This window comes from Paenibacillus sp. MAH-35 (assembly GCF_058135425.1).
Genome location: NZ_JBYUPU010000005.1, coordinates 217,167 through 271,054, shown reverse-complemented (window position 1 = coordinate 271,054; position 53,888 = coordinate 217,167). Strand labels below are relative to the sequence as shown.

Annotated in this window: 52 protein-coding genes (1 of these 52 only partly in view); 31 read left to right on the top strand and 21 right to left on the bottom strand. The window is 54.4% G+C overall.

The window, feature by feature from the left end; all coding sequences use genetic code 11:
- Window positions 1–409 precede the first annotated feature (409 nt).
- A complete protein-coding gene (locus AC3Y2E_RS07700) occupies window positions 410–1,075 on the top strand; it encodes a DNA-binding response regulator (protein WP_379208813.1) in 666 nt (221 codons plus the stop codon).
- A gap of 700 nt (window positions 1,076–1,775) precedes the next feature.
- Here AC3Y2E_RS07700 and murQ read toward each other — a convergent pair.
- A complete protein-coding gene (gene murQ / locus AC3Y2E_RS07695) occupies window positions 1,776–2,693 on the bottom strand; it encodes an N-acetylmuramic acid 6-phosphate etherase (protein WP_379208810.1) in 918 nt (305 codons plus the stop codon).
- A 14-nt stretch (window positions 2,694–2,707) separates the two neighbouring features.
- Entirely contained in the window at window positions 2,708–3,646 is a 939-nt protein-coding gene (locus tag AC3Y2E_RS07690) for an N-acetylglucosamine kinase (RefSeq protein WP_379208808.1), read from the bottom strand.
- 583 nt (window positions 3,647–4,229) lie between these two features.
- Here AC3Y2E_RS07690 and AC3Y2E_RS07685 point away from each other — a divergent pair.
- The 8 genes from AC3Y2E_RS07685 (at window position 4,230) to AC3Y2E_RS07650 (ending at window position 13,790) form a co-directional block, all read left to right on the top strand.
- Complete coding sequence (locus tag AC3Y2E_RS07685; RefSeq protein ID WP_190931846.1) at window positions 4,230–5,615, top strand: ABC transporter substrate-binding protein; 1,386 nt, start codon at window positions 4,230–4,232, stop codon at window positions 5,613–5,615.
- A gap of 151 nt (window positions 5,616–5,766) precedes the next feature.
- Complete coding sequence (locus tag AC3Y2E_RS07680; protein ID WP_223837130.1) at window positions 5,767–6,696, top strand: carbohydrate ABC transporter permease; 930 nt, start codon at window positions 5,767–5,769, stop codon at window positions 6,694–6,696.
- Window positions 6,697–6,709: 13 nt separating this feature from the next.
- The gene (locus tag AC3Y2E_RS07675; protein WP_190931847.1) at window positions 6,710–7,543 is read left to right on the top strand and encodes a carbohydrate ABC transporter permease; all 834 of its coding nucleotides are present in this window, start codon (window positions 6,710–6,712) and stop codon (window positions 7,541–7,543) included.
- 32 nt (window positions 7,544–7,575) lie between these two features.
- Complete coding sequence (locus AC3Y2E_RS07670; protein ID WP_190931848.1) at window positions 7,576–8,688, top strand: ABC transporter ATP-binding protein; 1,113 nt, start codon at window positions 7,576–7,578, stop codon at window positions 8,686–8,688.
- Between the two features lie 150 nt (window positions 8,689–8,838).
- On the top strand, window positions 8,839–9,573 hold the full coding sequence (locus AC3Y2E_RS07665) for a DUF2189 domain-containing protein (RefSeq protein ID WP_379208804.1): 735 nt from the start codon (window positions 8,839–8,841) through the stop codon (window positions 9,571–9,573).
- Between the two features lie 111 nt (window positions 9,574–9,684).
- Entirely contained in the window at window positions 9,685–11,403 is a 1,719-nt protein-coding gene (gene nagZ / locus AC3Y2E_RS07660; protein WP_379208801.1) for a beta-N-acetylhexosaminidase, read from the top strand.
- Window positions 11,400–12,590, top strand: a complete 1,191-nt coding sequence (locus AC3Y2E_RS07655; RefSeq protein WP_379208799.1) for an anhydro-N-acetylmuramic acid kinase — start codon at window positions 11,400–11,402, stop codon at window positions 12,588–12,590. Before nagZ ends, AC3Y2E_RS07655 begins: the two co-directional genes overlap by 4 nt.
- 66 nt (window positions 12,591–12,656) lie before the next feature.
- A complete protein-coding gene (locus AC3Y2E_RS07650; RefSeq protein ID WP_379208797.1) occupies window positions 12,657–13,790 on the top strand; it encodes a serine hydrolase domain-containing protein in 1,134 nt (377 codons plus the stop codon).
- Window positions 13,791–13,947: 157 nt separating this feature from the next.
- On the opposite strand, the gene AC3Y2E_RS07645 is transcribed toward AC3Y2E_RS07650, so the two are convergent.
- Window positions 13,948–14,835 (bottom strand): hypothetical protein, encoded by an 888-nt coding sequence (locus AC3Y2E_RS07645; RefSeq protein WP_379208795.1) that lies wholly within the window; start codon window positions 14,833–14,835, stop codon window positions 13,948–13,950.
- 229 nt (window positions 14,836–15,064) lie between these two features.
- Between AC3Y2E_RS07645 and AC3Y2E_RS07640 the strand changes: the two genes are divergently transcribed.
- Window positions 15,065–16,384 (top strand): AGE family epimerase/isomerase, encoded by a 1,320-nt coding sequence (locus AC3Y2E_RS07640; protein ID WP_379208793.1) that lies wholly within the window; start codon window positions 15,065–15,067, stop codon window positions 16,382–16,384.
- A gap of 114 nt (window positions 16,385–16,498) precedes the next feature.
- Complete coding sequence (locus AC3Y2E_RS07635) at window positions 16,499–17,626, top strand: SGNH/GDSL hydrolase family protein (RefSeq protein WP_379208791.1); 1,128 nt, start codon at window positions 16,499–16,501, stop codon at window positions 17,624–17,626.
- A 187-nt stretch (window positions 17,627–17,813) separates the two neighbouring features.
- Here AC3Y2E_RS07635 and AC3Y2E_RS07630 read toward each other — a convergent pair whose 3' ends face one another.
- The 3 genes from AC3Y2E_RS07630 to AC3Y2E_RS07620 form a co-directional block, all read right to left on the bottom strand.
- Window positions 17,814–18,392: a hypothetical protein gene (locus AC3Y2E_RS07630; protein WP_379208789.1), complete on the bottom strand. Its 579-nt coding sequence runs from the start codon at window positions 18,390–18,392 to the stop codon at window positions 17,814–17,816.
- A 63-nt stretch (window positions 18,393–18,455) separates the two neighbouring features.
- On the bottom strand, window positions 18,456–18,776 hold the full coding sequence (gene sugE, locus AC3Y2E_RS07625) for a quaternary ammonium compound efflux SMR transporter SugE (RefSeq protein WP_379208786.1): 321 nt from the start codon (window positions 18,774–18,776) through the stop codon (window positions 18,456–18,458).
- Window positions 18,777–18,833: 57 nt separating this feature from the next.
- Window positions 18,834–19,382, bottom strand: coding sequence for a TetR/AcrR family transcriptional regulator (locus AC3Y2E_RS07620; protein WP_379208784.1), 549 nt, complete (start codon window positions 19,380–19,382; stop codon window positions 18,834–18,836).
- Between the two features lie 327 nt (window positions 19,383–19,709).
- Here AC3Y2E_RS07620 and AC3Y2E_RS07615 point away from each other — a divergent pair, with 327 nt between their 5' ends.
- Window positions 19,710–20,285: a hypothetical protein gene (locus AC3Y2E_RS07615; RefSeq protein ID WP_379208782.1), complete on the top strand. Its 576-nt coding sequence runs from the start codon at window positions 19,710–19,712 to the stop codon at window positions 20,283–20,285.
- Window positions 20,286–20,613: 328 nt separating this feature from the next.
- Here the strand turns inward: AC3Y2E_RS07615 and AC3Y2E_RS07610 are convergent, their stop codons facing one another.
- Window positions 20,614–21,735: an SGNH/GDSL hydrolase family protein gene (locus tag AC3Y2E_RS07610; protein WP_379208780.1), complete on the bottom strand. Its 1,122-nt coding sequence runs from the start codon at window positions 21,733–21,735 to the stop codon at window positions 20,614–20,616.
- 252 nt (window positions 21,736–21,987) lie between these two features.
- Here AC3Y2E_RS07610 and AC3Y2E_RS07605 point away from each other — a divergent pair, with 252 nt between their 5' ends.
- Window positions 21,988–22,878 (top strand): sugar phosphate isomerase/epimerase, encoded by an 891-nt coding sequence (locus AC3Y2E_RS07605; RefSeq protein ID WP_379208778.1) that lies wholly within the window; start codon window positions 21,988–21,990, stop codon window positions 22,876–22,878.
- An 82-nt stretch (window positions 22,879–22,960) separates the two neighbouring features.
- On the opposite strand, the gene AC3Y2E_RS07600 is transcribed toward AC3Y2E_RS07605, so the two are convergent.
- Window positions 22,961–23,365, bottom strand: a complete 405-nt coding sequence (locus AC3Y2E_RS07600) for a CBS domain-containing protein (protein WP_379208775.1) — start codon at window positions 23,363–23,365, stop codon at window positions 22,961–22,963.
- 176 nt (window positions 23,366–23,541) lie between these two features.
- Window positions 23,542–24,360 (bottom strand): helix-turn-helix domain-containing protein, encoded by an 819-nt coding sequence (locus AC3Y2E_RS07595; protein WP_379208773.1) that lies wholly within the window; start codon window positions 24,358–24,360, stop codon window positions 23,542–23,544.
- 126 nt (window positions 24,361–24,486) lie between these two features.
- Between AC3Y2E_RS07595 and AC3Y2E_RS07590 the strand changes: the two genes are divergently transcribed.
- A complete protein-coding gene (locus AC3Y2E_RS07590) occupies window positions 24,487–25,812 on the top strand; it encodes an ABC transporter substrate-binding protein (RefSeq protein ID WP_379208771.1) in 1,326 nt (441 codons plus the stop codon).
- A 319-nt stretch (window positions 25,813–26,131) separates the two neighbouring features.
- Here AC3Y2E_RS07590 and cyoE read toward each other — a convergent pair whose 3' ends face one another.
- The gene (gene cyoE / locus AC3Y2E_RS07585) at window positions 26,132–27,091 is read right to left on the bottom strand and encodes a heme o synthase (RefSeq protein ID WP_190929353.1); all 960 of its coding nucleotides are present in this window, start codon (window positions 27,089–27,091) and stop codon (window positions 26,132–26,134) included.
- 274 nt (window positions 27,092–27,365) lie between these two features.
- On the opposite strand from cyoE, the gene lplA reads away from it, so the two are divergent.
- On the top strand, window positions 27,366–28,355 hold the full coding sequence (lplA, locus tag AC3Y2E_RS07580; RefSeq protein WP_379208769.1) for a lipoate--protein ligase: 990 nt from the start codon (window positions 27,366–27,368) through the stop codon (window positions 28,353–28,355).
- Between the two features lie 377 nt (window positions 28,356–28,732).
- On the opposite strand, the gene AC3Y2E_RS07575 is transcribed toward lplA, so the two are convergent.
- On the bottom strand, window positions 28,733–29,383 hold the full coding sequence (locus AC3Y2E_RS07575; RefSeq protein ID WP_190929355.1) for a transcriptional regulator: 651 nt from the start codon (window positions 29,381–29,383) through the stop codon (window positions 28,733–28,735).
- A 584-nt stretch (window positions 29,384–29,967) separates the two neighbouring features.
- On the opposite strand from AC3Y2E_RS07575, the gene AC3Y2E_RS07570 reads away from it, so the two are divergent.
- Window positions 29,968–30,150 carry a hypothetical protein gene (locus tag AC3Y2E_RS07570; protein WP_190929356.1) on the top strand — a complete coding sequence of 61 codons (183 nt, stop codon included), beginning with the start codon at window positions 29,968–29,970 and terminating at the stop codon, window positions 30,148–30,150.
- Between the two features lie 308 nt (window positions 30,151–30,458).
- The gene (locus tag AC3Y2E_RS07565) at window positions 30,459–32,309 is read left to right on the top strand and encodes a hypothetical protein (RefSeq protein ID WP_379208766.1); all 1,851 of its coding nucleotides are present in this window, start codon (window positions 30,459–30,461) and stop codon (window positions 32,307–32,309) included.
- A gap of 132 nt (window positions 32,310–32,441) precedes the next feature.
- Here the strand turns inward: AC3Y2E_RS07565 and nagA are convergent, their stop codons facing one another.
- The 3 genes from nagA to AC3Y2E_RS07550 are packed head-to-tail and all read right to left on the bottom strand — an operon-like array spanning window position 32,442 to window position 35,205.
- Entirely contained in the window at window positions 32,442–33,611 is a 1,170-nt protein-coding gene (gene nagA / locus AC3Y2E_RS07560) for an N-acetylglucosamine-6-phosphate deacetylase (protein ID WP_379208764.1), read from the bottom strand.
- On the bottom strand, window positions 33,608–34,339 hold the full coding sequence (nagB, locus tag AC3Y2E_RS07555; RefSeq protein WP_379208762.1) for a glucosamine-6-phosphate deaminase: 732 nt from the start codon (window positions 34,337–34,339) through the stop codon (window positions 33,608–33,610). Before nagB ends, nagA begins: the two co-directional genes overlap by 4 nt.
- Before the next feature lie 8 nt (window positions 34,340–34,347).
- A complete protein-coding gene (locus AC3Y2E_RS07550) occupies window positions 34,348–35,205 on the bottom strand; it encodes a MurR/RpiR family transcriptional regulator (protein WP_379208760.1) in 858 nt (285 codons plus the stop codon).
- Window positions 35,206–35,428: 223 nt separating this feature from the next.
- On the opposite strand from AC3Y2E_RS07550, the gene AC3Y2E_RS07545 reads away from it, so the two are divergent.
- Complete coding sequence (locus tag AC3Y2E_RS07545; protein ID WP_379208757.1) at window positions 35,429–36,094, top strand: HAD family hydrolase; 666 nt, start codon at window positions 35,429–35,431, stop codon at window positions 36,092–36,094.
- A 254-nt stretch (window positions 36,095–36,348) separates the two neighbouring features.
- Here AC3Y2E_RS07545 and AC3Y2E_RS07540 read toward each other — a convergent pair whose 3' ends face one another.
- The 5 genes from AC3Y2E_RS07540 to AC3Y2E_RS07520 all read right to left on the bottom strand — a co-directional run bounded on the left by AC3Y2E_RS07540 (window position 36,349) and on the right by AC3Y2E_RS07520 (window position 38,174).
- The gene (locus tag AC3Y2E_RS07540) at window positions 36,349–36,717 is read right to left on the bottom strand and encodes a spore germination protein GerPE (RefSeq protein WP_379208755.1); all 369 of its coding nucleotides are present in this window, start codon (window positions 36,715–36,717) and stop codon (window positions 36,349–36,351) included.
- Between the two features lie 3 nt (window positions 36,718–36,720).
- Window positions 36,721–36,897: a spore gernimation protein GerPD gene (locus tag AC3Y2E_RS07535; protein ID WP_379208753.1), complete on the bottom strand. Its 177-nt coding sequence runs from the start codon at window positions 36,895–36,897 to the stop codon at window positions 36,721–36,723.
- Window positions 36,898–36,902: 5 nt separating this feature from the next.
- Window positions 36,903–37,493: a spore germination protein GerPC gene (gene gerPC, locus AC3Y2E_RS07530; RefSeq protein ID WP_379208751.1), complete on the bottom strand. Its 591-nt coding sequence runs from the start codon at window positions 37,491–37,493 to the stop codon at window positions 36,903–36,905.
- Window positions 37,494–37,718: 225 nt separating this feature from the next.
- The gene (locus AC3Y2E_RS07525; protein ID WP_190929365.1) at window positions 37,719–37,940 is read right to left on the bottom strand and encodes a spore germination protein GerPB; all 222 of its coding nucleotides are present in this window, start codon (window positions 37,938–37,940) and stop codon (window positions 37,719–37,721) included.
- A gap of 12 nt (window positions 37,941–37,952) precedes the next feature.
- Window positions 37,953–38,174 carry a spore germination protein gene (locus AC3Y2E_RS07520; protein ID WP_190929366.1) on the bottom strand — a complete coding sequence of 74 codons (222 nt, stop codon included), beginning with the start codon at window positions 38,172–38,174 and terminating at the stop codon, window positions 37,953–37,955.
- A 196-nt stretch (window positions 38,175–38,370) separates the two neighbouring features.
- Here AC3Y2E_RS07520 and AC3Y2E_RS07515 point away from each other — a divergent pair, with 196 nt between their 5' ends.
- Window positions 38,371–38,835 (top strand): Hsp20/alpha crystallin family protein, encoded by a 465-nt coding sequence (locus AC3Y2E_RS07515; RefSeq protein ID WP_379208747.1) that lies wholly within the window; start codon window positions 38,371–38,373, stop codon window positions 38,833–38,835.
- 200 nt (window positions 38,836–39,035) lie between these two features.
- Here the strand turns inward: AC3Y2E_RS07515 and AC3Y2E_RS07510 are convergent, their stop codons facing one another.
- Both AC3Y2E_RS07510 and AC3Y2E_RS07505 read right to left on the bottom strand, forming a co-directional pair.
- Entirely contained in the window at window positions 39,036–39,254 is a 219-nt protein-coding gene (locus tag AC3Y2E_RS07510; protein WP_379208744.1) for a spore germination protein, read from the bottom strand.
- Between the two features lie 419 nt (window positions 39,255–39,673).
- Window positions 39,674–41,203, bottom strand: a complete 1,530-nt coding sequence (locus tag AC3Y2E_RS07505; RefSeq protein ID WP_379208742.1) for an MDR family MFS transporter — start codon at window positions 41,201–41,203, stop codon at window positions 39,674–39,676.
- Window positions 41,204–41,439: 236 nt separating this feature from the next.
- Between AC3Y2E_RS07505 and AC3Y2E_RS07500 the strand changes: the two genes are divergently transcribed.
- The 12 genes from AC3Y2E_RS07500 to AC3Y2E_RS07445 form a co-directional block, all read left to right on the top strand.
- Window positions 41,440–42,135, top strand: a complete 696-nt coding sequence (locus AC3Y2E_RS07500; RefSeq protein ID WP_190929370.1) for a response regulator transcription factor — start codon at window positions 41,440–41,442, stop codon at window positions 42,133–42,135.
- A complete protein-coding gene (locus AC3Y2E_RS07495) occupies window positions 42,125–43,237 on the top strand; it encodes a sensor histidine kinase (RefSeq protein ID WP_379208739.1) in 1,113 nt (370 codons plus the stop codon). Before AC3Y2E_RS07500 ends, AC3Y2E_RS07495 begins: the two co-directional genes overlap by 11 nt.
- Before the next feature lie 211 nt (window positions 43,238–43,448).
- The gene (locus AC3Y2E_RS07490) at window positions 43,449–44,732 is read left to right on the top strand and encodes a glycosyltransferase family 39 protein (protein ID WP_379208737.1); all 1,284 of its coding nucleotides are present in this window, start codon (window positions 43,449–43,451) and stop codon (window positions 44,730–44,732) included.
- Window positions 44,702–45,412: a glycosyltransferase family 2 protein gene (locus AC3Y2E_RS07485; protein WP_190929373.1), complete on the top strand. Its 711-nt coding sequence runs from the start codon at window positions 44,702–44,704 to the stop codon at window positions 45,410–45,412. The genes AC3Y2E_RS07490 and AC3Y2E_RS07485 overlap by 31 nt, the downstream gene beginning before the upstream one ends.
- A gap of 8 nt (window positions 45,413–45,420) precedes the next feature.
- The gene (locus tag AC3Y2E_RS07480) at window positions 45,421–45,813 is read left to right on the top strand and encodes a DUF2304 domain-containing protein (RefSeq protein WP_190929374.1); all 393 of its coding nucleotides are present in this window, start codon (window positions 45,421–45,423) and stop codon (window positions 45,811–45,813) included.
- Between the two features lie 20 nt (window positions 45,814–45,833).
- Window positions 45,834–46,151: an EamA family transporter gene (locus AC3Y2E_RS07475; RefSeq protein WP_332070471.1), complete on the top strand. Its 318-nt coding sequence runs from the start codon at window positions 45,834–45,836 to the stop codon at window positions 46,149–46,151.
- A 7-nt stretch (window positions 46,152–46,158) separates the two neighbouring features.
- A complete protein-coding gene (locus AC3Y2E_RS07470) occupies window positions 46,159–47,202 on the top strand; it encodes a GNAT family N-acetyltransferase (protein WP_379208732.1) in 1,044 nt (347 codons plus the stop codon).
- A gap of 52 nt (window positions 47,203–47,254) precedes the next feature.
- A complete protein-coding gene (locus AC3Y2E_RS07465) occupies window positions 47,255–47,920 on the top strand; it encodes a class I SAM-dependent methyltransferase (protein ID WP_379208730.1) in 666 nt (221 codons plus the stop codon).
- The gene (locus AC3Y2E_RS07460) at window positions 47,913–48,788 is read left to right on the top strand and encodes a polysaccharide deacetylase family protein (RefSeq protein ID WP_332070468.1); all 876 of its coding nucleotides are present in this window, start codon (window positions 47,913–47,915) and stop codon (window positions 48,786–48,788) included. Before AC3Y2E_RS07465 ends, AC3Y2E_RS07460 begins: the two co-directional genes overlap by 8 nt.
- Before the next feature lie 180 nt (window positions 48,789–48,968).
- The gene (locus tag AC3Y2E_RS07455) at window positions 48,969–50,201 is read left to right on the top strand and encodes a Gfo/Idh/MocA family protein (RefSeq protein WP_379208727.1); all 1,233 of its coding nucleotides are present in this window, start codon (window positions 48,969–48,971) and stop codon (window positions 50,199–50,201) included.
- 49 nt (window positions 50,202–50,250) lie between these two features.
- Entirely contained in the window at window positions 50,251–51,264 is a 1,014-nt protein-coding gene (locus AC3Y2E_RS07450; RefSeq protein WP_379208725.1) for a Gfo/Idh/MocA family protein, read from the top strand.
- Between the two features lie 955 nt (window positions 51,265–52,219).
- On the top strand, window positions 52,220–53,888 hold the 5' portion of the coding sequence (locus AC3Y2E_RS07445) for a helix-turn-helix domain-containing protein (protein ID WP_379208723.1). It continues 680 nt past the right edge of the window; 1,669 of the gene's 2,349 nt are visible here — the first part of the coding sequence; its start codon is at window positions 52,220–52,222; its stop codon lies off the right edge, out of view.

Genomic DNA, 53,888 nt, shown 5'->3' with positions numbered 1-53,888 from the left:
CTGCTTCGGAAGGATAGGCTAAGAGCTTTCGTCAGAAAGCTGCTTCGGAAGGATAGGCTAAGAGCTTTCGTCAGAAAGCTGCTTCGGAAGGATAGGCTAAGAGCTTTCGTCAGAAAGCTGCTTCGGAAGGATAGGCTCCCGGTGTCAACCGTCCGAAGGCCAATCCAATCCGAGACACTCAAGATTCTGAAGCTTCAAGTAATTTCTTGGCAACGAAATGGACTTCAACTTTCATTAGTTAAACTTATACAGAATAGTGGTTGTTATCTCGTACCAATTCCTGTAAGATAGTACTAATCTGACTTCTGACCGGTCGTAAAGCATACGCCGCCTCATTCCGTAACATGTACGGGGTGAAGCGGTTTTTTGCATTTTTCGGACTAGAGAGAAGTGTGAAGGGAGGAGGAGCATGGTTTTTGACAAACAATTTGCTGCATTTGTTGACTACCATGTACGCTGTGAAAACGCTGAAGAAAGAAAGCGGCGGATCGCCGGGCTTGGACACTCGGAACGGTTATTTTTACAGGAGGTATGGTGGCCTGCGATCGGCAGCTTTGAATATTTGCATCCGGAGTATGAAGTGTCCGATTTTAAGGACGGCACGCGATTTCTCGACTTTGCGTATATCCGTTTCCCGCTGAGGATATGCTTCGAAATCGATGGATACGGTCCGCACTCGCGGGACCTATCTAGATGGCAGTTTGCCGATCAGTTGATGCGGCAAAATCATTTGATAATCGACGGATGGCGTGTCATCCGGTTCTCCTACGACGATATAGCGGAGAAGCCGAGGCGCTGCCAGCAGCTCATTCAGCAACTGATCGGGAGTTGGTTCGGCAGCGGCAGACAGCCGGCAGCTTTGACCGCCACGGAGCACAAAATCGTCCGGTATGCGATCGGCAGGCAAGCCCCGTTCTCCCCGGCCGAGGCCAGCGCAGCGGCGGGTGTCAGCGAACGGCAAACCAGAACATTACTCCACCGTCTATTGGGCAACGGAGTTCTGGTGCCGGTATCCGGCGGTAAGCGGATTCGCACCTACATGCTGAATGAGGACAGCAAGAAACTATTTTTGTAGGGGGGATGGGATTACCGGAAGAGAGACTTCCGCTATTGTGCCTGAAGCCGTCGGGAGCAGCGGATAGCGGAACTTTTATTTCCGTTATTTGCGGAGATTGGGAGGGAATATGGGGATTTTGTCAATATAAAGGAACTAAAACTTCCGCTATAGACCATAAAAAAGCTCCGCTGATGATTTAACGGAAGTAAAACTTCCTCTACCCAATTTGTGGGAAGAACTGAACAAGGAAATAGCAACAAATGTGAGGGGGAAGGAATAAAATGGGGAGGGAGGGTAGAAGCGTCAGTGCTAGGCGTCAATGACGTGGCGAGAGGACCCATGAGGCAGCGGATTCGATCGCCCAGGCCGGACAGAAGCTGTCCCGTAAAAAAGAACCTTCCCCCACCAAAAGTGGGAGCAGGTTCCGTTTCGGTTTATGCGGTAAACCGGCGGTTATTCGATTGCTTGCGATTGATTCGAGTACTGGATTAATGGATTACTTGATTTCTTTCGACTTTTTGGAATGGCTTGAAATTAGTTTGCAGTGACTTGCGTTAAATCACAATTGCAAAATCGCAATGACTTGCTAAATCGCAATGCTTGCTAAATCGCAATGACTTGCGCTAAATCGCAATGACTTGCGCTAAATCGCGATGAATCGCGATTTAACGCGGCCTAACCATTAACCATTAACCATTAACCATTAACCATTAACCCCTCATTCGCCCCGGCCTGCTGTCGGCTGGACGGCGCCGCGGACGAATCCGCCGCTTTGCTCGAGGAGCGCAGCCGCTCCATCCTTGTCCACGCCGGCGAGGATCATTACGATGGCCGTCTTCACATGGCCGCCGGACAAGCGATACGCTTCGTCGATCTTATCCTGCGTCGCCTGCGTCGCCATGCCGATAATTCGCTTCGCCCGGTAGACGAGCTTCTCGTTGGACGGCTGCAGGTCGACCATCAGGTTGCCGTATACTTTGCCGATCCGGATCATCGCCGTCGTCGTCAGCGTGTTCAGGACGAGCTTCTGGGCTGTTCCCGCCTTCAACCGGGTGGAACCGAGAATAACTTCCGGTCCGACGACCGCTTCGATCATCAGATCGGCGATATCGACCATCGGCGTATGGTGGTTGTTGCACAAGCCTACGACGGAAGCGCCCAGCGCTTTGGCCCGTTTCATGGCGCCCAGCACATAAGGCGTCCGGCCGCTGGCGGCGATGCCTACGACGGTGTCGTGAGGTCCGACTCCGTGTTCATCCATATCGGAAGCGCCCAGCTCCACATTGTCCTCGGCGCCTTCCACCGCGGTTTGGATCGCGGCGGACCCGCCGGCGATAATGCCTACTACAAGTGAAGGATCAGTGCCGAACGTCGGCGGACATTCGCTGGCGTCCAGGATGCCGAGCCTTCCGCTCGTTCCTGCTCCGACGTAGAGAAGTCTGCCGCCGCTGCGGAACGATTGAATGATCAGGTCGGCCGCCGCAGCGATTTGCGGAGTCAACTGACGAAGCGCCTCCGCGATCAAGCGATCTTCCTGATTGATCAGCTTGACGATGTCTTCCGTCGGCAGCCGGTCGATTTCTCTCGTCCGCTCATTCGCTTGTTCGGTAGTCAGTTCGTTCAGCAAATTGCTCATGAAGATGGCCCCTTTTATTGGTTTTGTCCCAGCTGCCGCCAGGCTAGAAGCGCAGCGCCGTAAGCCGGCTTCCTGGCGGACGGATGGAGCGATACGTGCGGATAAAATCGGCCGAGGCCGTCCCGGAACGTACCAGCAAACCGCTTGGAATAAGTAAAGATCGATCCTGTGGTGACGAGATCGCACCGCTCGAACCATGGATCTTTTCGCACAAGCGCTGCAGCCGACACGGAAAGATCCATAGCTGCGGCATCCAGAATGCTGCCCGCCGTCACATCGCCCGCTTCGTCGGCCCGGATGCAGAGCTCGGCGAATTTGGCGATATCGTGCTTTTTCAGATGCGGCTGGTAAATGTACGTCCGCAGATCAGTGATTGCGCTTAGCCCGTATGCTTGAACGATGCTCTCGGTCAGCAAGGTCGGAGGCTCGATTCCGTCATGACTCCGCATGGCCGCGCGCAGTGTACGAATCCCGATATCATAGCCGCTGCCTTCGTCGCCCAGCAAATGCCCCCAGCCGCCCACGCGGAATTTCCGGCGGTCTCCGGTGAGGCCGAAAACGATCGACCCGGTGCCGGATATAACGATAATGCCGCGATCGTCCTGAAGCGTCGCCATTAACGCGATTTGCGCGTCATTGTTCATAAAGGTGCGGAACGGCAATTGATTTTCATTCCGGTACGATTCCATAAAGGAAAGAAACCGTCCGCGTTCTTCCTCCGTATCCACGCCGGCGAGGCCGAGGCAGACGGCGGCACATTCCATGCCCTTCGTCTCGCGGAGGGAAAATACCCGATCCAGCAGCAAGCCCATATTACGCGTGGCCTGCTCGAAGGAAACGGCGTGGGGATTGGTCGATTCCACCGTTAAGTTTCCCCATTCCTGACCTTGCTCGGTCAGAACGACCGCTTCTGTTTTGGTGCCTCCACCATCGATTCCTATTACGTACCGCACCGTGCTCACCCGCTTACATAAATGTTGTAAGGTTGTTCTCTAAAGAAAAGGTTATGCGGTTATCCGCAAAAATAGAGAGGAAATAAGTTCCGCTCCCGGTGCAGCCGGATCAGCCGGCGTCGAAGTTGCTGCGATTGGATTTGCGTTACACGTAGTATGGTCCGGCTTCATAGGAAACATGATTTCCTGACTGTTAAGCGACTCCTGATCGGAGTTATAGACAAACACTCCCCTGTATATCCAGCGGAATAGTTCAAGTATAAGAGAATGTCATGATTTTGTAAATAAAATTTATCGTATATTAAAAAATTGTTGAAATATTATTTCCTAGGCGATATAATAAAAAATGTGGAAGCGATAACATCCATATGGCAGCAATGACCCGCTGAAAGCGTCCAGCATGGACGTACGCGTAGGCCGGCATAGAAGTCTCCGAGCCTCGATTTTAAGAAGAGCGGTTCGATCGGCCGTTATCTTTAGGATGCCCGGGAAACATTTATGAATAACATGCCGAGTGCGATGCAAACTACAACGGAGGCTGCCGAAGCTAATACTACGACCATTTTACAAGGGGGAACGTGAAATGAAGTTCAACAAGTGGCTTTCCATCGCGATGATTTTCGTATTCGTCATCGTAGCTGCCGCATGCGGCAAAAAAGAAGAGCCGGCTCCCGGGGCGGGCGGTAACACAGAGCAGAAGCAAGATACAACGCCGGATACCGTTAAGGTGTGGACCTATCCCGTTCACGGCAAATATGAAGACGACATAAAAGTGCTGATTTCCGAATTCAATAAAACATATCCTCACATTAAAGTGGAGTACGAAGTATTGTCTTGGGCGGAAGGTCCGAAGAAATTCGACGTCGCTCTTAATGCGGGGAACCCACCCGATCTGTACTTCGGCGGTATGAACGGCCAATACGTAAATACAGGTCTCGCGCTGCCGATCGACAGCTACTTGACCGACGAGATCAAGAAGGACTTCCTCCCGGGCACGCTGGACACGATGAAGTTCGGCGGCAAACAATACGGCTTGCCGTTGTACCAGTCGCTGTGGGGATGGGGCGCAAACAAGCGCATTCTGGACGAAGCGGGCATCGATTACAAGAAAATTCAGGACAACGGCTGGACGTGGGAAGAGTTCCTGAGCGTTTCCAAGAAATTGAACAAAACGCTGCCTGACGGCACTCAGCAATATGCGCTTGTAACGGACGGAACGTCCCTGGACTTCCTCGACATGGTTACTCGCAATGCAGGACTGGTTGACGCTGTTGACGAGAAGGGCAACTTCATCTGGAACGACAATAAAATTACCGATGCTTTGAAATTCATCAACACGCTCGTAAAAGACGGCTATATGCCGAAAGAAACCGTGGCGCTCGCTCCTGCGAAACGTACGGAAATGTTCTACGCGGGACAAGCCGCTATTATTTCCAAAGCGATCCCGTATTACGACGTGATGATCGCCAACCGCAACAAAGATATCGACGCCGGCAAAGTAAAAGGCGAGAAAATCGAGTACATCCAGCTTCCGGTTCCTCATTCCCCGGCCGTTTCCGGCTATGGCGTGACGACAGGCGGCGGAGAAGGCTACATCGCATTTACGCAAAAAGGACAAACCAACGAGCAGCACAAGAAAAATACGTTCCTTGTTCTGGATTCCTTGACCGGCGCGCTGGCGGGCAACTCCGCTAACGAATTGTGCCTGCCGTTCGTACGGACGTCCCAAGCCAAAGCGTTCGAAGGCAAAGGACTGGCGAAAGAAGTCAACTTTAACGTATCCAAAAAAATGCGTGAAACGCTTGCTCCGCAAGTAGCGCTCACCATCGACGTGGACAAAGCGGCCAAGCTGAAGCAATACCGCGAGCAAGTGCAAAAGCCGAACTTCCAAGCGCTGCTGGCCGGCGAGAAAACGCCTGAAGCGGTAGCGGAAGATCTGAAAACGAAAGGGCAGCAAATGCTGCGATAAGCCTCGCAAACCGCAAACGAGCGTTAACAGTTGGAACGCCCTGTATGGCAGCATATGGGGCGTTCCGTTTAACGCCTCGCGAACCATCATTGGTAAAACCGCCCGCTCTCGGCAGGGCGAACGTATGCTTTTTGCAGTCAGGAGGACAGCGATGGATAACCATTCGGCTCAAGCGATTCCGGGTCCAAAGCCGCCAAATACGAAGTTCGTTCAGTTCTGGAAAGATTACGGCTGGGCGTACTTGTTCATTTTGGCCCCGGTGCTGTTGTTTTTGGTGTTTACGTTATATCCGGTTTTCTCGGCGTTTCTGATGAGTTTCCAGAAGTATAACGTCATGCAGTCCAAGTGGATCGGCTTCGACAACTATTCGTACATGATCTCGGACAACGTGTTCTGGAAATCGATCAAAAACACCGTCATTTTCACAATCGGGACAGTTCCTATCAATATCATCATCACATTTGTGCTCGCGTTTTTTATTTTCCAGATGAAAAACTCGTGGCAGACGTTTTTTAAAGCTTCCTTGTATTTGCCGGCCGTTGCGTCGGGCGTTACGATCTCGCTCGTCTGGCTGGCGATTTTCGATCCGACCGCATCCGGTCTTATGAACCGGGTCATCGGTCTGTTCGGGCTCGATCCGGTCGTTTGGCTCGGCCAATCGAACAAAGCGCTGTTCTCGCTTATGCTGATGAGTTATCTCGGTGCGCACGGCAGCGGCATTATTTTATACCTCGCCGCGATGGGCGGCATTCCGAAATCGCTGTACGAAGCGGCGGATATCGACCATGCAAGCGGCTGGGCGAAGTTCAGCAAAATCACGTGGCCGCTGCTGAAGCCCACGACGCTTTATTTGGCGGTTACCGGCGTCATTACGTCGTTCCAGGTGTTTATCAGCGTATACTTGATGACATCCGGCGGACCGAATTTCGCCACGACGACGATCGCGTATTTGATCTATGAATCGGCCTTCGTCTTCTACGACTTCGGACTCGCTTCCGCGCAGTCGTTCGTGCTTGCCGGTCTGATCATTATCGTATCGGTCATTCAGTTCAAATACTTCTCGTCGGACATCGAATATTAAGGAGGCGGTCGCTATGTCCAAGCAAGCTAAGGTCATATTCATTAGCATCGCGGCGGCCGTTCTGATGCTCTGGGTGCTGATTACGGTGATCCCGTTATATTGGATGATTATCGGTTCGTTCCAGGATTCGCAGGCTTCCGCATCGTTCCGTCCGCAGATGTGGCCGGAAATTTGGTCCACGGCCCCTTATGAGCGGTTTTTCCTCAAAACGAAAGCTTTGCGCTGGCTGTTTAACTCGCTGCTCGTATCGGCTGTCATTACCGTAACCAACCTGTTCTTCGCATCGCTGGCCGGATATGCGTTCGCGAAGCTGAAGTTCCCGGGCCGCAACTCGATTTTCTGGGTGCTGCTCAGCACGATGATGATTCCGGCTCAAGTTACGCTTATTCCTTTGTACGTCCTGGTAATCAACGTGTTCGACCTGGCCGATACGTATACGGCCATCATTCTTCCGTCTATCGTGACCGTCGGTAACATTTTCTTGATGAAGCAGTACATGTCGACGCTACCTACTTCGCTTATTCATGCCGCTCGGATCGACGCTTGCAGCGAGTTCGGCATTTTCACGAAAATTATACTGCCTATGGCTAAGCCGGGCTTGGCGGTTTTGGCGATCTTCACGTTCGTGGCCAACTGGAACGATTTCTTCTGGCCGCTGCTTGTTACGCAATCGAACGAAATGCGCACGATCCAGGTGGGACTGGCCAGCTTCCGTTTCGCGGAGGCGACGGATTACGGCGCGATTATGGCCGGAGCTACGGTCGGCGCGCTGCCGATGATGATTTTGTTCTTCGCGCTTCAGAAATATTTCCTGCAAGGAATTACGATTGGCGCTGTCAAAGGGTAATGCAAGCTTAGGAGGTTCAGGAGGGAACACATATGGCACGAGTCGAATTCAAACATGTGGTCAAAGAATATCACGACGAAAAACGGGGGACGTTCACGGCGGTATCCGATTCCAATTTCGTCATTGAAGATAAAGAATTCGTCGTATTCGTCGGTCCGTCCGGCTGCGGCAAAACGACTTCGCTGCGCATGATCGCAGGTCTGGAGCGGCAATCGAGCGGCGACATCGTCATCGGCGACAAAATCGTCAACAGCCTTCATCCGAAAGACCGCGACATCGCGATGGTATTTCAGGACTACGCGTTGTATCCGCATATGACGATCAAGGAAAATTTGTCGTTCGGACTCAAAAACCTGAAGCGTCCAAAAGAGGAAATCGAGAAAAAGGTGCAGGACGCCTCGAACATTCTCGGCCTCTCCGAAATGCTCGACCGCAAGCCGCGCGAGCTTAGCGGCGGCCAGCGTCAGCGTGTGGCCGTAGGGCGAGCGATCGTGCGCGACCCGCAAGTATTCCTGTTTGACGAGCCGCTCTCGAACCTGGACGCCAAGCTGCGCGTACAGATGCGCGTCGAGCTGTCCGAGCTGCACAAGCGGCTGGGCGCTACGATCGTATACGTGACGCACGACCAGGTGGAAGCGATGACGCTCGGCGAGCGGATCGTCGTGATGAACAAAGGCAGCATCCAGCAGATCGCCTCCCCGGCCAAGCTGTACAACGAGCCGCAAAATATGTTCGTGGCCGGTTTCATCGGCTCCCCGGCGATGAACTTCATGGACGCCCGGATCGCAGGCGGCAAAGCCCAACTCGAAGGGGTCGCCTTCTCGCTGAGCGACGCGATGGCGAAGGCGCTGCAGCCTTACGAAGGCCAAGAATTAACGCTTGGCATCCGTCCGGAGCACATCTATGACGAATACTATGCAGAGAAGATGGGAGTATCCAAAGAAAATACGATGCAGGCTACCGTTCAAGTGATCGAAAACTTGGGTGCGGAGACGCTGCTTTATTTCCGGGTCGGCTCTAGAATGGTAACCGCGCGGGTGAATCCGGAGACGGACGTCCGCCTCGGACAAATGATGACGTTCGTCTTCGACAGAAGCAAGATGCATTTCTTCGATCCGAAGACCGAGCAGCGCATTGTATTCTGATCCGGTTGCTCTTAGATGAAGATGTATAGAAGAAAAGAAACCGATGCGAAAATAAGGGTGGATCTCCACTCTTATTTTCGGTCATCCGGGTGTAAGAACGGGCAACCGGTTTCATCGGAAGCAAGTATACAGGTTCAAGGAGGAATCGAGATGCGCAAATTGAGCGAGATTGTCATCCAATCGGGGAAGCGGATCTACCAGGACATTATTTCCGTTGCCCTGTTCAGTATCATGGGGGCGCTTGTGCTCGTTCCGTTCGTCTTTTTTTTACCGGTCGGCATCTCGTTGTTCGTGCTGCCATTCGTGATCGTTCCGCTATGCGCCGGAGCGCTGCATGCCACCCACCGGATGATGAAGGGGGAGCGGCCGAAGGTGTCCGCGCTGTTCGCCGGCGCCTGGAAGTTCGCTCTCCCCTCGTTCGTCATCGCCTTTGCAACCTCGATCTTCATCCTCATCATCGTCTCGACCTGGTGGTATTACGGAGGCAAGCCGGGCATGCTTTATTTTGCGCTGGCCGTGTTCCAGACGTACTTCGTGGCCATGGTGCTCGTCTCGCAGCTGTATGCGCTGCCGCTGATCGTGCAGCAGGGACTGGGCGTATTTACGGCGATGGGCCGGAGCGTCAAACTGTTTCTGGCCCATCCGGGCTACACCGTCGGCGCGTTTGTTCAACTGCTCAGCGTAACGGTGCTGCTCGGGTTGACCGTGATCGGTTTTGCCGCGCTTTATTTGGGGATGTACGCGATCTATTCGAATCTGGTGACGGCCAACTTGCTGGCGAAGCCGGAGGAGGACGAAGGCGATAACGGCAAAACGGGATCGTATGCCGGCTTGTCCCCTAGTGCGGGAGAGCGGCTTGACGCCTTGTCGGTTCCCGGACAGTGACAGAGATAGAGATGTTAAACGAAACATCTGCTTGTTACTGGAATGGAGCGGACTTTCGTTCCGCTTATAGAGAGAGAAACGGAATGCATCGGACACAGGAGGAGACATACGTTGAACACGAATACGAAACGTGCGCCGGAACACGGCGCCGCGGAGCATAGAGATACGGAAGCGTCGCGGGTCGAGGCGGCTGTCTCGGCCATGACGCTGCGCCAGAAGATCGGGCAGATGATTCATTGCGGTTTTCACGGATATGAGCCCGGAGCGGATATCGAGCGGATGATCCGGGACCGTTATATCGGCGGAATCATTTTGTTCGCCCGTAATGTGCGCGATACCCGACAAGTGGCTGCGATGAACGCCGAATTTCAGCGGATCGCGCTGAAATCCGGTCAGCCTCCGCTGACGATCGCGATCGATCAGGAGGGCGGCATGGTCGCCCGGCTGACCGAAGGCGTCGCGCTAATGCCAGGCAATATGGCGATCGCAGCGGGCGGAGAGCCGCAGAACGCCTACGATGCCGCGCGGATTACCGCTGAGGAGCTGCTTGCGCTGGGCGTGAACCTGAACTATGCGCCGGTGCTCGATGTGAACGTCAACCCGGCGAATCCGGTTATCGGCGTCCGCTCGTACGGCGAGTCGCCGGAGCTCGTGGCCGAGTACGGCGCGATGGCCGTCCGCGGCTTGCAGGAAGCAGGCGTAACGGCAACGGCTAAGCATTTTCCGGGCCATGGCGATACGAACGTCGACTCCCATCTCGATCTGCCGACGGTCGGGCATTCGCGGGAGCGCATCAACGAAGTGGAGCTGGTGCCGTTTCGCCGGGCGATTGCGGCCGGAATCGATGCGATCATGTCTTCGCATATCTACTTCCCGTCGTTCGAGACGAAAAAGCTGCCGGTTACGCTGTCTTACAACGTGCTCACCGGTTTGCTGCGCGAGGAGCTCGGGTTTGAGGGTGTTATCATGACCGACTGCATGGAGATGAAAGCGATCGCCGACCATTACGGCACCGTGGATGCGGCGGTTATGGCGGTCGAAGCGGGGGCGGACTGCGTGCTGATCAGCCATCGCCACGATTTACAGGAGGGAGCGATCGAAGCGCTGGTCGCCGCCGTAGAGTCGGGGCGGATTAGCGAAGCGCGCATTACCGAATCGGCCCGCCGCCTGCTTGCGATGAAAGAGAAGCGCGGTATTACTGCAGAGTCGGTCGTAACGATTGCAGACGAGTCGTATTACGCGGGCTCGGCTTTCCGCAGCGTCGGCAGCCGCGAGCATCTGGAGACGGCGCAGCGGATCAGCGAAGCGAGCCTGACGCTGATCAAGGACGAAGCGGGATTGATTCCGCTGCGCCGGGGAGAGCGTACGCTCGTCATCAGTGTGCTGGCCGCCGCCGTGTCGGAGGTGGATGAGTCGGTCGATCTGCCGGTAACGCTCGGTCAGGCGCTGGCAGCGCAAGGGGTTGACGTCGAAGAACGCAGCGTGCTGCTGGAAGAGGTCGGTTCGTCGCTAGCGGAGCTCGCGGTGCTGGCCGGATCGTTCGGGCAAGTGGTCGTCGGGACGTACAATGCATCGCTGCGCCCGGAGCAGGCCGCACTTGTACGGGCTATGATCGATGCGGGCAGACAACCGGTCGTTGTAGCGCTGCGCAACCCTTACGATATCGCAGCGTTTCCGGATGTGACGGCTTATGTCGCAGCTTACGAATCGCGCCCGCTAGCGCTGCAATCGGCTGCCAAAGTGTTGGCCGGAACGATAGAGGCCACAGGCCGTACACCGGTTACGATTCATCGGGATTATCCGGCAGGCTGGAGGAGGGAACCGAAATGATCGGAGAGCTGACGAACAAACCGAGCCGTCTCATCATCGGACTGATGTCCGGTACGTCGCTGGACGGCGTCGACGCCGCTATCGTGCGGGTGGAAGGCAAGGGGCTGCAGACGAAAGCGGAACTCGTCGGGTATACGGCAGTCCCTTATGACGACAAGCTGCGGGAGAAGCTGAAGGAGCTGTGCAGCGTCGATCACTCCGATGTCGCCAAAGTGTGCGGGATGAACTTCTATATGGCCGATGTGCTGGCCGAAGCCGCGGTCCGGGCTGCCACCGAAGCCGGGCTGCCGATGGACGAGATCGACCTGATCAGCTCGCACGGACAGACGGTATGGCATATCCCGGTAGCCGACGAACAGGACTGGTCGCTCGTCCGGTCGACGCTGCAAATCGGCGATATTTCCGTAATCGCCAAACGGACGGGGAAGCCGGTCATCGGCGATTACCGCACCGCAGACATGGCCGTCGGCGGTCAAGGAGCTCCGCTCGTGCCTTATGCCGATTTTATCTTGTTCCGTGACGAAGCGAAGGGCCGGATCGTGCAAAATATCGGCGGGATCGGCAACTGTGCGGGCATTCCCGCAGGCGGACAGCCGGAGCAGGTGATCGCATTCGACACCGGACCGGGCAATATGCTGATCGATCAGGCCGTGCACACGCTGTCCGGCGGGGAGAAAAGCTATGACGCCGGCGGCGAATGGGCGGCGCAAGGGACGGCGGACGCCGCCATCGTCGCGGAGATGATGAGCCACCCGTACTTCGCCATGCAGCCGCCGAAGACGACGGGCCGCGAGCTGTTCGGCAAAGCGTATGCGCAGCAATGGATGGAACGGATGAGCCGCCAAGGGCTCGGCGATGCGGATATCGTCGCCACGTTTACGGCGTTCACCGCCCATTCGATCGCGCAAGGCTACCGGGAGTTCGTCTTGCCAGCGTGCCCCGCATCCGAAGTGATCGTGTCCGGGGGCGGAGCGCACAACCGGACGCTGCTGGCGATGCTGGCCGGTCTGCTGCCCGGCCTGTCGGTAACGACGTCGGACGCGCTGGGTATATCCAGCGATGCGAAGGAAGCGGTGGCGTTTGCGGTGTTCGCGAACAATTTCCTGTTCGGGATTCCGAACAATTTGCCGTCGGCAACCGGAGCGCCGGTACAGACGATTATGGGCAAGCTGGCGCTGCCGGGCTGAATAACGATCGGGCGGCCGTGCGCTGCTTACGGGCAGGGCGCCACCGCTCTAAAGGAGCGATAAGTGATGATGGATCAAACGAACGGAAACGATCTGCCCCCGCATTCCACAGCTTCGATGAATCCGGAGAGAATCGCCGATGCTTTCCGGCTGGTGGATGAAGCGGTGGCGCGCGGAGATACGCCGGGTGCAGTCGCCGCTGTCGGACGCGGCGGCGCCATTCAGGCGATGCATACTTGCGGCTCCGCCCATCTGGCGGCGCCGGGCGGTGAAGCCGTCTTGCCGGTCCGTAGCGATACGATATTCGACTGCGCGTCCTTAACGAAGGTTGTCGCGCTGCTCCCGCTTGTGCTGCTGCTAGTCGAACGCGGCCGGCTGCGCCTCGGGGACCCGGTCAAGCAGTATATTCCCGCCTTCGCCGCAGAAGGCAAAGACGCGGTTACCGTCAAGCAATTGCTCACTCATACATCAGGACTTATCGCTCATACGAACTTATATTCGCATGGTTGGTCGCCCGAAGAGATCAAAGCACATATCTTTGCAATGCCGCTTAATTACGAGCCGGGGACGAAAGTCGTGTACAGCGATCTTGGCTACATTACGCTCGGCGAGATCGTTCAGACCTTGCTGGAGGAACGGCTGGATACCGCCGCGCGGCGGTATGTATTTGAACCGCTGGGCATGAACGATACGTTTTACGTGCCTGCGGCGGACCGGCTTCCCCGTATAGCTGCTACGGAATACAGTCAGGAGCTGGGCCGGCATAAGTGGGGGGAAGTGCACGACGAGAATGCAGGCGCGCTCGGAGGGATCAGCGGTCATGCCGGGCTGTTCTCGACAGCCGCGGATTTGGCAAAGTATGCGGCCATGTGGCTGGCGAAAGGACGGATCGGCGAGAAGGGGCGGCTGCTCAGCCGCGCTTCGGTGGAAGCGGCAACGCGTACCCAGACCGGGAATGTGCCGGCGAACCGGGGACTCGGCTGGGTGCTGAAGGGCGACTCGATGGACGCTTCCGGCGATCTGATGTCGCCGGCGACCTTTGGACATACCGGATTTACCGGAACGAGTCTGACGATCGATCCGGCGGAGGATACCTTTGCTATCCTGCTGACGAACCGGGTGTATTACGGCAGGGAGAGGTCGGTCGTCCGGCTTAGACATTTGTTTCACAATGCGGTTGCCGCCGCTTGTTCGGAGTAAGTCTACAGGGGCTGGTACCCGAGTTGGCTTGTTTTCTGTTCGTTATGATTTTCGGAGCTTCAGCGGGAACTTGTTCATAAATGAAAAGGGCTGTCCAGAGTTACACTTGTAACCCGGGACAGCCTTTTCGAAATGAAAGTGGGATTGTGCGCCGCGCTTACTCGAAGTACGTAAACGTCCACTCTTCCTCGGAAGCGTCCCAAGCGGTAGCGTCCGTATATTCAGGTACGCCGACGAACTCCAGCGTATATTCGATCTCTTCGCCCGGCATCAGATGAACGGATAAGCCGCTAAATACATGATCCGCTGCTTGCTCGGAATCGCCGGCCTCGTTGTACAGCCAAATTTTCACATATACGCTTTCGACAGTTTCGATATTTTTGGAGCCGGTATTGATGAATTTGCCGGTGGCCATCAGTTTGCCGTCCTCGAAGTATACGCTCGTAATCTGGAAGTCGAGTATAGCCGCTTCTTCTTCAACGGCCGCTTCTTCGTACACTACTTCGTCCTCATACACGGCTTCCTCTTCATAAACTACGGCTTCTTCCTCGTAAACGACTTCTTCTTCATAGATAACGACTTCTTCCTCGTAAACGACTTTTTCTTCGTAGACAACGACTTCTTCCTCATACACGACGACTTCTTCTACCGCTTCATCCAGATAGGTGAACTCCCAGTCGCCTTCCTCGGCGCTCCACTGCGTCGCATCCTCATACTCCGCTACGTCAGGGAATTCCAGCGTATATTCGATCGACTCGCCTGGCGCCAGCTGCACGGCCAAGTCCGTGAAGTAGTGGTTGGCTACTTCCTTCGAATCGCCGTCGTCGTTGTACAAAAAGATTTTTACATCCACTTTGTTAACTTTCTCAATCGCTCTATCCCCGCTGTTTGTAAAGACTCCTGCAGCCTTCAATACTCCGTTATCGTAACCGACTTCCGTTACTTCGAAGTCTAGAACCGCATCGGCGAAAGCGGTGGCCGATACAACCATCATCGAACAAACCAAAAATAAAGCAGCAATTACGGATTTTAGTGCTTTTTTCATTTTCTCACACTCCTAGTAGATATGTACGAATTCATGTTGATTATAGGGCAAGCCCTGGGCCGTTTCTACTAGTATTTAACATCTGACATCGGTTTTCCGGTATACTCCTGATCTTTGGGTACGGGTAAACTTCCGGCAAAGAACATGCCGTTGTATAACGAAGCGTTATATGATAGTTTGACTAGTAGACAAAGTGAAACTTGCAGGGAAAGGGTTTGGGTGAGCAGAGATGACCGTATCGTATAGTGCCGGAAACTTGCAAGAGTTGTACGATTTCTATGAGGATCATCTGAAACGGGTGCTGCTGCCGTTCTGGCTGCGTTCTACTGATGAGGAGGACGGGGGCTACTTCAACTGTTACGACAACACGGGGGCGACCCTCGTCTCGACGGACAAGTATACGTGGTCGCAGGGCCGGTTCGTCTGGATGTACGCGAAGCTTGCTTCGATGACTACAGATACTTTCAGCAGGGAAGAGCGGATCCAGTTTCTGGAACTGGCGGGACAAGGCGCGCGGTTTCTGATGAACCACTGTCTGCTGGAGAACGGGAATTGTACGTTTGTGATGGACAAGAAAGGCAATCCGAAGCGGAACGCTACGGGTGACCGTTACGACTCCAGCATATTTGCCGATTGTTTCGTCATTGCGGGGTTGTCCAAATACGCAGCGGAGTCGGGGGACGCCGCAAGTCTCGAATTCGCCCGCACGTTGTACGGGTCCGTCATGGAGAGATTCCGCAGCGGCGATTATCAGATGGCTCCGTACCCGACTCCGGAGGGCTATAAGTCCCATAACATTCCGATGATCTTGCTGAACGTGACGCAAGAGCTGCTAGAGGCGGAGGAGTCGCTTCCGGCAGCGGCTGCAGATCAGGCGGGCAGCGGGCGGCTGGAGCATTTGCGCGACAATATGAAGATGTTCCTCCATGAAATTACGTATCATTTTATGCGCGAAGACGGTGTGCTGAATGAGATGCTGGCGGCGGACAACAGCCGGGTCGACTCGCTGCTGGGCCGGTACTGCAATCCCGGTCATACGATAGAAGATATGTGGTTCGTCATCCATGCGGCCCGCAAGCTCGGACTGGACGCTTATATCCCGAAAGCGCTGCGCACGACGAAAAAAATGGTGGAGCTGGGCTGGGATTCCGAATACGGCGGACTTCTTCTCTTCGTCGATCAGGACGGAGGTCAGCCGCACGGCGACCTAAGCGGGATCGAGCATACGGCGATGGCCGGCCAAATCCGGCAAAACTGGGACAACAAGCTGTGGTGGCCGCATTCCGAAGCGCTCTATACGACGCTGCTCGGTTACAGCTTAACGCGCGACGACGATTTTCTGCGCGATTACAACCGGCTTCACGACTATACGTTCCGGACGTTTCCGAACCCGGACGAAAGCGTGGGTGAGTGGATTCAGATCCGCAAGCGCGGCGGCGAGCCGATCGACAAAGTCGTCGCTTTGCCGGTCAAAGATCCGTATCATATCATCCGGAACGTCGTCTATATCATCGAACTGCTTCACGGAATGAGGGGCGCGGAGAAGTAGGGAAATCCGTAAAAATTTTTATATTTCCCAACGGTACTTCCTGGACAGGCTGTGGTAAAATCGGGAAGAAAAGGATCACCGGAGCAAATCCGGTTAGAAGGAGGCCGCATACCGATGGCGGAGCAAACGAAGCAAACGAATCAGGTGGATGCGCAAAAGCTGGACCCTAATATGACGCTGGAGCAGACGGGGAACCTCGGGATGATCTGGATGTCGCCCAAGGAGAAGCCGTTTCGCTTATCCGGCTTTCCCTGGTTTGAGCAGGATCAAGTGTACCGGAGACTGCCGGTACAACCGAATTATCCGATTCGCCCGGAGGTTCAGCAGCTGTCGAAATCGACAGCCGGAGGCCAGATCGCGTTCCGGACGGACTCGGCCCGACTGGCGATCCGCGTCAAGCTGTCGGGCAAGGCGAATATGTACCATATGCCGTCCACCGGCCAATGCGGATTCGACTTATACTTTGGCGAGACGGGCGATCAGCACTTTTACAGCATATCCCGATACGATCATACGAAATTGGAATATGAAGTAATGATGTACGAGTTCCCGCAAAAGGAACTACGCAGCGTAACGCTGAACTTCCCGCTGTATCAAGGGGTCGAGGAAGTCGAAATCGGGATCGATCCGGGAGCGGAAGTGATTGCGCCGGCGCCTTATGCGAATAACCGCAAGGTGATCATTTACGGAACCTCGATCACGCAGGGTGGCTGCGCTACCCGTCCGGGGATGGCGTATACGAACATTTTGAGCCGCAGAATTCCGATGGAATTTATTAACGAAGGTTTCTCGGGCAACGGCCGCGGCGACCCGGAAGTCGCCCGCGTCTTGAGCGAGATTAGCGATCCGGCCCTGCTCGTGCTTGATTACGAAGCCAATGCGGGCGAAGTGGACTTGATGCGCAAGACGCTTCCTGAATTTATCCGGGTTTACCGCGAGGTTCATCCGGACGTGCCGATATTGGTGCTGTCCAAAATCCAGTTCGGCCGCGAGCGGTTCGAGCCGGCGCTGCTCCAGAAAAGAATGGACATGATGCAGATCGAGATGGAGACGGTTGAAGCGTACCGCCGGCAAGGGGACGCCAATATTCACTTTTTTGACGGCACGGCGCTTCTCGGCACGGACAGCTACTACGAGTGTACGGTGGACGGGGTGCACCCGACCGATCTCGGCTTCCTGCGGATGGCCGATACGCTTACGCCTGTGCTTCAGGAACTGCTCGGTTTTAGCCGGCAACCGTAATTCGCAATCTGCGTACGATGCGTGATTGAATCATACAACTGCTGGATACGGAAACAGCCGCAAGGAGCCCGTACCCGGTTAGAGCTTATTTTGTGCTTGTGCTGGAAAGGGACTGACGGATCGCCGGGCCCATTCAGGCACAGCACGTAAGCTCTGACCCGGCACCAGGTCCCAAGCGGCTGTTTTTCTATTCGCGCTTAGTTGCGGCATTCCAGCGCGCGGCATGCTTGCCGAGATGAGGATGCGGCTGGAACTCGGGGCCTGCGGCGACGACGAGCCGGATTTTGCGTATCCACTCCTCGAAGCCCTGATAAGAGGCAAACCGGTTCGCGGTTCCTTCCGACAGGCCGAGGAAGTAAGGTCCTTTGTACCGCTCCTCCATATAACGCAGCGCGGTGTCCATCGGCGTATACTTTTTACGCTTCCGCTCCCACGTGTCGATCTCGGTTCGGACTCCCGAGCGGATCGAATCGGCTGCTTCGCGAAGCGCCTCCTCGCGCTTGTACATCGGCGCCGGGAACCGGACGCCCATCCGTTTCAGCGTCTCCTCATGGGGCACGTACCAAACCACGCGTGAAATAAACCGGCGCTCGGCCCATCCGGCGAGCTCGGCAAGTCCTTGCCGGTCCAGCCAATCGCCGGCGACGGACGACGGGCTGTCTTCATCGTCGCCAAGGTCGAAGCTGTCGTAGATCAGCAGCGTGCCTTTTGACGTCTCCTCAGGCGGTTCGTAGCCGAACGGCACCTGGATTCCGGTTCGATCCATTCTCGTTCCTCCCTTTTCGCTAGAAGAGTAAGCTACCCTTAGTATGAGGCCTGTTGATTCGGATTACTCGCCGGACGTTACTTTCAGACCGACGATGCCTGTCACGATAAACAGCAGGAACAAGATTTTCGTCCATTCTCTCGGTTCGCCGAACAGGATCATCCCGACGATGACGGTGCCCAGCGCCCCGATTCCCGTCCAGATAGCGTAGGCCGTACCGATCGGCAGCGACTTCAGCGCAAGCGACAGGAAAAAGAAGCTGACGGCCATCCCCGCGACCGTGATGACGCTCGGGCCGATTCTCGTAAACCCGTGCGAATATTTCAGGCCGAAAGCCCATACCACTTCAAATAAACCGGCAATCACCAAATAAAACCAAGCCATGTCTCCCACTCCACTTCCGTTCTCTAGTTGTAAGATAAGCTTCTGATCGACGATGCATCAGCGGGCGATTCCTTCCCAAAATATCGACCAGACGGAACGCAGCCGCTGCTGGAACTGGTCCGGGCCGTAATAAAACATCTGTACGAACGATCCGTCCAGCAGGCAGTAATAAGCGGCGAGCAAGTCGTCCGCATCCCGGCCCGCGATCGATCCTTCCTCGATAGCCGCTTTGAAAATGCTGCGGTAGACGGCGGTTTGTCTCTTCTCCGCCTCCATGAACCGCCGCTGCAGCTCGTCCTGCAAGGAGGAAGGAGGGAACAGCATCGCCCGTTTCAGAAACGCCGCCTTTTCCTCATCGAGCAAGTAATTGCGGCACGTCTCCGACAAAATCGTATACAGCTTCGTCCCGGTATCTTCCTCCCGGACCGATTCGATCAACGCTTCGAGCTTGCGGACGTGCTCGGCCTGCACCTCTTCGTAGACGGCAAAATATAGCTTCTCCTTGCTCTCGAAATGCGCGTACAGCGACGGAGTCTTAATCCCTACTTCTTTGGCGATCGCGGACAGAGGCGTCCCTTCATAGCCGTGTGCGGAAAACAGTTTCAACGCGGCGGATTTAATAGCGGTAGCGGTTATAAACGATCGCTCCTTCCGTTCTTCTAACTAACGGTAGTTAGGTAATCGACGATACTCATGATAGCAAACCCGCGCTGGATTCGCAAGCTCCGATTGTGCGCATTAGTCCTTATCCGCCCTGTAAATCCTCCTCGACCTGCAACCTATTGAGGATTTCATCGTCATATAAGCATGCAGCTATTATCCGGAAATGGAGGGGAGTCTATGCGTCCGATCCGCTGCCTTATGCCGGTTTTTACTCTCATGCTCGTTTTTAGCTTATGGTTTCCACCTCGAGCTGATGCGAAGCTTCTTATTTTGCCGCCGGCCCAAATGATCGAAAAGTCGGATGTGATCGTCACGGGCAAAGTGGAGCAATTACAGCCTTCCAAAGAAAAGCAGGGAGGACAGGAAGCCGTCATCCTTATCCATCGGGTGCTAAAGCAGCCCGAGTCTTTCGACATGGAGCCGTTCCACCGCAGCGGTGTGACTGTAAAAGAGTTTATTTATACGACAGGCGCTGTCATTCAGGCGATCCCGCCCGTCGGAACCGAAGTGATGGTATTGCTGCAGGTGAATAACGGGGAGCTTTCTTTTACCTCGGACAGCAACAATATCGCGGTCATACAAAACAATCGGGTGACTGAAAGTTATCGGGGAACGAATTCCACGGAACATCCGTACACCGAAACGTACAATCAATTTCTGCAGGATCATCCGCTTGAAGCCGGGGAAGAGAAGCTTTGGGAAGATAGCGAAGCGGTTCCCCCTACGGGTAAGCAACCGGGGCAGTACGCGGCGATCGGAGCCGGTTCCCTGCTGCTGGTGCTGGTATTGGCCGGAGTCTGGTACGGCATACGACGGAGCCGAAGAAGCAAGCCGCCGCAGACGTAATTCAGCGGCGGCTTCTAAATGTCGTTTTTGGAATTAGGGTCAACCTCCTAACGAAGTATGGATCTACCACAGGTTAGTACGAAATCCGAACAGCGATTCTCCAAGTTTAAGACTGGAGTTGAAAAAATATACCGGTGTTACGTATGTGGAAAAAGCAAGAGTATTTCCTCTTCCAAAATCCGGAAAACGGGTAACGCGAATGGTCAAGAAAAGAATCGGCTGATTCGAGCGCCGCCTCGAACCGATTTTCCTTGAGAAAAAGGACCTCCACCCCCACTTTACCGTGGAAATGGAGGTCCTTTCGTTTGGAAACGGGCAAATTCCCCGTTTACTCCAAAATAAACCCTTTGAAGTCAACCCGCTCCGACGGTCCTGTGAAAACTTCCAGCTTGTACAGCCCGATGTCCAGATCGCCGATTACCGTCTCGGGGCTTTCCAGAGATTTAGTTTCGCCGTTGATCCGAACGTAGGTGCGGCTGTCCGCCGAGCTTCCCCGGTACGCTGACAAGCGAAGCTTCTTCTTGGAGCTCACGAACACCCAAGCGGATAGGATGCCCAGATCCGACGTATCCGCCTTCGTGCGGTCCACATACACTTTGAAGCTGCCGGAAGGGGCATCCGGCATGGTCAGCCAATCCTCCGGCACGCAGTCGAACACCCGCTGGCTCGAATAGTCGATCTTGGTGTAAGAGTCGACGGCGATCGTGCGCGGACAGAAGCGGGAGAACAAATACTCGGCTTCTGCGCGGTGGCCGGCATCTCCAAAGTGCAGCCGGTCCGAGATGATCGCTGCGGTGCTAAGCGGCGAGTAGAGCAGGAAGCTTTCGCCGAACTCGTTCAGATCGATGAGCTGCAAGCCGTATTCGTCCGCTAGCTCGCGCTTTACCTCATTGGCTGCGGAATGAATGTGCTCGCTCGTCCGCATCGGGTATTCGTCCGCATATTGCGTCAGCACCCCCGGTTCTACGGTCGCTTGGGTCGTCAGCAGAAAAGGCTGGATGCCTCGCGAATAACACCAGTCGATCAGCGTCACGATTGATCGCTTGAAGCCTTCGCGGTATGCCTTTTCGTTCGGATAGCCGAGCCGGTCGTTAATCCCGAAGCCGATTCCGATCATTTTGACGTCGCTGTAGGCGGAAGCTTCGCCGAACTCCTCGCTGATGACCTTCACTGCCCATCTGGCCGTCTGACCGCTGAAGCCGGCATTGTAGATGCGCAAGCTGTCGTTGCCGGTCGCCTGCCGGAGCAGCTCCTCCAGCTTTTTCGAGAATGCGTTCGGGGATTGGTTGTCGGCGCCGATCGTATTGCGGACCCAATCGGTTGTATTGGCACCGTCAAACGTACTGTCGCCAAAAAATGCGACCGGGAATTTGCCGCCGCCAAGCCACTCAAGCCAAGCTTCCGTAAACGTATGGATTCTGTGCGATACCGATTTTGTTAGCTGGTTCATAAGAAACTAGAACACCTCCAGTAAAAAACTATTCGTCGCCCGCCGGGGAAACCCTTCCGGCCAAACGACGGAGCAGGGATTTGCCGCCCCACCCGCGCCGTCTGCCGTCTTGCCCTGAACAGGAAGTGCGGCCCGGTGCCGATGAAGCGTCGGAACATCCAGCAGCCGAAGCGCGCAACCAAACCGGTTGCCGAACCGTCCAATTTAGGAGATTATTAGTACTGGACGATATAGCTTATTAGGGGGACTCGGATGAGACGATTGCAGATGGGCATGTGGGACAAGCTCGACCCGGTCAAGTGGCAGCAGGTACAGCTGGATATGCTGAACGGACTTGAGATTTGTCGTTATGCCGATGAGAAAAGCTTGCGGGAGGTACAATTATTTTGCGAGCGGAGCGGAATCCGCTACGGCGTGCATGGGCCGATTCTGGGCGATAACGGCTACGAACTGCCGCTGCTGAACGCCCCGGACGCCGAGGAACGACGCGAGGCCATGAGGGAGGTCGAGGCCCAAACCGGGATTGCCTCCCGCTACGGGGCCGATTACATTTTGTTTCACTATCCGTACCTCCCCGTCTTTCAACCGCCGATTCGCAAGCTGTACCGCCGCTTGCCTGGAGAGCGGCAGCGATATGCCTCCGACCGGCTTCCGCGGGCCGAATTCCGCGACATCTCCGAGCGGATGTTCCACGAGCTTGCCGAGCTGCAACATCGCTATAAGCAGCGGATTTTGCTGGAGCACGACTTTTTTGGCGAGTACGAGGATATTTTCACCGACATGTTTTTGCAATTTCGCGAGATTGGGCTTGTCGTCGACACCGCCAGGCTCGATATCACGCGGCGGTGTTTCCACGGTTTCGATCCGTACGCTTGGATCGACCGGCTCGCCTCCTGCGTCTATCTGGTGCATTACAGCAACGTCCGGTATGAGGAAGACACGTTCAGGCATCACTTGCCTGTACGGGAATGTGATGGCAGGGACGACAGCTGCGGAGATGCTTACTTGTATTTGCGTCATTTGGCCGAGCGGAATTCGGCGTTCCACCTGACGTTCGAGCATAACCATACGCTTGTCGGCACGGAGGAGCTGCGGGACATATACCGGAGGGCCGCTCAAGTGTGCGGCATCCGTACCCTTTGATTTGCACCGGACGGGATAATGAAAAACAAAAAAGCTGCCGGTTGAACGGCAGCCTGCTATCCGCAAGATCAGGTCTTTCCAACTAATCTACAATATTCCGGGTATAGTATGCGATTATATCTTTGCGGCGAATAATGCCGAGGAAGACGCGATCGGCGTCTACGACCGGAACGAAGTTCTGATCGGCTGCCAGCGCCAGCATATCGTCCAAATCGGCGTTGATCGCAACGCATTCGACTTTCAGCCGTTTCTTGATGGAGGTAACGGGGATTTCGTGCATCGTATCGAAACTGAGACCGGGTGTTGCTTTCAGCTTCCATAACAAATCTCCCTCAGACAGGGTTCCGAAGTATAGGCCATTGTCGTCCAAGATCGGAATCGCTGTATAGTGGCTCGCCTCCAATTTATCCATGGCTTCCTTCATATTAGAGGATGTCGTGAGGTAAGAGACCTCATTTTTGGGATATAAAAACGATTTGATATCCATTGCATCACGCTCCTTTGGTATATTAAATCATATTTCGTTTCGGAACGCATGTAAAAGTGACTGAAGCATGTTCTGATGCTGAAAGGGATGTCGACTGACAAAAACATAATCCGAATCAAGTCCATGCAAGTAGCGGGCTTTTTTCCGTTTTGTGGAAGCGCAGCAAGTGACCGAGTTTACAAGCGATGGGCCGCCCTGAACTCAGACGGTGTCTTCTGCAGCTTTTTGACAAACAGCCGGCTTATGTACGAGCCGTTGCGGTATCCGCATTTTTCTGCGATGTCTTCCAGGTTCAATGTCGTTTCCTGCAGCAGCTTGCAGGCTCGTTCCAGACGCAAGGTCGTCAAATAGTCAAGCGCAGTCATGTTAAAGGCCGCCGAAAAGCGCCGGGAAAATTGCACGGGAGTTAAGCCGTAGGCAGAAGCGACCCTGTGCAGGTTCAGCTCTTCGAAAGCCTGCTGACGAATGGTCAGCGCCGCTTGATCCATAAGCGGATCTGTGGTGGGCCTGTCGAGATGAAGAGGGACAAGATGGCGCTCCGTCATAAACATAAACAGCAAATCGTCCACCAGGTGCTCGACCCATCGAAGCACGGGTTTCTGGGCGCTGGCGTGTGGGAACGAACGCAAGTAACCGAAGACGGATTGCAGGCGGTTCGTACGTGCCAGCGGCAGACGGCAAGGCAGCAAATGCCGTTCGGCCAGCGCCGCAGATACCACTTCTCCCGTATCGCGGTGAACCCAATCGAAATGAAAATAATGAAACGACAGCGGCATCTTGATGCGGCGCTGAAACGAAGTCTCCGGCGGACACAACACCAGATCTCCGGCGGAACCGATCCCCTCCTCGTCCCCGATGCGATAGGAAAATTCCCCTTCCTCGACGGCAAACATGCACCATTTCGGATAGGAGGTGCTTTCGATTTCGAAAGTCGTTTTGCGGTTCCAGTAAATGTAGGCGAACATCTGGGCGCGCACCTGCCATAATTCGATCATTTTCATCACCTGCTTTATTGAAAGAATGTCTACACTCTATTATAAGTTTGTGCATGTTCATGTAAAGCTTTCGGATTTACACTTGAAACATCGTATACGAATCAATTCAAATGGGAGGTCAACGAAATGACTCAATCAATGGCGCACGGCAGCGGGAGAAAACAGACATTACTCGCGATTTCAGCAGCAGTTGTTTTACTGTCGGCAGGATGCGGCTCGGCGGGGGATCTCGGTGAAGGCGCAGGAGTGAAAAAACTTTCAAACGAACTGAAATCGGTTACAATTAGTGCCGCACTGGACAACACGAACATTGATGCGTTTACGGAGCAAACGATCAAAGACGCGCTGAAGGTAAAATATCCGCATATTACTTTAGACTTGATCCGTCCGGGAAAGGGCACGACATTGGCTGAGCTGATTACGGCGGGAATGACGCCCGACCTTATTTTTACTTTTAATGGAAACCTGGCTCAGTACCGGACAAAACAGCTGGAGTTTGACCACCGGGAACTGGCAAAAACGCAAAATTTCGATCTAAGCCGGTTTGACGAGACGATGATCCGGGACACTCGGGTGAGCTCTCCCGGAGACGAGTTGTACGGCATTCCGATCAGCCGCAGCTTCCATGCCCTATATTATAACAAAGATTTGTTCGACAAATTCGGAAGCGCTTACCCGAAAGAAGGGATGCTGTGGAGTGAAGTGGTGGAACTGGCCAAAAAGGTCACGCGCCTGGAAGGCGGCGTGCAGTATCGGGGCATCGATCCGGGGGCGGGCATTATTTGGATTTCCCAGCCGTTGTCGGCTGCCGCGGTAGACTACAAGACCGAGAAAGCTTCCGTCCGCACGGATCAGTGGAAGCAAGTGTTTGAGCTGGTGAAATCGATGTATAAGATACCCGGAAATATGATTCAGCCGGGCCATACGCCGAACAATGACTTTATGCAGGAAAAGAATCTGGCGATGCTCGCGAGCATGAATTTGTTTTCTGCATTGGAAACGCCGACAAAGGAAGGTCTGAACTGGGATGTGACGCAGTATCCGAGCTATCCGGAGCGGAGAAACATATTTGCCAACGCCAGTGTACAAGTCATGGCGATTACGCCGACAAGCAAAAACAAGGAGGATGCGCTGCGCGTGATTGAGGTTGCGGTATCCGATGAGGTGCAAAAGGAGCTGTCTGCCGACGGTCAAATCACGTCATTGAAAAGCGATGAGGTTAAGGCGGCTTTCGGCCGCAGCAAGCCGTACCTGAAAGACAAGAATATTCAAAGCATTTTCAAAAGCTCCCCGGTCCCCTATCCGATCGCTTCGCAGTACCGTAGCAAGGCGGAGGATATCGTGAACAAGAAGTTCGTCTTGTTCCGCGATGAACAGCTGGATGTGAATACCGCCTTGTTGCAGGCGGAGGAAGAAATCAACAACATGATCGAGACGGAGCGGCTCAAATAAAAAAAGAAGTGGATGGATGCAGGCCTGCTCGTTGCCATCCGGAGCATACTTGGCAAAACGATCAACACATTCATCGTACAGCTTACACAACGTCCACGGTCGCTGCAATATATGTTTTGCCGATGCCGGGTATAAGAAAGGGATGCCTCCTAAAGTACACGTCCACCAAATACGGATGTGTACCAAGGCATCCCCGTCTGCTATTCAGCTCGATCAGGTTTGTTACAAATGATATGGATTTACTAATCCATAAGATTTCCCGGTTGTCGGCGACAAGTGCAAGTAACGTTTTCAAGACAAGGGCATATATCTATTGCCTTTAATGAAACAACGGGACGATAAGCGAATACCCGATAATGCCCAGCATCAGAACCGTAATGTGGAGCAGCGAGAAACCGAACATGGAGTTCGCCCATTTGTTCTCCGGTTTGCGGCGGTAGCCTGACACGCTAAGAACGATCCACCAAAGGCTAAGCGCGGCATTCGTCAACGCGATAATCGGATGAAGCGACCAGAATAACACGCTGGATACCAGCAACGCCACCAAATATGCGTTCATTTGCACGTACGTTCTGTGAATGCCTTTCACGACAGGCAGCATCGGAATGTTAGCTGCCCGGTACTCTTCCATGCGCCGAATCGCGATAGCGTAAAAGTGAGGCATCTGCCAAATAAGCATCATCAGAAAAATAGCCAACGCTGCCGGATGAGTGATGTCGTCCGAGATAGCCGCCCAACCGATCAGCGGCGGCATAGCGCCCGATAAGCTTCCGACCTCCGTGTTATAAATCGTTCTGCGCTTCGTCCACATCGTATAAGGAAAAACGTAAAAAAACAGTCCGAGAAAGCCGAATACAGCGGCTAGCGGCGAAGCCAAATACAAGACGATCGTCCCGAGAAATGCTGTCGAGAAACCGATAATCAAGCCGCTTTTCGTGCCGACCTGTCCGGTTACGGTCGGTCTCGTTCTCGTTCTCTCCATAATGGCGTCGATATCCCGGTCATACAAATTGTTGAAAACGCCTGCCGAACCGATCACCAAGGAAGAACCGATCAAGGCAAACAGGATGGGACCGATCTGATCAAATATGGACAATTGTTCGACATAAAGGGCCATACACAGACCCGCGAACATCGCAATTAAGTTCGATTTCACAATGCCGATCTTAATTGTATCGAATACAACTTTAGTGAACGATCTCGTCCGTATGTCGAGACTTAGTGTCTGTTTTTGTACGCGCTCCACGAGATGCCCGCCCCTTCCTATATTTCTCTCCATCTAATGTTACCATAAATCGCGTTCATATTTCCGGTTTGCCAGTAAGGAATCATTATTTTGTCAAATTGTTATGGCGCAAACGTGTCCGTAACGGTTATTTGCTATAGGATTTAGAGAGGAAGCGCTCGGGACGGATAGCCGCCGTACTGGAGGCGGATAGGGAAGCGGCGGCGGTCGGGTGGAACGAACCTGCCGGTTGCGGTATAGTGGGAGAGGAGGCCGGTTTCCGGACGAAGGCCTTCCGACTACCGTAACGGAACAAGGAGAAGACGCCATGCTGTTCATCGATAACCGCGGCATTACCGACCCGGCGCTTAACCTGGCGCTGGAAGAATACGCTCTGAAAACATTCCCGGCCGACGAGGACTATTTGCTCTTTTATATCAACGAGCCGTCCATCATTATCGGCAAAAACCAAAATACAGTCGAAGAAATAAACGCCGCATATGTGAAGGACAACGGCATTCACGTCGTTCGCCGGTTGTCCGGCGGTGGAGCCGTCTATCACGATCTCGGCAATCTGAACTTCAGCTTTATCACGAACGACGACGGCAAGTCGTTTCACAATTACCGCAAATTCACGGAGCCGGTTGTGCAGGCGCTGCGTGGGCTCGGGGTCGAGGCGGAACTGACCGGTCGCAACGATATCCAGGTCGGAGAGCGCAAAATATCCGGCAACGCCCAATATTCCACCAAAGGCCGGATGTTCAGCCACGGTACGCTGATGTTCGAATCGCAAATCGACAATGTTGTATCGGCGCTGAATGTAAATCCGGAGAAGATCAAATCGAAGGGCGTCAAATCGATTCGCAGCCGGGTGGCGAACATCTCCGAATTTCTGCGCGAGCCGATCGTGATCGGGGAATTCCGGCAACGGCTGCTGGGGTCCATATTCGGCGGTACGGACATTCCCGAGTACAAGCTTGCGGAGGCGGACTGGGAAGCCGTCCGGAAACTGGCGGACGAGCGGTACCGCAACTGGGATTGGAACTACGGCAGATCCCCTTCGTTTAACGTCCGCAAGACGCTGCGGATCGAGGGGGCTGGCACGTTCGACGTCCGCCTGAACGTGGAGGGCGGCAAAATCGCCGAGGCCGCCGTATTCGGCGACTTCTTCGGAGCCTGGGACGCGCAGGAATTCGCGGACAAGCTCGTCGGCGTCAAGTACGACGAAGAAGCGGTCCGGGCGCTGCTGGACGAGGTGGATCTGACCCGGTACTTCGGGGCGGTCACGAAGGAGCAGTGGCTGGAGTTGATGTTTTAGCATCATCGCCATCAAGCGTTCGATAGAGAGGCCGGTTGCTGTGGATAGCGGCCGGCTTCTCTATTTAGTTTGCTAGGGGGCAGCCGTGACTCTGCCGAGGGTGCCACAGCCTTGGGCGGGGGTGTCATAGCCTTGGCAAGGGGTGACTCAGCTGCTGAAGGTGTCTGAGTCTGCCGAAGGTGTCTCAGCCAGCTGAAGGTGTCTCTCAGCTAACGAACTCAATCGCGCTTATTGCCGAGAAAATGGCTTCTTTTTTGATGTAACGAACTCCAGCAGCCTTATGGACGAGTAAATAGACGGGAATGAAATCGCAGGATCGTAATAACGCCTATGTAGTTCGTAGCAATGCAGATCGCTACAAGTGGACTCAATAAGAGTTATTGAGTTCGTAAGCCGTACGTACGATAACGCTGCTTACCGCTAACCACTAGCAGAAGCTGAAGTTCGACCAACTTATGAAGAACCCGCCTCGCATGTTGATCCGTGATCCGCAAATGAATGGCCAACTCCGAAGGTGTAAACGGTCGAAGCAGCCGCCTCGCATAACGAACGGTTTCCGCCTCCAGCCAAGTCAAAGGTTCGGGCACATCCATAGCAACAAACTTCCCGATAAAGGAAAGGACAAGCTGCTGGCAACGTTTGGGTTCATCGGTAATGGACCCGTAAGGGATGGAAAGAAACATCCACTCGTCCAGTGTCAACAAGCAATGCCGCCAGCATAAGTCCTTAAAGCGTCTCACATCGAGATCTCTTGCATGCGATCCGTAGCCTTGAATCTCGATGCCTCCTTTTACGCCGCCGGGCATATAAGCCAGATCCAGATAGCGATAACCGTTGTGGAAGTCGCGTACTTCCCATTCCGGATACAGATGGTTAAAGTTTTTTACAGCCGGAAACCAGACGGAGCGTAGAAACTCGTGAGTACCGTGGCCGAGTCCCTTCTCCAGTAGTTCGACTCTTCTATGATTTTTTTCATGGGCAATGGCCGACCGTACCCATTCCTCGTAGGCTTGTTCAAATCTTGACATCGAATCCCACCTCTCTCTACTTAGGCTAAAAATAAAGAAGCCACTTTGACACAAACCCACCAGTCAAGGTGCAGCGTGTATCAAAGCGGCGTGTGCTTCACAACCGAACGTATATTTCAAGTATACCCGGATTCATAGAAAATTCAATTACCGATTGTGCTCTGAATGGGGTACGGCGTTTAGGGGGGAGAACGGCTATCCGGTCCGTTTCGGTTCGGGATTCGTCGGCCGTTTCGGGGGAGGCCGGAGCTTGCTGATGGCAGCTTTTTGGAGGTTTTCCAAAAGGACCAATGAGGCCGAATAAGCGTTGGAAGGACAAGCTGCTCCCAGGCCGCGCCGCTCGCGATCCCGGCGTGCGGTGCCCGGTCACACGTCGGCTGTCCTGCTGGCAACGCTTGGGTTCATCGGCAATCCAACGAAGGGCTCGTTAGAAACCCGATGAACGGCTCTTTAGAAACTACCATTTCTGAAAAAATTGGTTTCCGCGCCGCCGTCCATCTCCTACCAATCGGTGCACTTGTCCAAGCGCGTTGAGAGATTGCTGCATATACTGGCAGCATATGACGTACGGGAGGTGGAGGTACATGGAAAAACTTCTCACTCATGCAGGAGGAGTTCTGGCCGGATATGTGCTGACCGAGCTGCCGCTCGACGGTACGATGATATCCAGCCTGGAACCGGTATTAGACGGCGTCGGCATCGTCTCTATGGTCCTATTCTCGGGAACGTTGATCTACAAAGCCGTGAAAACGTTGATGGGCAAATAATTATGGATACGCGCTGCGCGCTGTAAGGCGCAGCTGCGAAGGACCGGGGACCAATTGGCCCCGGTTCTTTTTAACGTTAAAGAATGTTTAAGTTTACTAAAGCGTTAAAGTGGTAAAATGGAACATTCTTTACCCGCCGATCAGGTTCGGCTCACCGAAGCACTGTCTTGCCTGCATAACGAGCACCGCTCCTTGGAATGCGCAACGAATAAAGCTTTTCCTATTTTTCGTCCAATTAGGAACTCGAGCGTTGGCTGAGTAACCTGTATAATGGTTGTATTCAGGTTAAAGTTTAGGAGGCAACCATCATGCCGGAACAAAAGGAAACGTTAGCAGCGTTTACCGACCACGGCGTTCCCGTACCAGCCAACGAAGGGCGTACGGCGGCCATCTGCACGAATCGCGAAGGAGAGACGCGTCTGGTAATAGCGGCACGCGGTTATGTCGTTATTGTAAACCCGCAGGAAAGGACCAGTCTGCAGGTGCCGTTTCCGGAGCAGCATGTCGATTACCCGTTTGCTTCCTATAGCAGCGAGGACGGGATGTTTTATGTCGGAGCGGGCGGGATGTTCATGGTGCTGGACCCGTTCCGGGGACGGTTTACCGATTACGCCCGGCCCGGGCTGCCCGGAGAAATCGTCGGCTTCTGCTTCGCGGAAGACGGCCGGGGGACGATCTATACAGCCTCTTATCCGCAATGCCGTCTAATGAAATATGAGCCGGAGCGCAAAACGCTGACGGTGATCGGACAGCTGGACGCGGAGGAGAAATATCCGTTCAGCCTGGCCGTGGACGCCTATGGCTGGATCTACGGCGGGATCGGAACCGAGCGCAAAACGATCGCGGCCGTAGACCCGGTGACGCTGCAAGCCCGCTCCCTGGTGCCGGACGGCGAGCGGCGGAAAGGTCAAGGGAAGGTGCATCGGGGCGCGGACGGCCGCGTGTACGGTTATTATGATACCGAGTCTGGCGGGTCTGAACCGCGGTGGTACCGGCTGGAGCAAGGGCGGATGAGTCCCGTAACGGCCGAGCAAGTCGCGAAGAGCGCCTATAGCGGAACCGGGTTTGAGACGGTCCATCGCGCCTTCCCGCATCCGTGGGTGCTGCTGGAGATGAGTCTGGCGGAGAAGGAAGTCGTCCTGCTGGACCAGTCTTCGGGCCAAAGCTTCCCGGTCCGGCTGTCGTACGAGACGGACGGCGCCGACTTGTCGCCGCTCGTGGCGGGTCCCGACGGCCGCATCTACGGCACTTCGAACCACCCGCTCCAGCTGTACCGGTACGATCCGCACTTCGGTGCCGTGGAGAACTTCGGCGGCAAGGCGATTGAGAAAGGCGGCGGCGGCAACATCTGCGCCTATGCGGTGCTGGGCGGCCGGATTGCAGGAGCGGCTTATGCGGGAGGTCACGTCCATCTTATCGATACAACCCGGCCTATCGTCACCGATGCGGCGGCGGAGGGGCGGAACCCGCAGCTGGTCGCATCGCAGGAAGCGATCTACCGCCCGCGCTGCGCGCTGGCGCATCCAGACGGAGAGCACGCCGTATTTGGCGGCTATGCGGGATACGGTGCGATCGGCGGCGGCTTGTACATACGCAATGTGACAACCGGCGAAGACGAACTGCTGCCCAACGAGCGTCTTGTTCCTTACCACAGCACCGTTTGTATGGTCGCGCTGCCGGGCGGCGATTTATTGTGCGGCACGAGCGTGGAAGCTCCGGGCGGAGGCAAGCCCAAAGAAACGGAGGGGAGGCTGTACCGGCTCGATTGGCAGGCGAAACGGGTCGTCTACAGCGAAGTGCCGGTGCAAGGGGAGCCGGAAGTAGCTTTGATGGAAATCGACGGGCAGGGCAAGGTCCATGCGTTCACGGCGAAACATTATTTCGTATATGACCCGATGTCGAGACAAGTGATCCATACCGAGAATATCGAGGAGATGGGCGGTGTCGTACGCAACGGCCTTGTGAAGGATGAGGCGGGGCATATATACGGAGTCCGAACCCGAACGTTTTTCCGGATCGACACCGGCTCCTTCAAGCTTGTGCCGCTGCATGCGGAACCGCCGGCCATTACGGCCGGGTTGGCTTATGTGGACGGCCGGCTGTACTTTGCGTCGGGCAAAAGGTTGTGGAGCATGGCGATCCCCGGCTATCAGCGCTGATGTCCGAGTTGATTTGCTTCTTAGGCGATGGCGAGTGAAATTGGGAATATAACGAAAGAAAGCCTGCGAATGATTTGCAGGCTTTCTTTCGTAGGTACGCCTATTTGGTTAACACCTATTTGGTGCAAATGCTTATCTCCCGAACGTTTCCTGCTCCTTGCCCTTCACCCAGATGCGTTGAAGCTGAAGCTCCGGATCAACGATCAGCACGTCGGCTTGCTTGCCCGGGGCGAGACTGCCCGTCCGGTCGAAGAGACCGAGCTGGCGCGCCGGATTGCCGCTCATATAACGGCTTGCCTGCGGGACGGTGACGCCGACTTTGCCAACGACGTACTGCAGCGCTCCGATCATCGTCAGCGTGCTGCCCGCGAGGCTGTTGCCTTCCTTCAGCGTAGCGACTCCGCCGGAGACGATAACCGCCAGTCCGCCGAGATCGTACTCGCCGTCCTCCAGTCCGGCCGCCGACATGGCGTCCGTAATCATGAGGAGGTTGTCCTCGGTTTTCGTTTTGGTCAGCAGCCGGATGCAGGCCGGATGGACGTGATGGCCGTCCGCGATAATCTCCGCCCGGATGCGGTCGTCGGTCAAAACGGCGCCGACGGTGCCCGGGTTGCGATGGTGAAGCCCAGTCATCGCGTTATACGTATGCACCGCCTGGTTCAGCCCGGCGTCCGCAGCCGCGATCACCTGATCGTAAGTGGCGTCGGTGTGCGCCGCAGCCGCGTTGATTCCGTTCGCGCGCAGCCACGAGATCAGCTCGAGCGCGCCTTCCGTTTCAGGTGCAAGCGACAGCTGCAGGATGAGACCGGGATGTTTAGCGGTCCATTCCTCAAGCCACGCTTTTTGCGGAGGGACGATGAAGGCCGGATTTTGCGCGCCTTTCCATTTGAGGTTAATGAATGGTCCTTCCAGATGAACGCCGACCACCTGAGCGTAGGGCATGTCTTTCGACCGGTAGGCGGCGACGACGTCCAGCACTTGGGAGAGATGATCCTTAGGTCCGGTCAGCGTCGTAGCGACGATGGAAGTCGTCCCGTGGCCGGCGTGGAACCGGGTGATCGTGTCGATCGACTCCTTCGTCGCGTCCATCCAGTCGGCGCCGTAGCCTCCATGAACGTGAACGTCCACAAAGCCCGGAAGCACCCAGCCGCCTTGCGCGTCGACCGTCTCTGCATCGCCGCCGGCGTACGGAGAAGCGCTGATCGACTCGATGATTCCTCCATTCAGAACGATGGTGCCGCCGTCGATAACTTCTTGCTCGGTGACGATTTTTGCATTGGTGATCGCGATTTTTCTGCTCATGCGTTCAACAGCCTCCCCGCTTCGGTGTCGAGCAGAACGACGACATGCGGGTGCGTTTGCAGCAGCGATGCCGGGCACTCGGTCGTAATCGGGCCCTGCAGCGCCTTTTGGACGATTTCCGCTTTGTCCGCGCCGCGTACGACGAGCAGAATCATTTTCGCTTTCAAAATCGCCCCGACTCCCATCGTCAGCGCATGAGTCGGCACCTGGTCGATCGAATCGAAAAAGCGGGCGTTCGCCTGGCGGGTCTCGTCCTTCAGCTTGACGATATGAGTGCCGCTGACGAGCGAATGGTCCGGCTCGTTGAAGCCGATATGTCCGTTATGGCCGAGGCCGAGAAGCTGCAGGTCGATCTGCTTCGCGTCTTCGAGCAGTTGGTTGTACCGGGCGCATTCCTGCTCCAGGTTTTCCGCGTTGCCGTTCGGAAGATAGGTGCGTTCCGCAGCAAAGTCGACATGGCCGAACAGGTGATGCTTCATATAAGCATGGTAGCTTTCCGGATGATCCTCAGCAATGCCCACATATTCATCGAGGTTAAACGAGGTGGCCGATTTGAAGCTGACCATCCCTTTGTTGTACGACTTGACGATCTCTTGATAGATCCCGACCGGGGTTCCGCCGGTAGCAAGACCGAGCACCGCCCGCGGGTTGGTCTGTACGAGTCCGGTGATGATGCCTGCGCCCGCTTCGTTTAATTCCTCGTTAGAGCGGAAAGTTAAAATGTTCATCGTGTGTGTTATCTCCCTTTTTCTTTGCGGTATTTTTTGACCATCTGATACGACTGCTCCAGCTTGGGCACATATTCGTCGAACGATTCCGTGACCAGTCCGGTAAACAAAATATCGACGACATGCAGTTGCGCGATTCTCGAAGCCATATCCCCCCGGCGCATTCCTTCTTCCAGCGAAGAGGTGTATAGCGGAATATCGGCAAGCGACGACAAGGTGTTCGGCCCGTACTTCGTCAGCGATACGGTTGCGGCTCCGCGCTCCTTCGCGCACCGGAGCGCATCGATCGTCTCCGGCGTTTCACCCGAATACGAGATGGCGAATGCGGTATCTCCTTCGCCAAGGATGGATGCCGACGTAATCTGCATGTGCGGGTCGGAAAACGCGGTCGCCCTGCGGCCGATCCGGACGAGCTTCTGGTAAAAGTCTTGAGCGACGACTCCGGATGTAGCGACGCCGTAGATATCGATCTGACCGGCGTTTCGCAGCGCGTCCAGCGCACGTGCGAGCTGCTTCGGGTCCAGCAGGCGGGATGTATCGGAGATCGAGCGGATGTGGTTCGCTTCCATGGCGGCCACGATGCTTTCCAGCGTATTGCCCGCGACAATGTCCTGATACGAGTCGGCCGCCGGTTGCAGGGCGAGCTCGGTGGCGAGCTGCAGCTTCAGTCCGGCGAAACCTCCCGCATGAAAGTTTTTGCAGAACCGGGAAACCGTAGCCGCACTCGTCTGCGACTGGTCCGCCAGCTCCGTTATGCCGAGCCGTACGACGAGCTGGGGATGCTCGGTTATAAACGCGGCGATCGTCTGCTCCTTCGGATTCAGCTCGGGCATTTGCTCGCGGATCGATCTTAGCAAATCGGACATGCGAGCGTGTCACCTCTTTCGGAATGCGGCTTAAACGGGATGTTTGATCTGGGGTGTGAAAATAATTTTTGTATGATTTTATCATACACGAAAATCATTTTCTTAGCTACAGTCATTTCCTTTACAATCCTCTTATCCCGGTCATTTGACAATCCGTCTGAAAACATGGTTTGATTAGTATTATTTCCTCAAATCTACCGTTGCAAAAGGGGACCGACAAAAGATGAAACGAACTTGCCCGGAAGCGATGCTGTTCGACCTGGACGGAACGCTGTTCCAGACGGAAACGCTGCTGCTGCCCGCTTATGAGGCCGCTTTCGAGGAACTGAGACAAGAAGGCACCTACACGCTCGGCACGCCACCGAAGGAACTTATCTTGAGCAGTCTCGGTATGCTCCTGGAACATATATGGGCGAGAGTGCTGCCCGACAGCGACGAAGCGGTTCGCCGCCGCGCGGACGAGCTGCTGCTCCGCCATCAGACGGAAGGGCTCCTTCGCGGAGAAGGGGTTATGTACGAAGGTGTGGAAGAAACGTTAAGAGCGCTGCACGCCAAAGGCGTCAAGCTGTTCGTTGCCAGCAACGGGCTGGAAGGTTACGTGAAGGAAGTTATCCGGCTGAAAGGATTGGACGATCTGTTCACCGGCCTATACAGTGCGGGCGAATACAAGACCCGCTCCAAGGTGGATCTGGTCAGGCTGCTGCTGGAGCATCACGGGGTCCGTTCGGCCTGGATGGTCGGCGACCGTTCGTCTGACGTGGAAGCTGGGAAGGAGAACGGCTTGCCGGTCGTCGGCTGCCGTTACGCCCAGTTCGGGAAAGACAGCGAGCTGGATGGGGCCGATATGATCATTACCCAATTCAGCCAGCTGCTCGATCTTGTCGAGTAGACGCACGAAATTGCAGCACACAAAGGATTGTCCCAAAAATGCTCGCATGACATGGAGCGCCGCCCTTTCCAAACGAAAGGACCTCAAATTCCACTGAACGTGGAGACTGAGGTCCTTTTTTTGAGGAAAACCGGTTCTAAGCACGGCTCGCATAATCGAAAAAAATTCTGGAGATAGCCCCTTTTTGGTTGTATTTGACAAAACAGAGCTACATCCACTTGACCTGACAACCTGGTTGCTAGGTTGTGAACTTCTCACGGGCTGCCTTTTAACTGCCGGATATGTTTGGTGCGCGAATCGGCTCTTATCGTTTGATTGGAGCCGACCTGCAGCAGGGCAGAAGTCGAGACGCCGATGATGTCCACATCTCCAACTTTAATGTACGGACTGCGGTTCACAACGTTAAAATCGACTTGTTCGTATACATCCGGCTGGGGGATCGGCTTGGCAAAAATCCGGTAGTCGTCAAAATTCCCTTCCTTTGAATGGTAGGAAGCAACTTCGCGCTGCACCGCCAGCGCCTTATTGCGCAAATTGATGTCGACGATATCGCCGATAAGAATAGTAGAGCTTAGCACAACGTCGTTGATGTGGATGTTACGGACGATCGAGATTCTTGCCATTTCTTATTCCAGCGTCAACGGCACGATGGGACCGACTATCAGCGATTCAGGGGGCGTATCGAATATGGAGGACAACGTAATGACTTTCGTATCGCCGATCAATAAGACGGACGAACTGGCAACGCCGGTAATTTGAATAGAGCCTACCGTCAGTTCCTTGTTCTCGACGCTAAACTTCATGTCCCTCATCCCTTCTTCTTATGATGCTGAATATGCCGGTCGATCGCGACCTCGATATCGGATTTCAGCTTTTCGTAGATCGCCTGCTCCTTCCGGTTCGGGTGTTCGTCCTGGCCGCGGCCGAGCGGCATCGACTTGATGTAATTTTCGATGCGGTTGTCGACTTGTCCCCGGATGTCCCGGATCATCGTATTCCGGTAGTCGTGCCCGATAATCATCTGATACTTCTCTTCCATGCTGCGGATGTAGGCCGGACATTCGTCCGAGAGGTATTGTTCAATCCGCCGGTTTACGCATTGGTACAAATCTTTATTGTATGTGACCGTCTCCACAGGATCTCCATCGACAGTCAAATCTTCAATCGTTTTGTCTCCGCCCGGCGACACCCCGATATGAAGCGTGCCTTCGAGCTTTTCGATTTTGAGCTGATCGAATTTATATTCGATTTTCTCCACGTTCATCGGCCGCTGCTTGCTTAATCGCTCCATGTCATTTTCTAATTGCTTGACTTTGTATTCGAGCTCCTGCAGCTTCTGATATTGCCATTGCAGCATGTCTTGCAGCTGCTGAAAAGGATACGGAGGTAGACAGCTCATTGTTTTCCATCCCCATAAGACGTAATAGAGGTTGTTCAAAAAGTCCACTTTTGATCACGAAGCCGATCCGAAAGCCTACTCGACATCGAAAATGGAATTCAGTCGGAACTTCCGGTGCTCACAAAAGCTCTCACTACGCTCCGCTCCTCATTTCCTAGCTTCATCCCATCTTCTCGGTGCTGAAAACCGGACTTTTTGAACTCGCACTTATAAGTATCGACCGGATTACAGCGAATCCCTGCCCGAAGGGTTGGGCAAAGGAACAAGCGGCGCTTCCGGGGCGATCTGTCCGATCGTGGGAGCGGGCTCTGTGAATCCGCCGGTGTTGTACAGCTTGGACAAGCTTTTGATGATGCCGGCACTCCCGATCTGCAGCACGGAAGAGTTTTGGACAGCCTCCACTTTCAACTGATGGATGACTATGCTTTGATGCACGACTAAGTTCATCACAACACCCGCCTACCATAAGGAAATGGTGTTCGAATCCGCAATTGCGGCGTCCAGCGTATTGGTGTTATTGACACCGTTGAACGTTTTGATATTGACACCCGTATTGAACGATCCGGCACCCGCAAATGTTTTGGAGGTGCTGGTCGGCGATAGTTGAAGAGAGTCCCCTATATGTACGATGGAGCTGTTCCCTACGCTTAAAATTTTAATATTCCCTACGATCGCCGGCATAGTTAACACCCTTAACGATGGATTGTTTCATTCTTATGCATGATTCTTCAAGACTATGATTAGGAATAAAAAAGTTGAGCGAATCCTTGCCATACGCTTATAGAGTCGGATCAGAAATATAGGATACCGGACTTGACCGAAGCTCATTTATTTGGAAAACGTTCATATAATGGTTGTTAAGTAAGGAGAGGTGGCCATGGACGATCCCAAAAAAAACTTTTTGCAAAATTTCGACTGGAAAAGCTTCGAGCAATTTTTTGGCGCCAGGTTGCCTCAAATGCCGGCTGACCGATTAAAGGATACGAATTGGATCGAGAGCTACGTCCAGGATGCCATCAAACAGGCATTTCCGCAAAATAGCGAGCTGAATCTATCGTCCAAAAAATACAGCACGGAAGTATTCGAGACGCATAACAGTGTGATCGTAAAAATTTCGATTCCGGACCAGACACAAGCCAAAAATGTACGCGTAAAGGTCGGCGCAAATGTGGTGAAACTGGAAGGGCTGCCCGGCAAAGGCAGCCAAATAATCAAACTGGGCAGCCAAGTTATAGAGTCCAGCTGCAAGGCGGTATACAAGGACGGAGTGCTGCAGCTGCATTTGCGGAAAAGAGCGGACGGCGATTTTTTTCACGAAGCTCCTATCCGGTTTCGGGATTAAGGGAGCGGTTTCTTGGATCGGGATCGGCTCAGAGGGCGAATGCGGAGTCTGCAGCCTGTAGGTTTGACAAAGTTACGAGCGGCATCGGCCGGGTCGGGCAGACGCAGCCGGTATGGCGTTGTCGAAGCAGACTCCGCTCGGATGGATCGCCGCCGGCGGGTCCCGAACGCTCTTGAAAACGAAACGGGCCGACAGGCCGGTCAGTTGTTCAGGGCAGTCAGGCTGTCCAGAACATCCGGGTCGCTCGTATTCGTATTGCTGATTAAGGAATTGGTCAGCAAGAAATCTCCCGTATTCCCTCCCCCGGAACCCGAATACGATTTCGAAGTGCTCTTGGGCGAAATTTGGATCACATCGCCAAACGTGACGGTGCCGGAAACGCTGGTAATCCGAATCGGCGACAAGATGACAGACGGCATATCGCTCACACTCCTTCCGAAAAACATCTTTACTAACGATATGACATCCGGAACCGAATCATGCAGTAGCGGCGCAATAATTATGTGCATAAGCAGCTTATGCGTGGCGAGAGGCAGACGAGAAAAAGATAGTCGTGCGCGCGCCTAAACCTCGATATGCGGCCCGTGTCTCCTGCGATCAGCAACCAAGCGATCCGGCTCCTTTCCAAACGACAAAACGAGGTTGTCCCCAAAGTCGCTTGCGATTTTTTGAGATTTGCGTAGACCGTTTTCCCCCGAGAAAAAGGACCTCAACCTCCACTTGTACAGTGGAATTTGAGGTCCTTTCGTTTGGAAATGGGGCCGTTTCCGTGTCCTGCGAACCTTTTACATGTTCAGCCGAGCGGGACCCTTGCTGCCCGCGGCGCCGTTATGGAGCATCAGTGGCCGATCGGCCCGGGCTCCATCGTTTTCGGGTCCCCGGACGACAGCTCCATACGGGCGCGACCGAGCAGCATAACGAAGACAAAGCCTACGACGGTGATCAGGATCGAGATCAGAAACAGATACGAGATCGAGCCGGCCAGCGCTTTCGTCGCGCTCTGGACGACTTCCTGCGGCAACGCCTCCCGCACCTGCGGAATCAGCAGCGCCTTCGGATCGGAGAACTGCGCGGCCTGGTCGGGCGGGAACGAGGCTTCGATGCCCGACTTGTAATTCACTTTCTGCAGGACGCCCAGCACCGTTACGCCGATCGCGGAACCGATCGTACGGAAAAACGTGATGAGCGAGATCGCCGCGCCTTTGTATTGCCCGGGCAATCCGTGAAGCACCGAGATGTTCAGCACGACGAAGTTGACGCCGATTCCGAGTCCGACGAACACCATGTACAGCGTAACGGTCCATCTCGGAGTGTCGACCGTCATCGTGCCGAGCAGCGCCATCGATACCGCAAGAATAATCGTAGAGATCAGCATGATGCTGCGATACGACATCTTGTTGATGAGCGGACCGCCCAGCATGCTGCTGGCGACGACGGCGAGCATCATCGGGGTGAGCGTCTGGCCGGCCGCGCTGGCCGATTCGCCGTACACGCCTTGGATGAACAGCGGGATATAGGTTGCGCCCGAGACCATGATGATGCCGTACAGAAATCCGATCGCCTGGCTGGCGGTGAACAATCTGCTTTTGAACAGCTTCAGTTCTACAATCGGATCGGACACTTTGCGTTCGGTCGCGATAAACAGCAAAAAGCTGGCCGCGAACAGAACGAACAGACCGATAATTTGCCACGATCCCCAAGCGAACGTATCGGAGCCGGCAAGCTCGATCGCGAACATGAAGCTGAGGATGGCGACTACCAGCGAAGTAGCGCCGGTCCAGTCGATTTTCTGCTTGCGAAGGGAAGCTTTCTCCCGGTAGCCGAAATGCATAAGCGTTAATGCGACGGCGCCGATCGGCAGGTTAATGTAAAACACCCAGCGCCAGTCGATATAATCGGTAATATACGCGCCGAGCGCCGGTCCGAATACGCTCGACAGCCCGAATACGGCGCCGAACAGCCCGTTCATCTTGCCTCGCTTCTCCGGCGGGAAAATATCGAAGATAACGGCGAAGGCGATCGGCATCAGCGCGCCGCCCCCGATCCCTTGGACCGCCCGGTAAACGATCAGCTCCGTCATGCTGCCGGCGATGCCGCATAGCACCGACCCGACCAGGAAGATCACGAGCCCGAGCTGGAAAAACAGCTTGCGTCCGTACAGGTCGGACAGCTTGCCGAAGATCGGCGTGGCGACCACGGTGGCGATCATGTAGGCGGAGAACACCCACACGTAATGCTCGAAGCCGCCGAGCTCCGTTATGACCGTAGGCATCGCCGTAGAGACGATCGTCTGGTCCAGCGCGCCGACGAACATGCCGAGCAGCAGACCGGCGACGACCCAGTTAATTTTGGTTTGCTTGTGGTCCATCATACACCTCTTTTGGTAGTGGAAGGAAACGTGTTCCGTTCCGGATTCTCCTATAATAAAGCAATCGGCTTTCCGAATCAAAATAAAAATGCGTAAAAACGATTCTTTCTTGATACTATCGAACATAGGACAAACTGTCCGGATACCCCCGTTTGCCGGCCGCGTTCCATTTGGCGTATGATAGCAGGAGACGCCTGCTGGGTTAGCAGATGGAAGAAAGAAAGGAAGTTTTTAGGATGAGCGAAACGATACTCATTGTCGATGACGATCCGGCGATTGCCAATCTGATTGAAATTTATTTGCATAACGAAGGCTATACGGTTATGAAGGCGAATAACGGTCATGACGCGCTGGAGCTGATGAAGCGCAAGGAGCCGAAGCTCGTCATTCTCGATATTATGATGCCCGGCATGAGCGGGCTGGAGGTATGCCGTCACATTCGCGCCGACAAGGCGGTGCCGATTCTGATGGTAAGCGCGAAAGCGGAAGATATGGATAAAATATTGGGACTGATGACCGGCGCTGACGACTACCTGGTGAAACCGTTCAATCCGCTGGAGCTGCTGGCGAGAGTCCGCTCGTTACTCCGCCGCGCGTACGGCTTGAATGTCAGATCGAACAAAGAACGGAGCGCCGACGTGATGGCGTTCGAGAACCTCGAGATCGACAAGGCGACTCACACGGTCACGGCCGACGGCAAGCCGGTTCATCTGACCTCGATCGAATTCGGCATCCTGCATCTGCTGGCCAGCCATCCCGGACGCGTCTTCAGCGCCGAAGCGATCTACGAGCACGTCTGGAACGAGCCGTACTCTCCCACCTATACGACGGTTATGGTACATATCAGCAAGCTGAGGGACAAGCTGGAGACAGAGTCCGGCCACAAATGGATTCATACGGTATGGGGGGTCGGCTATAAATTTGATCGGTAAACTGCTCTACAGCATACGCTGGAAACTCATCGCACTTTTTGTAGCCAGTATCGCTCTGTCCGTACTTAGTCTGGCCGGCGTCTGGGCCGCGCTCGCCCTAATGTATGAATTCGGGATTCGCGCGCCCGCTAGGCTTGCCGTCGATTTGGCGGATATGTTCGGCGTTGTGGCGTTGTTCGTCGTCGCTGGCGTGTTTTTCTTTATCATCCACATTTTCCTGCTGAGCCGGAAGCAGATCTTGTACCTGCACCGGATTACGCAGGCCGTCCAGCGGATAGCGGGGGGGCAATTCGACGAGCGGATTCCGGTCCGCTACAAGGACGAGATGGGGGATCTTGCGGTCAATCTGAACAAAATGTCCGAGCAGCTCAAAACGTCGATCGAAGACGAACGCCGGGCGGAACGGACGAAGTCGGAGCTGATAACGAACGTCTCCCACGACCTGCGGACGCCGCTGACGTCGATTACCGGTTACCTGGGACTGATCGAGCAGGATCGGTACCGCGACGAGGTGGAGCTGAGACATTACGTTCATATTGCATATGAGAAAGCCAAACGGCTTCATGTGCTGATCGACGATTTGTTCGAGTATACGAGGTTAAGCGGAGGCGGGCTGCCGCTTCGATTATCCGAGGTCGATCTGGTGGAGATGATCGGACAGCTGACCGCCCAGTTCCAATACGAGATGCGGCAGGCGGGCATGGATATCCGGCTGTCGTTTCCGGAGCGCAAAGTGATGATAACGGCGGACGGCGACAAGCTGGCCCGCGTCTTCGACAATCTGCTGGCCAATGCGGTCAATTACGGCAAGGACGGTGTATATCTCGATGTATTCGTGCGCGTGGACGGGGCGGAAGCGGTCGTCGAGGTGGTGAACTACGGGGACCCGATTCCTCCGCAGGACTTGCCTCACATCTTCGAACGGTTTTATCGGGTCGAGAAATCGAGGACGGAAGATATGGGCGGCTCCGGATTGGGGCTGGCGATCTCGAAGCAGATCGTCGAGCTGCACGGAGGAACCATTCAAGCGGCCAGCGATAAGAGCCGTACGGCGTTCGAGGTAAGGCTTCCTTTGCCTGATAGGCGAAAGAAGGAGAAATAACGAGAAAAGAGGAGGAAATACGCCTTTACACAATTCTTAAAAAATTATTAAAAAAAGAGTTGCCGAAAGCGGGGATTCCGTGCAAAATGAGAGGAGGAACAATCGTCCATTTGTACCAGAGCGATTCCCCTTAGAGCGGCTTAAGTACCGGTTGTGCTTGTCGCTGGCGCCGGAACTGATAAGCAGTAAGACTACTTCGCGGAGTGGAGCGGTGCTTAACGTGCATACCGTGTACAAATTGTACCAGAAGTGTATCGCCAGAGATTTCATATTTCTGATCCCGCTCGTGCCGCTTTCTCTGTATGTGAGATTGCGCTATTATTTTTATTTGCGGTCATCCGGCGTTGGATTTCCACAGGCTGCCGACTCCAAGTGGTACTTGGATTACGCGCACAATCTGATGGCTAACTTTACGATCGGCACGCATATGAACGATATTTTGTATATCGGTTACAATTTGCTGCTGACGGTGCTGCTCGCCATCTTTAAGGACCCCGCTACGATTCTGTTCATTCAAGCGGTTACGGCCAGCTTATGCGTCATTCTCGTCTACAAGATTACGAGAATGCTGTTTAACCGGACCGCCGCTTTTATCGCCGCCCTTTTTTATTCGTATTTATGGGACATTACGCTTTGGGCGACTTATATTTTAACGGACAGCTTTTTTATCAGTCTCCTGCTCTTGTGCGTGTATCTCCTCCTCAAATGTTATGAATCCGATAATAGAATCGTGAAAGTGCTGTTTGCCGTTTCCTTGGTTTATTTGGCGTTTTTCCGTCCGGCGGGTATATTGTCCGTCGCCTTCATCCTGCTTTATATTGTGCTTCGTCTGCCGAGAAAGTCCGTACTCGCCTTCCTGAACAAACATAAGCTGGCGCTCGGAGGCGCGGCGGCGGCCGTAGTGATGGTGGTTGTGTACCTGATAGCCGGTCATAAGCTGAATGCGCTAATTACATCGATGCAGTTCAACGCCAAGATGGTCTTGTACAATATATACGCCAAAGGCTGGATCTACGATCATCCGACGCCGTACGATTACAAATATAAGCCGGATTATACGATTGACGTGTGGAATAGTTTGGTTCTTAGCTTTATTATTAATAACTGGGAACATATTCTGCACATTTATGGGAAAAGAACGGTTGCCTTTCTCGGAAGATGGGTTTGGCAAACCGATCTGAGCAGTCTTCTCGGCATTAAGCTTTTTCTCAAAAACATGCTTCCCGTTCTTTTATTTATGCTGGGGACGATTGCCGCGATGTGGAACGGAACCTTTCGGAAAGCCGCGGTTATCTGGTATGTCATTTTGGCGGTATTTATGTTTTGCATCATCTTTTTTATCGACGGCATGTACAGGTATAAGGCGCCCAGTTCGCCCTTCATCGCGATTGCGGCAGGGTACGGATTGGAACGGATCATTCGCGGTACGATTATCATCGCCAAAAAAATGACGGGGAAGTTGCTATGGAACAACAAGGGAAAATTCTCATCGTAATTCCGGCTTATAACGAGCAGAACAACATTTTGAAGGTGATCCGGGACGTTCGGGAGCATGTCCGGGACTGCGATATTCTCGTCATTAACGATTGTTCCTTGGACGGAACCTCCCCGGCGGCGAAGAAGGCCGAAGGGGTGAAGGTCGTCGATCTCCCGTACAATCTAGGGATCGGCGGCGCGGTACAGACCGGCTTCAAGTATGCCGCGGCTCACGGATACGAATATGCGGTCCAGATCGATGGGGACGGGCAGCATCTGTCCAAAGAGGTCGACACGTTGTACAATACGATGATCCGGACAGGCAGCGATGTGGTAATCGGCTCCCGGTTTCTCGACGTTCAGTCGTTCCGGACGTCCTGGTCCAGAAGACTCGGCATCAAAGTGTTCTACTATTTGTTCCGGATGCTGATCCGCACCAAGGTTACGGACGGCACCTCGGGTTTCCGGATGTACAACCGCAAGAGCATCCAGCTTCTCTCGAGGCATTATTCCGACGACTATCCGGAGCCGGACGCGATCATCATGCTCAAAAAGCATGGCCTGCGCATAAGCGAGGTAGGCGTTGAAATGAGGCAGCGCGAGCATGGCTCCTCGTCCATCACGATGATCAAAAGCCCGTACTATATGGCGAAGGTGATCGTATCGATTTTCTTCTCCTTTATCAGGACTAGGTGGTGAAAGGACAAATGGACGGCGCTCATTTGTACAGCGTTCAATTGATGGGGATTGCGTTCAGTCTGTTTTTGATCATATCCGTCTTTTTGATGGTCAGAGCCAGGATGATCCGGGAAAAATATTCGCTCATCTGGTTTGCGATCGGTATCTTTACGCTCGTCATGTCCGTATTTAAAGATATGATGGACTGGTTCTCGAATCTCATCGGAATAGACTATGCGCCCTCGGCGTTCTTTGCTATTCTTATTGCATGCGCTTATTTGCTGCTCTTGAATATGAGCGTCAGCATCTCGGGCATGAAGATGCATAACAAGGCGTTGACGCAGGAACTGGGATTAACGAAGCTGAGGCTCGACGAGCTGGAGAAGAAATTAAGCGAGGGTGAATCCAAATCAAGTATTTGATGCTTTTCGGGAGCGTTTTGATGACGGTGACGGGCAGCACGCTGCTCAAAATCGGCAGCAGAACGTTAAGTTTTGACGGTGCGATTTTCGGTGTCATTATGAGTTATATCACGTCGCCTGCTTTATTGGCCGGCTTTGCGGCTTATGCGGTAGGTGCGGTGCTGTGGGTATATTGTTTGTCCCAGTTCGACCTGAGCTACGTTACTTTCGTATCCAGCTTCCAATATATTTTGCTGCTGGCCGCGTCTATCCTGATCTTTCAGGAGCATATCAGTCTGATGAAGTGGATCGGCTGCATCATCATTATGATCGGCGTAATTTTCTGGCTGAAAGGATAAACGGCTGATGTTCAGGTGTGTTGCGTATACCGACGCCATGAAGGAACAGTGGGACAAGTTCGCATGGTCAAAGGGGACGGTATTTCATACAATTGCGTTCAGACATATATTGACGGGAACTTTCGGATACAGCTGCATCTACCAGGCGATTGTAGACAAGGATGACCGGGTCCGGGCGATTGTGCCGCTTGTCGCAGGCCGCAATCTCGGGCTCAAGAAGGTCGGAGTTTCGCTTCCGTTCGTGAATTATATGGATATTTGCGCCGAAAGCGACGAGGCGCTCCGCTATGCGATCGATTCGATTCCGGAGCTGAAATCCCGGTACGGGCTCGGCTATATCGAGTTAAGGCTGAAGGAGCAGACGTTGAACGGCGCCGGCTGGAACGTGCAGGATCATAATTATACATTCGAGCTTGCTTTAGCGGATGAGGAGGACCGGGTACTGGCGCTGTCATCGGGCAGCAACCGGAATCATGTCCGTAAAGTGTACAAAAACGACTGGTTCGGAGTTTCGTTCGATCCAGGGCATCTGGACGACTTTTATAACGTATACGTAAGACGGATGAAGCAGCTCGGTTCTCCGTCGCCGGACATCGGCTTTTTTCGAAAGTTTTTCGAATTTCTGCCGGACCACACCCACCTGCTCACCGTATTGGACAAGCAGTCCGGGGCGGTTGTTGGCGGCATGCTGCTGCTGACAAGCCCTTCGAATTCGATGTTATATTACCCGTATGGGGCGAATTTGACAGAGTACAACAACAAGTACCTAAACAACTTTATGTACTGGGAAGCGGTCCGCTTCGGTATTCGGCATGGCATGAGCCGCCTCGACCTGGGCCGGTCGCCGGCCGGCTCCGGAACGTACAAGTACAAGGAGCAATGGGGGGCGAAGCCCGAACAGCTCCGTTATTACGTCTACGACGGCGGGGCCGGACAGTCGGGACCTCCGGACAAACAGAGCTTAAGCCTGTTCGTAGAGCTGTGGAAAAAAACGCCCGATTTCGTTACAAGCCCAGTCGGCAAACGATTGATCAAATATGTTTTTCCTTAATCCGCGTTAACACTACTCATAAACGTTTCTATAATCGGAGGATGCACATACGATGAGCAATACCAACTGGAAGCAGTACTTTGATAAAAGGGCCGAAACTCATGGAGCGGCTGTCCAATCATCCGACTATTTCAATGAAGAAAGCTTTTTTATGCAAAGGGACAATACGCTTCGCTGGTTGGGCGACTGCAAGGACAAAACCATACTCGATGCGGGCTGCGGCGTAGGCGCGTTCAGCGAGCCTCTCGTCAAAAACAATACCGTATACGGCGTAGACTTCTCCGAGAAAAGTCTGGAATTCGCGGCGGCACGCGGATTAAAGACGATGCCCGGAGATTTGACGGCGCTCACGTTCGAGGACGGCAAGTTTGATGCCGTATTGTGCATCGGCGTTATCCAGCTGATCGAACAATACGAAGCCGTCATCAAAGAACTGGCCCGCGTGACGAAGCCCGGCGGCACCCTCCTGATTCAGACGCTGAACAAAGGCTCCGTACAGCGGAAGCTGCTCAAGCTGATGGAGAAAAGCAAGAAGTTCGACCGGATGTATACGATGGATGAGCTGAAGAAAGTGTTCAACAAATACGGCTTTGATCATATCGAGTTTCTTCACATGTATCATCCGTTCAAATTCGTTACGAACGGCAGATCGGCGGGAGCGTTCTCGAACATGCTCGCCACTTCGTTTGCGATAAAAGGGAGAAAGAACATTGACTAACCTGGAGAAACCGGTCGGCGGAGCGGTTAATATGCTGACCTTCGATATAGAGGAATGGTTTCACGCCAACTACGACGACATCGCGCCTCCCACCGGCAAAGGGTCGAATTTCCGGGCCAACATGGATACGCTGCTGCAGATGTGCCGGGAGACGAACAGCAAAGCTACCTTTTTCGTACTGGGCTGTATCGGGGAGGATTATCCGGACGTCGTCAAGGCGATCGCCCGTGACGGTCATGACGTCGCCTCGCACGGCTACGGCCATCAGCTCGCCTACTCGCAGACGATTGATGAGTTTCGCGACGACGTGAAGAAATCGGTCGATATTTTGGAGAACCTTACCGGCACGAAGGTCCTCGGTTACCGCGCACCTTCCTGGTCGATCGTGGAACGGAATCTGCACTACCTGGAGGCGCTTGAGGAGCTTGGCTTAAAGTACGATGCGAGCATTTTTCCGGTCAAAACGTTTCTGTACGGCATTCCGGGCGCGCCTACCGTGATCCATAAGCCGCGGGTGAACGGCAGGGAACTGGACTTGTATGAGGTGCCGATGTCGGTGATGAAGCTGGCCGGCAGAAACATCGGATATTCCGGAGGATTTTACTTCCGGTTTTTCCCCAAGTTTTTTATCGACTACGCGATCCGTTCGGCGAACCGCCAAGGGAACAGCTCGATCGTTTATTTGCATCCGAGAGAGATCGATACGACCGAGCACAAGCTGAGCCTTCCGCCGAAGGAACGGTTCATTCATTACTACAACGTAGGCGGAACCCGGTCGAAGCTGGAGCAGATTATGCGAAGCTTCCACTTTACTTCGATCTCGGATCATTTGTCGCGGAACTTCAAGCTGGAGCTTGCGGATCGGTAAGCGAACGCAGGGCAGGCAAGCGAACATTGGACTGATCAACGGAGGCGTTTGACCGCTGCTGCAGCGGTTGAGCGCTTCTTTTTTACGCCGTTTTATGGACAGCCGCTCCGAACGATTGTCTGGTATAATCAGGATGGATATCGATTTCTTAGTTAATAGTCGGAAGAGGGCGGGCCGAATATGGGGAAATTACATAAAGTTTTGCTGATTGGAGTAAACGGATTCGGCGCGAGGCATCTGAACGAGCTTACGCGCCAGCAGGACGAGGGAATGCTGGAGCTCGCAGCGGTAAGCGATCTGCGATTGTCGGAGGAAGCGTCCGCCATCGTTAAGGAGCGGGGCATCCGTCATTATACGGACTACCGCGAGATGCTGGCTCGGGAGAAGGATGCCAGCTTCGTCGTCATCTCGACGCCGATTCAGCTCCATGCTCCGATGGCCATCGAAGCGATGGAGGCGGGGTATCATGTCTTGCTCGAAAAGCCGCCGGCGGCAGTCATTCAGGATGCGCAGCGGATTGCCGATACGGCAAAGAAATGCGGCAAGCTGTGCGCCGTCAATTTCTTCACTCCGTCGAGGAAAGCGCTGTCGATGCTGACCGGGATCGCCGCTTCGGGCGAGATCGGACCGATTCAAGCGCTCAAGGGCATCTCGCTGCTGAACCGGCCTGCAACTTATTTCACAAGGACGGCTTGGGCGGGCAAGCTGTCGGTTCAGGGCGTTACCGTGCTGGACGGCACGTTCCACAACCCGGCGGCCCATCTGTTCTACAGCATGCTGAACTTGTCGGAGCGGTTATCCTCACTTACGGGACAACCGTCCGGCTTGTCGAGCGTGACCGCCGAGCTGTATCATGCGAATCCGATCGAAAGCGACGATACTTCATGCGTACGAGTGGTTACGGAGGGCGGCCTCCGGCTGCACTTGTATATCACGCTGTGCGCCCGGCACGGAGAGACGCAGCGGATTCGTCTGGAAGGCACCGGAGGGGCCGTGGAATGGAGCTATGATAATAAGGTCACGTTATGGAAAGGCGACGAATCGGTCGTGTACGATTGTCAGGACGAAGGCTTTATCCCTGCCCGTTACCGGAACTTGATTGCCGTAATCGAAGGCCGCGAGGAAAAGCTCGACGTCTCGCTGGAATCGGCGATCCGCTTTACGGTTGCGGCGAACGGCGCTTTTGAATCGTCCGGCAGCGTAACGGACATTCCGCGGCAGTATGCGGAGCCGGGCACACAGCAGGGAGATCCCGGCATGTATATCGGCGGAATTGAAGAGACCGTACGCGCCGCATTCCGCGAAGGCAAGCTGTTCTCGGAGCTCGGAGGCATCCCGTGGGCGAAAGCGTCGGAGCCTTTCGAAGTGACCGGATACAGCCGGTTTCCGCAGCAATTCCGGATCGGGGAATAACTCCGTTTCGGCTGAAGGCCGAACCTGAATACAAGGGAGCGATGTCGCAATGGAACGAATGTTTTCCGTGATCGGCTGTCAACACGGCCATATCGGCTCATTTATCGGGGAAATGATTGCCCTGGGGTACAGCTGCAAAGGCATCTACGAATCCGGCGACAGGAAGCTGGCTGTAGGGATTGCGGAGCGTTACGGCGTTCCGTTTCTGGACGATATGGAGGAGGCCCTTGCCCCGGAGATCGGCATCGTCGGCTCGGCCGCGCTGAATAACGAGAAAATTAACGTCATCGAGCTGTGCGAAAGCCGCGGCAAGCACATTATGGTGGATAAGCCGGCGGTGACTGACCGGGACGGGCTGAGCCGGCTCGAAGCCGTGATCGGACGCGGGCGCATCCAGGTCGGGATGATGCTGACGGAACGGTTCCGTCCGGTGACGATGACGCTGAAGCGGGCGATCGAATCCGGCGAGCTTGGCGATATCGTCAGCTTGTCGTTTCGCAAGCCGCACCGGCTGGCGGGGGGCGCCAGAGCTCCGTTGTTTTTCAACAAAGAAAATAACGGCGGCTTGATTGTAGATATTTTGGTGCACGACTTCGACTTGCTCCGGTGGCTGACTGGCAAGGAGGTAACCTCCATGCAAAGCGTCATGACGAAAACGATGATGCCTGAGCATCCGACCTTTTACGATGTGGCGGTCGCCCAGGTCGTCATGGAGGATGCCGCTCTGGCCCAGCTGTACGCGGACTGGCATACCCCCGACAAAAGCTGGACGTACGGCGATTCCCGCTTGTTCGTCTGCGGGACGAAAGGCTCCGCGGAGCTGCGGCTGAACGGGGACCCGGCGCTTGCCAAGGAAGAGCTGATGTTTACCGTGACCGGCCGGGAACCGCTGACCCGCAAGGAGCTGCAGCCGGTGCCGCATAAGCTGTGCGAAGATTTCTTGGGCGGGATCGAAGGCAAGCCGTCCGTCCTGACGCCGCACGATGTGCTGATGGTCAGCCGATTGACGGTAGAAGCGGACGAACAGGCGCAACTCATCGACAAGACCGCGGCGGTTGTATAGGAGGTTGTTCAAAAAGTCCACTTTTGATCACGAAGCCGATCAGAAAGCCTGCTCGACATCGAATATGGAATTCAGCCCGAACTTCCGGTGCTACGTAGCCCCACTACGCTCCGCTCCTCACTTCCTAGCTTCATCCCATCTTCTCTTCTCGGTGCTGAAAACTGGACTTTTTGAACCCGCACTATAAGCTGCTGCTGCAAATCCGATAGACGTGAGTAGGAGAAGGCTGCCGGTGGGCGGCCTTTTTATTAGTTAGACGCCACAATTACAATTGCTAAAGCGGTAAAGCTTCAAGCGTTGTTTCGGGAGCGCCGGCTGCACAGTTTCTATACCCAGACAAGCTCTCTCTTAGGCGGGCACGCATCGCGCAGAAAAGCTTTGATGAGCAGCTTTACCTACATCGTGCCGGCATGGGGAACAGGCCGTTCCTCGTGACGGCTCGGCTCCGTGCCCTGTCTGTAGGCTGACAAGAAGGAATGGGCCGACCGCCCTCACGCCGCGGATAGGAGTGGTTTGTAGCTTTTATTTTGTCCGAAAACCCGTTTGGACACGGAATAAGAGCGGTTTGGAACCGCTAAAATGCGCGAAAAGGGTGCAGACCCCATCCGTTGGCTGAAATAAGGGGTGCAAACCGCCTCTATTCGTCGCTGTTATCCCGTTAGGCCGGACATAGAGGGTGCCAGAGACTCTTATTTTGCGATTTAAGCCGCACGCACGCGGTAGCGTCAAGCAAAGCTTCAGCAAAGCCGCACACTTTCCGGCGAGCTGTACATGTTCAGCTCGCCGGAAAGCTGCTTACGGCGCCCGATAGAAGGCAACCGCTTACGCAAGGGCCTTTCTCGCAAAAAGGCTCCAGGTGGAGTCAGGGATAAATCTTCTTCTCTCTCTTATCGGAGTTTTATATAATGAAGTTGCCTGGTTACATTATCGTCTAAGGGAACGGATGGAGAATGCTATGAACTGGCTGCGAAACTACACCGGCAAGTCGTATTGGTTCAAGATGCTCATCTCGATCGGCCTGCTGTCTATTATCGTTGTGATCTTGTCATCCGCCGTGTTGTTTTACAAATCGCGCAATACGATGCTGAACATGCAGCACGAATCCAACCGGAAGATGCTGGAGCAGGTCAGCTACAACCTCAGTTTTACCGACCGGATGCTGACGAACCTGATCACTTCCACCTATATGGACCTGCGTACCGCTTACCTGCTGGATTCGGCGCAGCCCGAGGAGTTCAAGCTGTATTCCAGCATCATGTCGTTCGAGAAGCTGCAAAGTTCGGTTCCGCTGCTGCATTCCGTCGCCGTCTACAATTCCCGCAACGGCTGCTATTATTACTATTCCGAGACGAAGGTGCTGAATTGCCGGGATGACGGGATGGATGGACGGGTGGACCGGTACTTAATGAAGGCGGACCATGTGCCGAAGCTGCAGCTCGTGCCGATTTATTACAGCGATTCGGACCGCAGAATCAGCCACTTTTCGTTTTTTATGTACAACAGCTCCTCCGGCAATCTAATCGGGACGGACAACGGAGCGCTAATTTTCAACATCAAACCGGAATGGCTGTTCTCCAACGTCTCGGAAATGAACCGGCTCACCGAATATTCGGACAGCCATCTGCTGATCATCGACGGCAGCGGCAATATCGTCAACGATTTGTCCGGGAACGGCTCCTGGGACCGGCTTCGCGACCGGGTGGAGACCAGACGGCTGAACGACGGAGGAACCCATTCGTTTATCGATGACAGCGACGGCATCGCCAGTCTGGTTACCTATGTGTCGGCCCCCCAAAACAATTGGACGCTCGTGAGCGTACAGCCCTATGATGCGGTGTTTCGGGTTATTCAAGAAATGAAGGCGTTTACACTATTTGCCGTCGCGGTTATTTTACTGCTGGTTGCGGTCAGCTCGACGCTGCTCGCCTCGCGTCTGTACAACCCGGTGTCCGGGGTGCTGCGGCTGATCCGCAAAGATCCCGACCTTCACGAGCCGGCAGGGTCTGCCAGAAGGGACGAATTCGGGGTCATCTCGACGGTGCTGGAGAAAACGATGAACGAGATGCGCTCGCTGAAGCAGATGCAGGACTCGCAGAGCGGCATATTGCGCGGTTATTACGTGAGGCAATTGCTGATGGACAACCCGCACGTATCGCCCTTTGACGCCGCCGACAAGCTGTATGCCGGTTCTGGACACGGACAGCGACGTTATTCCATCTGCTTGCTCATGCTGGACGACTATGCGGCATTCCTGTACAGCCATAGCCCGGAGGACCGGCGGTTGTATACGTTCTCGATCGTTAACATTGTGCAGGAGATGATCTCCCGCTCGATGCATGGCGATGTGGTCGAAGTAGGCGGGGACCGGTTCGTCGCGCTTCTATATGACGATAACTCCGGGCAGAGCGAGCCGCAGCTCGCCGAACGGATTCACCGGTTTGCCGCTGAGGTGCAGCAGACGATCATGACCTATTACAAGCTGTCGCTTACTGCCGTATTCGGCGATCCTGCGCCGGATTATGCCCAGATCGCCCGGTTGTACAGGACGGTGGACAATTATGCGAAGTACCGGTTTGTCCATGGCAAACAGTCTGTCATCCATCCTGCGCTTGTCCGGCAAAGCG

Coding starts and splice junctions, on each gene's coding strand:
- AC3Y2E_RS07700 (WP_379208813.1), top strand. CDS start 410: ATGGTTTTTGACAAACAATTTGCTGCATTTGTTGACTACCATGTACGC.
- murQ (WP_379208810.1), bottom strand. CDS start 2,693: ATGAGCAATTTGCTGAACGAACTGACTACCGAACAAGCGAATGAGCGG.
- AC3Y2E_RS07685 (WP_190931846.1), top strand. CDS start 4,230: ATGAAGTTCAACAAGTGGCTTTCCATCGCGATGATTTTCGTATTCGTC.
- AC3Y2E_RS07680 (WP_223837130.1), top strand. CDS start 5,767: ATGGATAACCATTCGGCTCAAGCGATTCCGGGTCCAAAGCCGCCAAAT.
- AC3Y2E_RS07675 (WP_190931847.1), top strand. CDS start 6,710: ATGTCCAAGCAAGCTAAGGTCATATTCATTAGCATCGCGGCGGCCGTT.
- AC3Y2E_RS07670 (WP_190931848.1), top strand. CDS start 7,576: ATGGCACGAGTCGAATTCAAACATGTGGTCAAAGAATATCACGACGAA.
- AC3Y2E_RS07665 (WP_379208804.1), top strand. CDS start 8,839: ATGCGCAAATTGAGCGAGATTGTCATCCAATCGGGGAAGCGGATCTAC.
- AC3Y2E_RS07655 (WP_379208799.1), top strand. CDS start 11,400: ATGATCGGAGAGCTGACGAACAAACCGAGCCGTCTCATCATCGGACTG.
- AC3Y2E_RS07650 (WP_379208797.1), top strand. CDS start 12,657: ATGATGGATCAAACGAACGGAAACGATCTGCCCCCGCATTCCACAGCT.
- AC3Y2E_RS07645 (WP_379208795.1), bottom strand. CDS start 14,835: ATGAAAAAAGCACTAAAATCCGTAATTGCTGCTTTATTTTTGGTTTGT.
- AC3Y2E_RS07640 (WP_379208793.1), top strand. CDS start 15,065: ATGACCGTATCGTATAGTGCCGGAAACTTGCAAGAGTTGTACGATTTC.
- AC3Y2E_RS07635 (WP_379208791.1), top strand. CDS start 16,499: ATGGCGGAGCAAACGAAGCAAACGAATCAGGTGGATGCGCAAAAGCTG.
- AC3Y2E_RS07630 (WP_379208789.1), bottom strand. CDS start 18,392: ATGGATCGAACCGGAATCCAGGTGCCGTTCGGCTACGAACCGCCTGAG.
- sugE (WP_379208786.1), bottom strand. CDS start 18,776: ATGGCTTGGTTTTATTTGGTGATTGCCGGTTTATTTGAAGTGGTATGG.
- AC3Y2E_RS07610 (WP_379208780.1), bottom strand. CDS start 21,735: ATGAACCAGCTAACAAAATCGGTATCGCACAGAATCCATACGTTTACG.
- AC3Y2E_RS07605 (WP_379208778.1), top strand. CDS start 21,988: ATGAGACGATTGCAGATGGGCATGTGGGACAAGCTCGACCCGGTCAAG.
- AC3Y2E_RS07600 (WP_379208775.1), bottom strand. CDS start 23,365: ATGGATATCAAATCGTTTTTATATCCCAAAAATGAGGTCTCTTACCTC.
- AC3Y2E_RS07595 (WP_379208773.1), bottom strand. CDS start 24,360: ATGATCGAATTATGGCAGGTGCGCGCCCAGATGTTCGCCTACATTTAC.
- AC3Y2E_RS07590 (WP_379208771.1), top strand. CDS start 24,487: ATGACTCAATCAATGGCGCACGGCAGCGGGAGAAAACAGACATTACTC.
- cyoE (WP_190929353.1), bottom strand. CDS start 27,091: ATGGAGAGAAATATAGGAAGGGGCGGGCATCTCGTGGAGCGCGTACAA.
- lplA (WP_379208769.1), top strand. CDS start 27,366: ATGCTGTTCATCGATAACCGCGGCATTACCGACCCGGCGCTTAACCTG.
- AC3Y2E_RS07575 (WP_190929355.1), bottom strand. CDS start 29,383: ATGTCAAGATTTGAACAAGCCTACGAGGAATGGGTACGGTCGGCCATT.
- AC3Y2E_RS07570 (WP_190929356.1), top strand. CDS start 29,968: ATGGAAAAACTTCTCACTCATGCAGGAGGAGTTCTGGCCGGATATGTG.
- AC3Y2E_RS07565 (WP_379208766.1), top strand. CDS start 30,459: ATGCCGGAACAAAAGGAAACGTTAGCAGCGTTTACCGACCACGGCGTT.
- nagA (WP_379208764.1), bottom strand. CDS start 33,611: ATGAGCAGAAAAATCGCGATCACCAATGCAAAAATCGTCACCGAGCAA.
- nagB (WP_379208762.1), bottom strand. CDS start 34,339: ATGAACATTTTAACTTTCCGCTCTAACGAGGAATTAAACGAAGCGGGC.
- AC3Y2E_RS07550 (WP_379208760.1), bottom strand. CDS start 35,205: ATGTCCGATTTGCTAAGATCGATCCGCGAGCAAATGCCCGAGCTGAAT.
- AC3Y2E_RS07545 (WP_379208757.1), top strand. CDS start 35,429: ATGAAACGAACTTGCCCGGAAGCGATGCTGTTCGACCTGGACGGAACG.
- AC3Y2E_RS07540 (WP_379208755.1), bottom strand. CDS start 36,717: ATGGCAAGAATCTCGATCGTCCGTAACATCCACATCAACGACGTTGTG.
- AC3Y2E_RS07535 (WP_379208753.1), bottom strand. CDS start 36,897: ATGAAGTTTAGCGTCGAGAACAAGGAACTGACGGTAGGCTCTATTCAA.
- gerPC (WP_379208751.1), bottom strand. CDS start 37,493: ATGAGCTGTCTACCTCCGTATCCTTTTCAGCAGCTGCAAGACATGCTG.
- AC3Y2E_RS07525 (WP_190929365.1), bottom strand. CDS start 37,940: ATGAACTTAGTCGTGCATCAAAGCATAGTCATCCATCAGTTGAAAGTG.
- AC3Y2E_RS07520 (WP_190929366.1), bottom strand. CDS start 38,174: ATGCCGGCGATCGTAGGGAATATTAAAATTTTAAGCGTAGGGAACAGC.
- AC3Y2E_RS07515 (WP_379208747.1), top strand. CDS start 38,371: ATGGACGATCCCAAAAAAAACTTTTTGCAAAATTTCGACTGGAAAAGC.
- AC3Y2E_RS07510 (WP_379208744.1), bottom strand. CDS start 39,254: ATGCCGTCTGTCATCTTGTCGCCGATTCGGATTACCAGCGTTTCCGGC.
- AC3Y2E_RS07505 (WP_379208742.1), bottom strand. CDS start 41,203: ATGGACCACAAGCAAACCAAAATTAACTGGGTCGTCGCCGGTCTGCTG.
- AC3Y2E_RS07500 (WP_190929370.1), top strand. CDS start 41,440: ATGAGCGAAACGATACTCATTGTCGATGACGATCCGGCGATTGCCAAT.
- AC3Y2E_RS07485 (WP_190929373.1), top strand. CDS start 44,702: ATGGAACAACAAGGGAAAATTCTCATCGTAATTCCGGCTTATAACGAG.
- AC3Y2E_RS07480 (WP_190929374.1), top strand. CDS start 45,421: ATGGACGGCGCTCATTTGTACAGCGTTCAATTGATGGGGATTGCGTTC.
- AC3Y2E_RS07475 (WP_332070471.1), top strand. CDS start 45,834: ATGACGGTGACGGGCAGCACGCTGCTCAAAATCGGCAGCAGAACGTTA.
- AC3Y2E_RS07470 (WP_379208732.1), top strand. CDS start 46,159: ATGTTCAGGTGTGTTGCGTATACCGACGCCATGAAGGAACAGTGGGAC.
- AC3Y2E_RS07465 (WP_379208730.1), top strand. CDS start 47,255: ATGAGCAATACCAACTGGAAGCAGTACTTTGATAAAAGGGCCGAAACT.
- AC3Y2E_RS07455 (WP_379208727.1), top strand. CDS start 48,969: ATGGGGAAATTACATAAAGTTTTGCTGATTGGAGTAAACGGATTCGGC.
- AC3Y2E_RS07450 (WP_379208725.1), top strand. CDS start 50,251: ATGGAACGAATGTTTTCCGTGATCGGCTGTCAACACGGCCATATCGGC.